Here is a 57,671-nt window from a genome sequence, read left to right as displayed (position 1 = left end):
CCTTTCGTTACGACCATCGTATTAACTTCAAGTGGCATGCCCATCTGAATCCCTCCATTTCTTATTTATCATAGCAGAAAAGGCTTTTCTTTGGCTAGTTTCTCCTCTAAATTTCGTAAAATTTCCTGCATACCCGCATCACGCATAAAAAAACTGAATTCCGGTTGCTGCACGATTTCACGAATGTTTCCTTTCATGAGCACTGGGCCGTCTGTTTCCATGTAGTCGGCTTGAACATGGAACCCTTTGATTTGTGCGAAAAAAACGCGTTTCGAGAAAGTTCTTTCCGCTGATTCCACGAAATAATCGGCGACAAACTGAAAATCGTCCGTATAAGCGCCCGTCTCCTCCATCAATTCGCGTGCCGCGGCTTCAATTGGCGTTTCACCATGCTCACCTTTTCCACCCGGGAATTCAATGCCTCGTTTCTTGTGGTGTGTAAAAAGCCATTTTCCTTCATAAAACGGGATAATCAGGCAATCGTCTGACTGTTCTTCGCGCTGTTCAAACGAAATCGCGACTTTTGATCCTACAGCATCTAAATAAGAAAACATTTACGTACCCCTTTCTTTTTTCAAAAAATATGATAAGCTATAACTAGCAAATTAATAGAAGGTGAAAACATGTTAAAACGCTTTTTACTTGGTGGCATACGCTTTTATCGCAAAGTCATTTCCCCTCTTACACCAGCATCTTGCCGCTTTTATCCAACCTGCTCTCAGTACGGAATGGAAGCCATTGAAACGCATGGCGCCTTTAAAGGAAGCTACCTCGCGATTAGACGCATTTTAAAATGCCATCCTTTCCATAAAGGCGGCGTGGATTTAGTCCCTCCTAAAAAAGAAACAGAATGCTCCCACCATCATCATCATTAATATAGCACATTTCATACAAAGCGAAAACTGCTAATTTTGATTAGCAGTTTTAATTAACACTTGCTTTTTTCAAAAAAATAATGTATTATCAATATCGTCCCTCAAATCGTAATCAGTACGATTTATTTTTACGAGGTGTAAAACGGAATCATTTTGATTTAAAATAAAGGAGTGGAAAAATGTTTAAAAAATTATTACTTATAACTCCAGTTTTAACTCTCATACTTACACTTGCAGCTTGTGGAAGCGGAACTGCCTCTCAAGATAACGATAAAGTAAAAGTGTACACAACCGTCTATCCCCTTTCTTACTTAGCGGAACAAATTGGCGGTGACAACGTGGAAGTCACAAGCGTATATCCAGCGGGTTCTGATGCGCATAGCTTCGAACCTACGCAAAAAGATATGATGAAAATTGCCGATAGCGACTTACTCTTTTATGTTGGGTTAAACCTTGAAAGTTTTGTCGATAAAGCAAAATCATCACTTAAAGACGAAAATGTAAAATTCGTTCCTTTAGCTGAAAAATTAGACTTGCCGAAAGACCCTGACGCTGGTAAACACGAAGAAGAGGAAGAAGACCATGAAGGCGAAGAAGAGCACGAAGAACACGGCGACTACAACCCTCACGTCTGGCTCTACCCTGTTTACATGGAAGAAATGGCTGCGACCGTTAAAGATCAACTAATTAAAGAAATGCCAAAGAAAAAAGCCACTTTTGAAGAAAACTATGAAAAAACTGTATCCAAGCTAAAAACGCTTGACGAATCTTACAAGGATATGGCAGCCACTGCCAAACACAAAGATTTCGTGACCGCACATGCCGCTTATACGTACTGGGAAACAGCCTACGGATTACACCAAATCCCAATTGCCGGCGTTTCAACGAGCGATGAGCCATCGCAAAAGAAATTACAAAGCATTGTGAGCACTATTGAAAAAGAAAACATTCCATACATTATGCTCGAACAAAATACCAATTCTAAAATTGCAGAAGTGATTCAACAAGAAACCGATACAAAGGCGCTTAAATTGCATAACCTCGAAACTTTAATGCCAAGTGATGTGAAAGCGAAACGCGATTACATTTCCATCATGAACGACAATTTAGACGCATTAAAAGAAGCGCTCAACTATTAAAACAACCCCCCGAAAGCAGATTGCTTTCGGGGGTTTTCGCTTGCTTAATAAATTTCCAAATATTGATCGCGTTCCCACGGATGAACGGCTGTTCTAAACATGTCACACTCAATTTGTTTCGCTTCAATGAAGTGTTCATAAATGTGGTCACCTAGACCTTCACGAACCGCATCATCTTTTGAGAGCTCAATTAAACCGTGCGCTAAGCTTTCTGGAAGATCATAAATACCTGCCTCGTGACGCTCCTCCTCGTCCATTCCATAAATGTTACGGTCAACTGGTGCTGGCGGAGTGAGTTTGTTTTTCACGCCATCAAGACCAGCTTTTAAAAGTACTGCCATCGCAAGATATGGATTCGCCGATGGGTCAACGCTACGAAGTTCAAGGCGGGTACTAAGTCCACGCGAACTTGGAACGCGGACAAGTGGACTACGGTTTTTACCACTCCACGCAATGTAACAAGGTGCCTCGTAACCTGGAACTAAACGCTTGTAAGAGTTGATGGTTGGGTTCGTAACAGCTGTGTAGCCACGCGCATGTTTTAACATCCCCGCCAAGAATTGGTAGGCTGTTTCGCTTAGTTGCAATTCACCGCTTTCATCGTAGAAGGCATTTTCGCCGTCTTTGAACAGTGACATATTAAAGTGCATGCCAGAACCATTAACACCGAAAAGTGGTTTTGGCATAAACGTTGCATGAAGACCATGTTTACGCGCAATTGTTTTAACAACCAATTTGAACGTTTGGATATTGTCGCATGCCGTAATGGCATCTTCGTATTTGAAATCAATTTCATGTTGTCCGGGTGCCACTTCATGGTGGGAAGCTTCAATTTCGAAGCCCATTTCTTCAAGTTCAAGCACGATATCACGGCGACAGTTTTCACCTAAATCTGTAGGGGCTAAATCGAAATAACCGCCGGAGTCATTTAGTTCCAGTGTCGGCTTACGGTTTTCATCGAGTTTAAACAGGAAGAATTCTGGTTCAGGTCCTAAGTTAAAGTCGGTGAAACCTAGTTCATGCATTTCTGCAAGCACGCGTTTTAAGTTCGCGCGCGGATCACCAAGAAACGGTGTCATATCAGGATTATAAATGTCGCAAATCATACGCGCTACTTTTCCTTTTTCAGCCGTCCACGGGAACACAACCCATGTATCTAAATCTGGGAAAAGGTACATATCCGATTCTTCAATGCGAACAAAACCTTCGATAGACGATCCGTCAAACATCATCTTATTGTCGAGCGCTTTTGCCAACTGACTTACTGGAATTTCCACATTTTTAATGATTCCAAGAATATCCGTGAACTGTAAGCGAATAAATTTAACATTTTGTTCATCTGCGAAGCGGAAAATATCTTCTTTAGTATAATTTGACATAATTTAAAATCCTCCCAATACTCAATTTATATAAACTTCTTAAAAGTTAATACCTATTTCGAATTTTGTTACAATTTCGGATATTGATTTTTGGATAAATCATCACCTTTAACGAAGCGCCCAGCTTGCTGCATTTCTTTACGGAGAATTTTGCGAACATCTTCATCCGTAAGTGGATTTTTCTTTTCTTGATCTTGCATTTGGTACATTTTTTTTATACCAGCAATGTTTAAACCATCATTTAAGTAGTCTTTAATTTCAAGGAGTGTGTCAATATCTTGAAGTGAGTAGTGCCTGTGGTTCCCTTGATTTCGAGCTGGACTAATCAGACCTTGGTCTTCGTAATAACGAATCTGCCTTGCCGTTAAATCTGTCAATTTCATCACGGGACCAATTGGAAAAAGAGGCATCGATCGTCGAATTTCTTTCTCACTCACGGCTTTTTCCCCCTCACTATTTTTTTATGATAGTAGCATTATAATGTACGTTAAATCATTTGTCAAATTTATGTCAGATAATCTAACATCTTGTTAAAACTATTGTGGCAGAAGCGTTTTGACAATTAAAAAGACGCAGAAATTAAAACTGCGTCAAAAAAAATTTATTTTTTTTACAATTGATATGTTAGTTTTGTAAATTTAACGCACCCTTTTCTAAAAGCGCTTGAACTGCTCCAATGACAGCGACTTTCACATGCTCATAAGTTAGTCCACCCTGCACGTAAAGCTCATAAGGCGGACGTATCGGCCCATCTGCCGTAAGTTCTAGGCTCGCTCCTTGAATGAACGTTCCGGCTGCCATAATGACGTCATCCGCATAACCGGGCATATAGGCACCAATTGGTTTCACATGAGCGTTTACTGGCGAGGCTGCTTGAATCGCTTGCGCAAACAACACCATTCTTTCTGAATCATGAAAAGAAATACTTTGAATTAAATCAGTCCGTTTTGCATCCCATGCTGGGCTAGTTTCGATACCGCATAACGATAACATGGCTGCTGTAAAGCGCGCACCTTTAATGGCTTGTGCCACGACGTGCGGCGCCAAAAAGAAGCCTTGATACATTTCAAGCAAGCTATAAAGCGAAGCACCAGCTTCCAAACCGATTCCAGGCGTTGTTAGTCGGTAGCCACATAATTCGACAAGTTCGGTTTTCCCAGCAATATAGCCGCCAATTTTAGCAAGGCCACCACCTGGGTTTTTAATTAATGAGCCGGCAATTAGGTCTGCGCCAACATCGGTCGGTTCTCTTAGCTCAACAAATTCGCCATAGCAATTATCGACAAATACAATGACATCTGGTTTTATTTTTTTGACAAATTGAATCATTACTTCAATTTCTTGAACCTTAAATGAATCGCGATTTGCATACCCTTTTGAGCGCTGAATGCCAATCATTTTTGTGTTTGCATTGATTTTTTGCGCCACTGTATCAAAATCAACTTGATTTCCTTTTAAAGGAACAGCATCATAACCAATTTGAAAATCTTTTAGCGAGCCATTGCCGCTTCCTCTCACGCCAACGATTTCTTCAAGCGTATCATAAGGTTTGCCGGTGATATACAAAAGTTCATCGCCCGGTCGCAAAACGCCAAATAGCGCGGTTGAAATCGCATGTGTTCCTGAAATCAGCTGCGGTCTGACGATAGCTTTTTCCGTATGAAAAACGTCGCTGTAAACGCGTTCGAGCGTATCTCGACCTTCATCATCATAGCCATAACCCGTTGACGGATTGAAATGATAGTCGCTCACTTTATTTTTCCGAAAAGCTTCTAGCACTTTTGCTTGGTTTTGTTCCGCAATCTCGTCCGTTTCCTTATGTAGCGCTTCAATCATTTGTTCTGCTCGTTCTTTTAATCGTTTCACTTGTTCCGTCATAATTTTTCCTTTCCAGAAAAGTAGCCGCGAATTTGATAGGTTTCATTTTCTTCATCAAACTCAATTTTTGAAACAAAAGTCGTTCGCTTCAAAAAGGCTATTTTCGTACCTTCACTTGCTTTTACTGTTAAAAAGTAAGGAAGCCATATTTTTTTAACTTCCGTTAACAGCCATTCGCGCATATCGCCTGAAAACTCCGCACTAAGTGCTGAAATTTCCTTATAGTTTGCTTCTGTAGCAACAAAAGTCGGGTGCTTGTGATCTTTTTTATTATACAATGTTAAAATTGGAATATCACTTATTTGAAGGGCACGCAAAATCTCTTTTACCGTTTCAATATGCTTCAAATAATCTGCATTTGAGCTATCGACCACATGAAGAAGCATATCCATATCCGCACTTTCCTCAAGCGTTGATTTAAAAGCCGCAACAAGTGACGTTGGTAAATCTTGAATAAAACCAACCGTATCCGTTAATAACACTTCAAAACCAGCTGCAAGCCTTACTTTCCGAGTAGTCGGATCAAGCGTCGCAAAAAGCTGATCTTCCTCGAGCGTCTCGGCAGTCGTCAAACGATTGAAAATAGTAGATTTCCCCGCATTCGTATAACCAATTAAACCAAACCTGAAAATTCCATTTTGCTTACGCTTCTCGCGAATTCGCGCACGATGCTTCTCCACTTGTATAAGCGCCTCTTTAATTTCATGCATCTTCAGCCGCAAAAGCCGCCGGTCCATCTCAAGCTTCGTCTCCCCAGGTCCACGCGTGCCAATTCCCCCACCTAATTTTGAAAGAGAGCTCCCTTGACCAGAAAGGCGAGGTAACAAATATTCATACTGCGCATAAGCGACTTGCAATTTTCCTTCTCGCGATTTTGCGCGCATCGCGAAAATATCCAAAATAAGACCAGTTCGGTCAATAATTTTCGCATCAACCTCTGCTTCAATATTTCGAATTTGCGTTGGTGTCAACTCACTGTTAAAAACGACCGTTTCAGCTTCCAACTCTAAAACCAGATTTTTAAGCTCCTCTAGCTTCCCTCGCCCAACAAAACTTGCTTGGCGCACACGCTCCATTTTTTGAACCATCACATCAAGCACTTCGCCGTTAGCCGTTTTGACAAGGCGCCCTAGCTCCTCCATTGAATAATGAAACGCCGTCTCATCTCCATCTTTTAATAGGACGCCAACAAGAATGACTTTTTCTTTTTCCATAAATCCGCACCTCTTTTATGTTTGCAGCAAAAAAGACAGGCGTTTTCACCTGTCCCTCTTACGAATGAAATACGATTAGTCTTCTGGATTGAGTGCCACATTTTTTTGTGGTGAAAATGTCGAAATCGCATGTTTAAATACTAATTGTTGTTTTCCTTCAACATCAAGAAGAACCGTGAAATTATCAAAGCTAACAACTCTTCCACGCAATTGGAAACCATTTGTTAAAAATACAGTCGCCAAAATTTTCTCTTTTCTTAGTTGATTTAAGTATTGATCTTGTAACGCTTGTCCACCTTTAGTCATGTCTACCTCTCCTATCTATCTTTCTAAGAACTCCCCCCAAAGAGGTTCATCTAAAACAGTCCGAGAACTATTTTAAATTCATTACCCTGTATTTCGCACTAATAAACCGTTTATTCGTTTAAAAAACGCTGTATAGCGTCATCTGCCTGTAAAAAACTATTTTCAGAAAGCATGTTAATCCACTTGACAGACATACGATTTCTAAACCAAGTAAGTTGGCGTTTTGCAAAGTGTCTTGAGTTCTTTTTAATTAATTCAACAGCCGCGTCCATAGTGACTTGACCATCAAAGTATTGAAATAATTCTTTATAACCAATTGCTCTTGTCGCCGAATTGTCGCCTAGATGTTGTTCATAGAGCCATTTCGCTTCATCAAGTAAGCCATCATCCATCATATGTCGCACACGTTCATTAATTCGCTCATATAAAAGTTCCCTAGGTAAATCCAAGCCAATAAAAAGCGGCGAAAACTCAGGATTCAATTCACGCTGGTTTTGCATGGCACTAAACGGTTGGCCACTTGCATGCATGACTTCCAGTGCACGAATTACTCGTCGTTTATTGTTCGGATGAATGGTTTCAGCACTTTTTGGGTCTTCTTTTTTAAGGCGCGCAAAAAGCGTTTCATTATCAAGCTGTTCCATTTCAGTACGGAAATTAGCATCTTCGCCAGACTTTCCAAATGCGTAATCGTAAAAAACGGACTGAATATAAAGACCCGTTCCACCAACAATAAAAGGGAGTTTTCCTCTAGAAGAAATATCTCTTATCGCGGTGATGGTTGCTTCCTTAAATTTTGAGGCAGTAAACGGTTCGTCTGGGTTCACCACATCAATTAAGTAATGCGGTACGCTTTCTTTTTCAGTTTCCGTAATTTTAGCCGTTCCAATATCCAGCTTTTTATAGACTTGAACGGAGTCACCACTGATGATTTCTCCTTGCCATTTTTTCGCTAATTGGATACTTAACGCCGTCTTTCCTACTGCTGTTGGACCAACGAGGACAATGACAGGAATTCCAGCCAAATAAACCCCTCCTTGCATCTACTACTAATGTACCATGAAAAACGCTAGAAGCAAACCTTTTTTTCAAAATAAAAACTGACGATAATTTTGATATTATCGTCAGCTCTTTCTTTATCTATCGTGCCAATCCGCTGGCTCTCTAGCATCTTGTATCTCCGCTTCAAGCTCTTTTTTCAATTTTTCTTCTGTTTCAGCGTCCCAGTGGAATAAATTTTGCATTTCATCGACTACTGCATCTTTCCATTCAAGCAGATACGGCATATCGAAAAGCAAGTAACCTGTGCGTCGTAACAAGAAATCAACAGGGTGAATAGCGGATTCATGATAAACCGAATAGTGCAGTTCTGCGTATAAACTATTTGGAAGTGTCGTAATACCTTTTTCCTTATGTTCTTGTGCATACGTAAAGAGTTGATCAATGTTCGTACCGAAGCGTTTCGCTAATTCACGTGAAATGGCAAGTGACCAACCGAAGCGATTACTGCCTTCTTTTGCTTTTTTATCAATGAAAGCCTCTAAATTTTCAGAGCCGCCAATATCTCCACCTGAAATCGGTAAATGTTTCGTTTGAACAGTTTGATACGTTTTACCCGTTTCGCTACTTAACGGTTTTGTCACTTCATCTAAAAGTTTTTCCGCCATTTTCCGGTAGCCCGTTAATTTACCGCCAGCCATCGTAATGAGACCACTTTCAGAAAACCACACTTCATCTTTACGGGAAATTTCAGACGGATCTTTTCCTTCCTCATAAATCAGTGGCCGAACGCCTGCCCAGCTAGATTCAATATCTTTTTCGGTAATTTTAACGTCTGGGAACATATAGTTAATCGCTTTAATCACATACGTGTGGTCGGATTCAAGCGCTCTCGGATGAATCGGAAACTCATCATAAAATGTATCCGTCGTGCCAACATAAACTTTTTTATCACGCGGAATCGCAAACACCATCCGACCGTCTGGCGTATCAAAATAAACAGCTTGCTCCATCGGGAACTTACTTTTATCGATAACAAGATGAACGCCTTTGGTTAAACGAAGATGTTTATTGTTGTGTGAATAGTCGAGGTTGCGCACACGGTCAACCCAAGGTCCCGCAGCATTGATTACTCTATGGCCTCGAATGTCGTATACGCGACCAGAAATACGGTCCGTAACTGTCACCCCGCGAACTTGTTTCGCCTCATCGTAAATTAATTTTTCCGCACGTGTATAATTGATGGCAAGTGCCCCAAGTTCAACCGCTTTTTTCATCACTTCAATAGTCAAGCGTGCATCGTCCGTTCTGTATTCCACATAAAATCCAGAGCCTCTTAACCCTTCTTTTTTCACAAAAGGATTTTTAGCGAGTGTTTCTTTCACGGAAAGAATTTGACGGCGTTCATCTTTTTTGACTCCAGCGAGGTAATCGTATAGGCGAATGCCCATGGAAGCCGTTCTTTTCCCCATGTTTCCGCCTTTATGGAAAGGTAACATCATCCATTCAGGTGTCGTGACGTGCGGTCCATTTTCATAAACGATTGCCCGTTCTTTTCCAAGTTCTGCAACTTCCTTCACTTCAAATTGTTGGAGATAGCGCAAACCTCCATGTACAAGTTTTGTTGAACGACTCGAGGTACCGCTTGCAAAATCCCCCATTTCAATGAGCGCCACCGACATACCGCGACTTGTTGCATCTAGCGCAATGCCAGCGCCCGTTATCCCGCCGCCAACAATAACAAGATCAAATGTTTCATCTTGCGCTTTTCTTTCAATTGTTTCTCTGTCAAATGCTGAAAATAATTGTACCATTTTGTATTTGCCCCCTTGATTTTAGACTACTATCCGTTAACTACTCGGCTTTTTCCACTTCGAGCGTTTTTTAAACATTTTGATAGAAAAAGGGACTACAAACATAGCGATTGCGCTCGCCGTTTGTAGTCCCTCTCATATCATTAGACTGTTTCGTATTAACTTACTTTCATTATACCGAATCCTCTTTGGAAAGCAAACTTTTTTGTTTGAGCCGCTCACGAAGCTGTACGGCGTCACTTGGGAAATCTGTGAAAATACCTGCTACTTGGGCTAAAAGGAAGGTTTCCATCTCCGCCGTCTGATTTACCGTCCAGTACCGCAATTTACGATTTGTTTTTCTCACTGGAAATGCTCGCTTAGAAAAATGCAACGACTGAATTTGATACGCGTCAAGGAGCGCTTCGTCTGCTTCATTTTCCTTGTAACAAATAAAAGCAAGTTCAACTGAATCGCTTAAAGCGCGCATGTTTTGGAGGGTTTTCATATTGAAGGAAGAAAAAATTATCCGCGGATTATCTTTCGTTTTTTGCCACACAATTTCTTCAATGCCCGTATATGAAAATTTATCCGTTTTAAGTTCGATATTTAAACGCATATGGCTGTTTTCAAATACGTTTAGTACTTCGTCTAGTCTAGGCACGCGCAAAGTTGACGCGTCCGCCCCGCCCGTTTTAATCCAAAGTGCTTGTAGTTCTTTATAGGTCATGTCTTTTACGTAGCCGGTACCGTTTGTTGTGCGGTCAACTTTTTCATCATGGATGACGACTGGGACTGCATCTTTTGTGAGTTGCACGTCAAATTCAACCCCGTCGCACCCCGAAAGTAAGGCGTTTTGAAAAGCGGGAATGGTATTTTCTGGAAATGTGCCGGAACTACCTCGATGTGCATAGATTTCAAGCATATGCCAACACTCCTTTCTTTTTTACTATTCCAAATGGCTCAAATTTATTAAAATTCTCTAAAGACGCGTTTTTCTGCGTTACAGTGGTATATTTGTATGTTATTATTGTACATGACTTCAAGAAACAAACAAAGATATGACATTAATAGGAGATGTTATTTTGAAGAGAACAGCTCGATACAGTAGAAAATATGTTCCGAGTATTGATGGACTTCGTGCACTTGCTGTCCTAGCTGTTATTGCCTATCACTTAAACTTTTCATGGGCGCAAGGCGGTTTTATCGGCGTTGATATATTTTTTGTACTTTCTGGATATTTAATTACAAACATTCTTCTTACACAGTGGGAAAATGAAAATACGATTCACTTAAAAGAATTTTGGTTGCGGCGTTTTAGGCGTCTAATTCCTGCCGCATACTTGATGATAATTGTTGTTGTGATTTTTGCTGTTTTATTCAATCGCGAACTACTTACTACTTTACGCGGTGATGCCATTGCTTCCTTTTTTTATATGAGCAATTGGTGGTTTATTTTTCATAATGTGTCGTATTTTGACTCATTTGGCTTACCTTCCCCGCTTAAAAACTTATGGTCACTTGCCATTGAAGAACAGTTTTACTTAGTTTGGCCACTATTTTTATACGGTTTCTTAAAATGGATTAAAAATCCGAAGTGGTTGCTGCGCATCATTTTAATCATCGCACTTTTATCCGCGATTTTAATGGCTGTGCTTTACACTCCTGGAAGCGACCCAAGTCGAGTTTATTACGGCACTGATACGCGTTTATTCGACCTTCTTATTGGCTGTGCTTTAGCCTTTGTTTGGCCGTTTAATCGTTTAAGTCCAAAAATACCGCGGCAAAGTAAACTTGCTTTAAATATTTCGGGAACGATAAGCATTGTTTTATTCTGCATACTCGTCTACAAAATGAACGAATATCAACCATTTTTATACCGCGGAGGACTACTGCTTGTTGCGATTCTCGGTGTTCTTATGATTGCAGCTATTGCCCACCCTTCTTGTTATTTAAGCAGATTGTTTAGTTTTAGACCGCTACGCTGGATTGGAACTAGATCATACGGTATCTACTTGTGGCATTACCCGATTATTACGCTGACAACTCCTGTCACAGAAATCGGTCAACCGAGCTTACTGCGTGCGTTTTTCCAAGTGACTGCTACGTTCATCATCGCAGAACTTTCCTTCCGATTTGTCGAAACACCTATTCGTAAAAAAGGCTTTATCGCTTACATGAAAGGCTTTAAGCACAAAAATTACGCCGTGATTAAAAATAAACCAATCGGACTTTGGGCAGCTATATCAGCACTCGTTCTTTCCATCGGGATTTTTGCAATAGGCATGTCTGGCATTCTTCCCATCAAAACGCAGGCAGAACGGACCGTCACTGAAGTAAAAACGTCCACAAACAATGAAAAGACGGAAAGTAAACATGAAGAAAAACAACCAAATACACAACAAAAACCCGAGCAAAAAGAGGAACCGAAAAAAGCAACAACCCCTATTCCTCCGAAAAAATACACATACACCCAGACGTTAGCATTAGGCGACTCGATTATGATTGACATTGAGCCCTATTTAAAAGAAGCCATACCCAATGTGACGATTGATGGGAAAATTGGTCGACAGCTCGTTGATGCGATTGATGTGTCTTACAGCTATAAAAAATTCAACACTAAAGGAAGCGCCGTTTTAATTGAACTTGGTACAAATGGTCCATTCACCGAAGCCCAACTAAACAAGCTTTTAGACCGCTTCAATCAGGCCGATGTTTATCTTGTCAACACACGCGTCCCGCGCGGTTGGGAATCAGAAGTCAACCAGTCCATTCAAAATGCATCTAGTCGCGAGAATGTCACTGTCATTGACTGGTATTCAGTCGCCGTAAACCACAATAACTATTTTGGTTCTGATGGCGTACATCTTACAAAATCCGGCTCCCAAGCCTACGTTAATTTAGCGCTTAACGCAATGAAAAAATAAAGAGGTTCCGAATTCGGAACCTCTTTTCTTTATTATGCGAAAACATCTGCCCAAGTATCTTTTTCACTTAAAAATTCGCGTGCCAATTCTTGCGCGCCAGACAAGCTATGGCTAGCTGCAAAGCCACACTGGACTTCATTACACGCAGGAACCTCAGTCGCTTCTAAAACGTCGTTTAGTGTCGCCTCTAAAATGCGCAACACATCATCAAAATCATCATGATTAATAAGTGATACATAAAAGCCCGTTTGACAGCCCATTGGACTAATATCGACAATTTTATCCGTATGATTTCGAGCTAGTTCCGCCATTAAATGCTCCAGCGAATGAAGTGCTGGCATTTCCATATGCGCCTTATTCGGTTGCTTAAACCGGACATCATACTTATAAATTTCATCGCCATGATAGCCCGTTTTTGTTCCTGCGAGCCTTACATATGGCGCTTTTACTTTTGTATGGTCCAAATTAAAACTTTCCACATTCATTTTTTCAGACACGTTTTTCAGCTCCTTATTGTTTAAGATTCTGGTGTTTCGCTATCCGTAATTTCTGGAATTAACGTCCACATATCAACTGGCTGTCCTTCCATCGCTTCATCAAGAACAAACGAACCATTTGAATAGCGATCCGTGAGTCGCAGATTGGCAGCATCTAATTCAACAAGCTGTTCTTTATTTGTTTCAATCACAAGTTTGTCTTCTGCACCAGCTAAAAGCAGCGCCACAAAACGGTGCGGATTCGATTTCAATTCCCGCAGCATAATTAAACCGCGTTTCGCACGTGTAATCGGTTCGAATTCCGAAAGTTTCATTTGTTTCAGTGACCCACGTTGCGTAACAAGAATCATATTTCTCATTTCATCAGGCGTAATCACAAAACCGCCAATGACTTCATCGCCCGCTTTTAAATTAATCGCTTTAACCCCGGCAGTACGCGCCCCAGAATCTGGTACTTCACTTACATTGTAACGCAAACCATAACCAAATTTTGTTGCCAAAAAGACATCTTCTGTATTCGCAATAAGCGATACAGCAAGCAGTTCATCGCTATCTTTCAGCTTAATCGCCATCATTGATTTCGAGTAGCGTTGTGGTTTGTAGTTCGTCATAAGGGACGACTTAATCATCCCGTTCTTCGTTATAAACAAGAAGTAGTGCGCTTCGTCAAACGCATGTACAACTTTCGCCGCGATAATCTCCTCACCTTGACTAATATCCGTCGCTAGATGACTAATATGGTCCCCAATATTTTTCCAGCGAATTTCTGGGAGCTCATGCACCGGACGATAAATGTAATTCCCTTTATTCGTAAAGAGTAGAATCGTATCCATCGTATTTACTTTTTCAATAAATATAGGATGGTCGGCTTCTTTCATCGCAAGCTCAAGCCCGTTTGAAGCCGCATAAGAGCGCATGCTTGTACGCTTCACATAGCCTTCTTTCGTAACAGACACAACAACATCTTCACTCGCCACAAGCACTTCCGTATCAATTTTAATTTCGGAAATTTCCGCCTGCACTTCCGTTAAACGCGGCGTTTTATACGTCTTCTTAATTTCCGTAAGCTCTTCTTTTAAAACGCCAACAAGCGCATCCGAACTCCCTAAAATCCGCTCTAAAATCGCGATTTTTTTAGTCAGTTCTTCCGCTTCCGTGCGAAGTTCCGTAATATCCGTATTCGTCAAACGATAAAGTTGCAAGGACACAATCGCCTCTGCTTGCTTCTCACTAAACTCGTAGCGCTTCTCAAGATTCAGTTTCGCATCACGTTTGTCCTTCGAGCCACGAATCAGCTTAATCACTTCATCTAAAATCGACAAGGCTTTGATTAAACCGTCTAAAATATGTTGCCTTGCTCGCGCCTTCCGAATGTCGAATTCCGATCGTTTTGTAATAATCTCTTTCTGGTGCGCGATATAGGCATCTAATAATTGGGTAAGCCCCATTAAGACTGGCCGTTTATTATGAATCGCCACCATATTAAAATTATAACTCACTTGCAAGTCCGTATTTTTAAATAAGTAATTAAGTACGCCCTCAGCATTAGCATCTTTCTTCAGTTCAATTGCAATTCTTAGACCCGTACGGTCCGTTTCATCGCGCACTTCCGAAATACCTTCAATTTTCTTTTCAATGCGAAGTTCATCAATTCGTTTCACTAAATTCGCTTTATTAATTTCATAAGGAATTTCATGAATCGTAATTTGTTTGCGTCCACCACGAATATCTTCAATCTCCGTCTTAGAACGCACAACAACTCGGCCTTTCCCCGTTTCATACGCCTTCTTAATGCCTTCTGCCCCTTGAATGATTCCCCCAGTTGGAAAATCAGGTCCTTTGACAATTTTAAGAAGCGCATCTAAGTCACAATCTGGGCGATCCAGTCGTTTAATGACCGCATCAATAATTTCCGTTAAATTGTGCGGCGGTATGTCTGTCGCATACCCGGCTGAAATCCCCGTTGAACCATTAACAAGCAAATTAGGAAAGCGCGCAGGTAAAACCGTCGGCTCACTTGATGTATCATCAAAGTTTGGAACAAAATCAACCGTTTCCTTTTCAATATCCCGAAGAAGTTCCGCAGAAATCGGCGATAAACGCGCCTCCGTATAACGCATCGCAGCAGGCGGGTCGCCGTCCACGCTACCATTATTACCATGCATTTCAATGAGCGCATTTCGCACTTTCCAATCTTGACTCATTCGAACCATTGCATCATAAACGGACGTATCTCCGTGTGGATGGTAATTCCCGATAACATTACCGACTGTTTTAGCCGATTTTCGGAAACCTTTTTCTGCTGTATTCCCTTCTTCATTCATCGCAAATAAAATCCGGCGCTGTACAGGTTTTAAGCCGTCACGCGCATCAGGAAGCGCACGTTCTTGAATGATGTATTTACTATAACGACCGAAGCGGTCACCCATTACTTCTTCAAGCGCTAAGTCTTGAATATGTTGTTCTGGTGTACTCAAACTTCCCGCACCTCCTGACTGATCATATTTTCATTTTCAAGAATACTTTGATCGTCTTCTAAACTAAACTCAACGTTATTTTCAATCCATTTCCGTCTCGGTTCTACTTTATCCCCCATCAGTGTAGCTACTCGTCTCTCAGCTCGAGCGGCATCTTCAATGCGGACGCGAATTAATGTCCGTGACTCTGGATTCATCGTCGTTTCCCACAATTGGTCGGCATTCATTTCACCAAGCCCTTTGTAGCGCTGAATCATGTAGCCTTTACCAATTTTTTTAATACAGCTGTCCAGCTCGTCATCTGTCCAGGCGTATTCGACAACTTCCTTTTTTCCAGAACCTTTACTTACTTTATATAATGGCGGAAGCGCGATGTAGACTTTACCCGCTTCAACAAGCGGCTTCATGTAACGATAGAAGAACGTCAGGAGCAGCACTTGAATGTGCGCGCCGTCCGTGTCGGCATCGGTCATGATGACAATCTTATCATAATTACAATCTTCTACTTCAAATTCCGAACCTACTCCAGCACCCACAGTATGGATGATTGTATTGATTTCTTCATTTTTCATAATATCTTGTAATTTCGCTTTTTCCGTATTAATTACTTTTCCTCGAAGTGGCAAAATCGCTTGGAATCTTCTGTCACGACCTTGTTTTGCAGAACCTCCAGCCGAATCACCTTCGACTAAATACAGTTCATTTTTGTTAGGGTTACGCGACTGGGCAGGCGTAAGTTTACCAGAAAGCAATGTTTCCGAACGTTTCCGTTTTTTCCCATTCCGTGTTTCCTCCCGCGCTTTACGCGCCGCCTCGCGCGCCTCACGTGCTTTCACAGCCTTTTTCACAAGAAGGCTACTTGTATCAGGGTTCTCCGCTAAAAAGTAGGCTAAGTGCTCTGCTACGACGGCATCAACCGCAGGACGTGCTTCTGCCGTCCCCAGTTTTTCTTTCGTTTGCCCTTCAAATTGCAGCAGATTTTCTGGAACCCGAATCGAAAGTACCGCCGACAAGCCTTCACGAATGTCACTGCCCTCTAAATTCTTATCTTTTTCTTTTAAAATACCAACGCGTTTCGCATATTCATTAAAGACGCGCGTCATCGCAGCTTTCATGCCCGATTCATGTGTCCCAGCGCCTTTTGTACGCACATTATTAACGAAACTTAAAATATTTTCCGAGTAGCCATCATTAAATTGAAACGCCATTTCCATTTCAATCGTGCCGCTTTCTCCTTCAAAAGAAACAACCGGATGCAAAACATCTTTCCCTTCATTGATATATTCAACGAAGTTTTTCACACCTTCCTCAAAATGGAACGCCTCGCCCATACCAACACGCTCGTCGATAAGTTCAATGCGCATTCCTTTAAGTAAAAACGCCGATTCGCGCAAGCGCTCTGAAAGTGTTTCATAGTTAAAAGAAGTCACAGGAAAAATACTTTCATCTGGTTTAAAACGGATGGTTGTACCCGTCTCTTTTGATTTTCCGATTTTTCGAAGCGTACCATCAGGCTTACCGCCACGAATGAAATTCTGTTCATACATAGCGCCGTCGCGACAAATTGTCACTTTTAACCATTCCGAAAGCGCGTTAACTACGGAAGATCCAACACCATGCAAGCCCCCGCTTGTTTTATATCCGCCCTCTTGACCAAATTTTCCTCCCGCGTGAAGAACGGTTAAAATCACTTCAACGGTCGGTTTCCCCGTTTTATGCATCCCCACTGGCATGCCGCGCCCCTTATCCGTTACGCTGACGCTCCCGTCATCATGAAGGATAACTTTGATTTCATGGCCGAACCCAGCTAAAGCTTCATCGACCGAATTATCGACAATCTCATAAACAAGGTGATGTAAGCCTCTAACATCAGTCGATCCAATATACATGGCTGGACGTTTTCGAACTGCATCTAACCCTTCTAAAACTTGAATAGAATCATCATTGTAAACATTTTTAGGCATCTATTCTTAACTCCTTTCGTGCATATCCCTTAAATTATCAAGCAGTCCTTAAACAGCTACCCTAACAGAATAGCATTATCTTTTGAAAATGGAAAGCATCTTTCTCAAACCGCGAAAAAACAGGCTCTTTTTTTGAACCTGCTTTATGTCTTTTCATTCAGCTAGCTCTCGGTAAGCAATTTTTATACAATAATCCATGACCACTGGATGCGTTTGTTTGAGGAGTTCATATGCTTCTTCATTTTGAATACCAAGCTGTGCCCAAAATACATTAGCATCGATTTCTAAAAATTCACGCGCAATATCCGGCAAAAATTCAGAACGTCTGAAAACATTAACAATGTCAACAGGTTCTTTAATGTCTGCTAAACGTGCTACAGCTTTCTCACCAAGAATTTTATCCGCCTTAGGGTTAACTGGAATAATTTTATATCCAGCTTCTTGCATGATTTTTGAAACTTGATAACTCGTACGTTCCGGTTTATCGCTTAGTCCAACTACCGCAATGGTTTTAGCTTCTTTTAAAATTTTATCGCGCGCTTCTTTTGTCGAATGATACATCCAAATCGCTCCTTTTTAAAAAGTGCCTCATTCCTTATTTTATCGCTATCTTGCGCGAATGTAAAGAACAGAACGATTTTTCACCAAATCCCAATTTTTTTATGCTATAATTCTTAATATGAGTTTAAAAAGAGGAGTTTTCGCATGCTTACAAAACTAATTTTATTGTCTGTCCTTGCCTATTTAATCGGCTCCATTCCTTCTGGTTTATGGATTGGAAAACTATTCTACAAAAAAGACATTCGCGAACACGGCAGTGGCAACTTGGGCGCCACCAACTCATTTCGCGTCTTAGGCTTAAAACCAGGCATCGTCGTAACCGTGATGGACATCTTAAAAGGAACCATCGCCACGTTACTTCCATTCTTTTTTCTCCCTAACATCGACCACCATTACATGCTACTCACAGGTGTATGCGCGATTCTTGGTCATAGCTTTCCAATTTTCGCAAGTTTTCGGGGAGGAAAAGCCGTTGCAACATCGGCTGGGGTCGTTTTAGCCTACGCGCCAATTTTATTCGTCTTGGCCGTCCTAGTATTTCTTTTAACCCTTAAAATCAGTAAATACGTATCACTTAGTTCGATGATTGCGGCCGCTGCGGCCTTTGTTATTTCGTTATTTTTGGGAGACCCTATCTTAATCGGCCTTATTACAGCGCTCGCCATTTTCATCATCTGGCGCCACCGGGCCAATATTAAACGCATCAAAGAAGGAACCGAACCGAAAATTACATGGATGTAAAAAACCCGCCAAGAATATTCTTGGCGGGTTTTTAGTTACCCTACTTGAATGGTATAGTTCGCTGTGAAAATTGCTTCTGGTTCAAGCTGTTCAATTCCCGCTTTATCACGGAGTTCAACTGGACTTCCTACGCCATCAGCAATTCCGTACCACGGTTCAATACATAAGAACGGTGTGCCGTCTCCCGCCGTCCAAATACCGACGAAAGGAAAATTCGGAAAATCAACTTGAACAAAATGCGCGTGTTTTTTAGAACGAATCGCGATTTTATTCTCTTTAAGCCCCTCAAAAATCAAGGCATCATTGGCAAACAGCTCATAATTAATTGGCAGCTCCATCGTTTCTTCCGCCGTCACACGTTTTAACTTGCCAGACCGATATGGCCCTTCCAGTTGCAACGACTCGAGCTCTTCTTTCGCATGGAAATCCAAATAATAATCATCAAACGTCGTTCCACGAACAAGTGGGAGATTAAACGCTGGATGCGCACCAATTGAAAAGTAAATTCGTTTTTCATCCGTGTTTTCAACTTGATACTCAACATGCACGCCGTCTTCAAGCAGCGTATAGCTGACCGTCAAATGAAACGCATACGGATACACCAACCTCGATTTTTCATCCGCAGAAAGCTCTAAAACGCACTTATCTCGCAAAAGCTCGACCACTTTAAACTCGCGGTCACGCGCAAAGCCGTGCTGGGGCAGATGGAACGCCTCCCCGTCGACAAAATAGGTGTCCTCTACAAGCCGACCCACTGTTGGGAATAAAATAGGGGCATGACGTCCCCAAAATGCGGTATCCGCATTCCACAAATAGTCTAGCTGCGTTTGTTTGTTATAAATTTTTGTAAGCTCTGCTCCCGCTTCCTTAAGTTCGATAAGCATTGTATCATTCTCAAGTTTAATCATGTTTTTCTCCCTCCAAGTGGAACCTGTCAATCTGATCCCACTTCGCTTCATTTTTTAAAACCGCAAGTTGAATTTCCCCAAACAAGTCAAAATGTGGTAAATTATCGTGCCCAAAATCAATATACGCTTCCGGCAATTGGTACTTCTTCCCCCATGCCTTCAACACATTTAAATCCGAACTAGCCACTTTAGTGACCGTCTTCGAATTTGGAAAACGCTCATCTAGCCAGTAGTGCGTTAAAATGGCAATTTCGCCGCGCATTGCTTTATCTTTAAAAGCAGTCAATTCAGCACGTTTTACACCAAATGCCATATTATTCCGCCCCTTCGATAGCCCGTGCATACTTCTCATGCCAGTCTTTTAACACGCGTTTTAAAGCCACTGGTTTAAAGCCATCCTTCGTCACACAAACATGTTTCGTTTCACCAGTAATCGCAATCTCGCCTGATTCCGCATAACGAATTTCATATCCGTAAGTAACACGCACGCCGTCATATTCCGATAGCCAAGTTTTAACAATCGCATTTTGCCCGTAGCGAAGTGGCTTCCCGTAATGAATGGCGACATCAATGACCGGCGATAAGTAACCAAGCTGTTCCATATCAAAATAACGCAAGCCTAAACTTTCAATAAAGCGCGTTCTTCCTAATTCCATCCAGATTAAATAGTTCGCATGATAGACTACACCCATTTGATCAGTTTCGGCATAGCGAACTTCAATTTCCGTTTCCGTAAAAGTCATAATTTACCTCCCCAAAAACCAGTCTTCCATACCATTTTAGCAAATTTCCAATCAAAACAGAAACTATTAAGGTGGAAAAAGCTCCCACAAGATGTGAGAGCTTTCAAGACTGATGACAAACAGCCTGCTTCGGCGTTCATCAGTCTAATCACTTAGTTATTTTTTAATTTTTCCAGCTCTACTAAGAATTTGTCATTTAATACGCGAATGAATGTACCTTTCATACCAAGTGAACGGGAATCAATAACGCCCGCACTTTCTAATTTACGAAGTGCATTAACGATTACAGAACGCGTAATGCCAACTCGGTCAGCGATTTTAGATGCTACTAGCAAGCCTTCTTTACCGTTTAATTCATCAAAAATATGTTCAATTGCTTCTAACTCACTGTAAGAAAGGGAGCTGATAGCCATTTGTACAACCGCACGGCTACGCGCTTCTTCTTCAATTTCTTCTGCTTTCTCATGTAAAATTTCCATACCTACAACTGTGCTACCATATTCTGCTAAAAGCAAGTCATCGTCTGTAAATTTATTTTCTAAACGAGAAAGAATTAGCGTACCAAGACGTTCTCCTCCGCCGACAACAGGTACAATCGTAGTTAATCCTTTCGTGAATAAATCGCTATTTTCAATTGGGAAAGCTGTATATTGACTGGAAACTTCAAGGTTTGCAGACGTTTCATTCACATTAAATAAGCTTTGCGTATATTCTTCAGGGAATTGACGCTCAGTAAGCATTTGCTTCATACGTTCGTTTTCAATTGGCAAAATTTCAGAATATCCTAAAAGTTTACCTTTACGACTTACAATGTATGTGTTTGCTTCAATCACATCGCTCAATGTATCTGCCATTTCTTTAAAGTTCACTGTTTTTCCTGCCGCATTTTGTAACATTGCATTAATTTTTCTTGTTTTTTCTAATAAAGTCATTATTAGATCCTCCTAAAATTTATAAAATAAATTGTGTTAAATCCTTACTTTGCATAATTGCTTCTAGTTTTTCATTAACATAACTTTCCGTGACTGTAACAGAATCCAGTGTAATATCGGGTGCTTCAAAAAGCAAATCCTCGAGCAATTTTTCTAAGATTGTATGTAACCTTCTTGCTCCAATATTATCAGATTCCTGGTTAACTTGAAAGGCAATTTCAGCCAATCTTTCCACTGCTTCTTTTGTAAAAATTAAATCAATATTTTCTGCTTTAAGTAAAGCCCGGTATTGTTTAATCAGCGCATTGTCTGGCTCCGTTAAAATCTTGATGAAGTCCTCTTGCGAAAGCTTATCAAGTTCAATGCGAATTGGGAAACGACCTTGAAGTTCGGGTATTAAATCAGACGGCTTCGAAATATGAAAGGCCCCAGCTGCAATGAACAAAATAAATTCTGTGTTTACCGTACCATACTTTGTCGCAATTTGCGACCCCTCAACGATAGGTAAAATATCTCGTTGTACACCTTCACGAGAAACTTGAGCATTGCCGCCACCATTTTGGCTTGCCACTTTATCAATTTCATCTATAAAAATAATCCCCATCTGTTCAGCACGGCGAATGCCCTCAGAAGAAACTTCTTCTTGATCAATCAATTTCGTTGCTTCATCCTCAAAAAGAATTTTCTTCGCTTCTTTCACTGTTACTTTGCGTTTCTTTTTCTTCTTAGGGAAAAGCCCTGAAAAAGCGTCTTGCATGCCCGCCATTTGATCCATGCCGCTTCCTTTAAACATATCAAACATTTGATTTTGTTGTTCAGCCACTTCAACTGTAACGACCTCATCATCAAGCTCGCCAGTTTTAATGCGATACTCTAGTTTATTACGCTTTTCTTTTAGCTCATCATCGACAATTTCTTGTTCGTCCTGATTAGGCGCAGCCCCTTGAAAAAGCGCTTCAAAGGGATTCTGAACTGTCTGCTGTTTTTTCTTCTGAGACGGCGCAAGCAACTTCGCAATACGTTTCTCTGCATTTTCTTCTGCTTTAAAACGCACCAATTGCATCTTCTCTTCTTTTACCAAGCGAACCGACACCTCAACTAAATCACGTACCATCGATTCAACATCACGACCAACGTACCCTACCTCAGTAAATTTTGTTGCTTCAACTTTTGTAAAAGGAGCTCGAACAATTTTAGCAATCCGCCGCGCGATTTCCGTCTTTCCAACGCCTGTTGGGCCAATCATCAGAATGTTTTTAGGAATGATTTCATCCCGCATTTCTTCGTCCATCATCATACGACGATAGCGATTTCTAAGCGCAACCGCAACTGATTTCTTGGCGCCATTTTGACCGATAATGTATTGATTAAGTCGTTCAACAATTTGTCGCGGGGTTAAACTTACCGTATCTTGACTATTCACCATCTATCACTCCTTCATAGCTCTTCAACAATAATGTGGTCATTTGTGAAAACACAGATTTCAGAAGCAATTTCTAACGCGTGCTTCGCAATTTCCTTTGCTTCCATATGCTCCCCGCTATATCGTTTTAAAGCTCGACCCGCACTAAGTGCATAATTTCCACCTGATCCAATCGCCAGAATGCCATCGTCTGGTTCAATAACTTCTCCAGTGCCAGAAACTAACAACAAAGTATCTTGATCCATTACAATAAGCATCGCTTCCAATTTGCGCAGAACATTATCGCTGCGCCATTGTTTGGCAAGTTCCACGGAAGCGCGTTCTAAATTGCCACCATATTCATTTAACTTACCTTCAAATTTCTCAAATAATGTAAAAGCATCGGCGACAGAACCTGCAAATCCAGCAATTACTTTATCATGAAATAATCGTCTTACTTTTCTAGCATTATGCTTCATAATAACCGATTCGCCAAGTGTCACTTGACCATCTCCTGCCATTGCAGCTTTTCCATTATGTTGAACTGCAAATATCGTTGTTGCATGCATCTCCATCGTTTTCGCCTCCTATTTTTTATGCTCTTGGATGATGTTTCATATAGGTTGCTTTCAAATGTTCCTTCGTAACGTGTGTATATATTTGCGTGGAAGAAAGACTAGCATGACCTAATAACTCCTGAACGGTACGCATATCCGCCCCATTATTAAGTAAATCCGTTGCAAACGTATGACGCAACATATGTGGATGAATTTTTCTTGTTAGTGATGCCTTTTCTATCACTTTCGTTAGCGCATAACGAATACCTCTTGCTGTCAACGGATCGCCATAATGATTGATCAGCAAAAAATTATGTTCTTTTCGGTGCTGCTTCATGAGAACTTTTCGCCCTTTATTCAAATATTCTTGCATCGCATCTTCAAAAAAAGAACCAAATGGCACATACCTTTCTTTATTTCCTTTTCCCCTAATTAAAATGGCTTGATAGGCTCGATCAATATCGTTCATCTGAATATCAGCACTTTCTGACACACGTATCCCTGTTCCATATAGAAGTTCAAGGATAACACGATTCCGCAGTGTAAGCGCTTCATCATTCTCGTATACAACTTGAAATAGAGCTTCCATTTCTTCATTGTAGAAAAACTTTGGAAGCCTTAACTCGCTCTTTGCATGTGAAACATACGTAAATGGGTTCGTACTCACAAACTCTTCGCGCAACATAAAATTGTAGAAGCTACGCAAACTAGAGATTTTCCTTGAAACTGAACTTCTTGAATACTCTTCCCTCTTAAGTTCAGTTAAATACAATCGAATCAACAAGTAGTCAACATCCTGATAATTCAAAATATGCTGCTGATTCAAAAAAGTTTGAAAATCCAAGATATCATCATGGTAAGCTACTACAGTATTGTCTGAATAATTTCGCTCATTTTGGATATATGTCATAAACATCTCCAGAATTTGCTGTTCTTTCACGATATTCACACCTTTCAAACACTACCATAGTATCATAAGGAATAACAAGTTGCAATAATTTCACGCATTTTTCGCAACATTTCCAATTAAACTAGAATCCCCTTCAATTTAACAAACTCAACTTTAAATCGCAAACATTTTCCATTAGATGCGGAACAATTCAAAAAATTAAAGTTGCGTTTTCTGAAAAGAAAGACTAAAACAAAGGCTGAACTTTACGTTCAGCCTAATTTATTATAGTTGTTTTCCAGTACTTCTGCAACCTTTTTTATAGCATTTAATGCTCGATTAGCCAGTTGTTCATTTCGTTCTTGTTTTGCTCTAACTTTTTCTGGCAGTTCAGGAAACAAACCGAAGTTAACATTCATAGGTTGGAAAGTTTTAGTATTCGCATTCGTAATGTAATGCGCAAGACTGCCTATCGCACTTTCAGCTGGGAATTCTACTAACTCATTGCCTAGTACATATTGCGCCGCATTAATTCCTGCCGCTAACCCACTAGCAGCAGATTCCACGTAACCCTCAACCCCTGTCATCTGTCCAGCGAAAAATAGATTTTTACGTGTTTTAAGTTGATAAGTATTTTTCATCGCTTTTGGAGAATTGATAAATGTATTTCGATGCATGACGCCATAACGAACGATTTCTGCATTCTCTAGCCCCGGAATAAGTCCAAAAACGCGTTTCTGTTCGCCCCACTTAAGATGCGTTTGGAAGCCCACCATATTATAAAGCGTTCCTGCTGCATCATCTTGGCGCAATTGTAGAACAGCATATGGTCGTTTACCTGTTTTCGGATTTTCTAACCCAACCGGTTTTAGAGGCCCAAAAAGCATTGTTTTAATTCCACGTTTTGCCATGACTTCAATTGGCATACACCCCTCAAAAAACACTTCTTTTTCAAACTTTTTCAGTTCAGCCGTTTCTGCAGTCACAAGTGCCTCATAAAATGCATGGAACTCTTCTTCTGTCATCGGACAATTTAAGTAAGCAGCCTCACCTTTATCATAGCGCGATTTCAAGTAAACTTTATCCATGTCAATACTGTCTTTTTCAATTATCGGAGCTGCTGCATCATAAAAATACAAATAGTCTTCTCCAGTAAGGTTTTGTATCTTTTCCGCTAAAGCTTCACTCGTTAAAGGGCCTGTTGCTATAATTGTTGTCCCTTCAGGAATATCTGTCACTTCTTCAAGATGGACAGTTACAAGAGGGTGGTTTTTCACTTTGTCCGTAATATAACCAGAAAATTCATGACGATCAACCGCAAGTGCTCCCCCCGCTGGAACTGAAGCTCGGTCAGCCGATTCAATAATAATAGAATCCAACATGCGCATTTCTTCTTTAATGACTCCTACAGCATTTGTTAGACCATTAGCGCGAAGTGAATTGGTACACACAAGTTCTGCGAATTTATCAGTATGATGAGCTGGAGTTTGTTTTACTGGTCGCATCTCATACAAATCAACTGCAATTCCTCTTTTCACAAGTTGCCACGCTGCTTCACTTCCAGCAATCCCTGCTCCAATAACATTTACTCTTTTTTCCAAAACGAAAATTCCCCTTCCATAAGCCTATAAACAGATGGACGAGCCAACCTCACTATTGAAGTTGGCTCTACCCTACTATTTTTGCGTTTCTTCTTTATAATCACAATTTGTACATTGAATTTGAATACCTTTTTTCAGTTTCTTCTCAATTAAAGCTTGCTCTCCGCATTTTGGACACGGACGTTCAACAGGTTTATCCCACGATACATAGTCACATTCAGGGTAACGATCACAGCCGTAAAAAATACGTTTTTTCTTACTCTTACGTTCAATCACGTGCCCTTTTTTACATTTCGGACAAGTAACACCTATTTCTTTTACAATTGGTTTGGTATTACGGCAATCAGGAAAACGACTACAAGCGAGAAACTTACCATATTTGCCCATTTTGTAAACCATAGGAGCTCCGCAAACATCACAGTCAATTCCAGCAGGTTCATCTTTAATCTCAATTTTTTCCATTTCTTTATCGGCGCGTTCAACATTAGGTTCAAAACTCTTATAAAATTCATCAATGACGCGAACCCACTGCTGTTTCCCATGTTCCACTTCATCCAGTTCCGACTCCATGTTCGCCGTAAAACTAACATTCAAAATCTCAGGAAAATACTCTTCAATTAACTCATTTACAATCTCACCGAGTTCGGTTGGCATGAAACGTTTATTCGTAAGCGATACATAGTTTCTACGCTGAATAGTATCTAAGGTAGGCGAATAAGTTGATGGACGCCCAATTCCTATTTCTTCAAGCGTCTTAACAAGTCTTGCCTCTGTATAGCGCGGAGGTGGCTGAGTAAAATGTTGACGCTGTTCAAGCGTTTCGTAATTCACTTTATCGCCTTTTTCCAAATCTGGAAGAATATTTTCTTTTTCTTCTTTATTGTCATCGTTACTTTCAACATAAACTTTCATAAAACCAGCAAATTTGATTTTTGAACCGTTTGCTCTAAACGTAACACCGTTATTGTCTAAATCAACTCGCATTGTATCTAATACAGCCGGTGTCATTTGGCTTGCAACAAATCGTTCCCAAATTAATTTATAAAGTCTGAGTTGATCGCGACTCAAATATTCTTTCATTTCTTGTGGTGTTCGTAAAACACTTGTTGGTCGAATCGCTTCATGAGCATCTTGAGAACCTTTTTGGTTTTTATCATTCCGCTTTTGGCTTCTAGCAAACTCATTTCCATAAGTATTCTTAATAAATGAATTAGCTTCACCCGTTGCCGTATCAGAAATCCTAGTTGAGTCCGTACGCATATATGTTATTAGTCCCACTGTTCCTTGTCTACCAAGTGCAATACCTTCATAAAGTTGTTGCGCAAGCATCATGGTTTTACGAGTTCTAAAATTAAGTTTCCGAGCGGCTTCTTGTTGTAGTGAGGAAGTAGTGAAAGGCGCTGCTGGATTACGAAGACGTTCTTTCTTAGTAACGTCAATAACTTCAAAAGTTTTGCCTTTGATTTGTCCCATAATTTCTTTTACATCATTAGCATTACTAAGTTTCTTCTTCTTACCATTTACACCATAAAAGTTAGCTTGGAAAGCTTTTTTTCCTTTTTTAAAATTGCCATCAATCGTCCAATACTCTTCTGGTTTAAAGTTATTAATTTCCTTTTCTCTATCAATGATAAGACGGAGTGCCACTGATTGAACACGTCCAGCACTCAAACCTTTCTTCACTTTCTTCCATAAAATTGGACTAATATTATAGCCAACTAAACGATCTAAAATACGTCTTGCTTGTTGTGCATCTACTAAGTCCATATCAATTTTTCGTGGATTTTTAAAAGACTCCTTAACTGCATCTTTTGTAATTTCATTAAAAACCACTCGTAAATCGTCAGTCTGATCAAGTTCAAGGCTATTCGCTAAGTGCCATGCAATTGCTTCCCCTTCGCGATCTGGATCGGCCGCGAGATAAACTTTTTTTGCCTTCTTAGCTGCTTGTTTTAATTCTTTTAAAACGGGACCTTTCCCGCGAATTGTAATATAACGTGGTTCAAAATCATGGTCTACATCAACACCCATCTGACTTTTTGGTAAGTCGCGTACGTGTCCCATAGATGCTTTTACTTGGAATTTTTTACCTAAATACTTTTCTATTGTCTTTGCTTTTGCTGGTGATTCTACGATAACTAAATAATCCGCCATTGGCTTTTCCTCCCTGATTTGGGTCAAATGAGCGGGCTAAATAATACTTTCTTATTTTCTGCCTCGCTAATCGTTTGCTTTCTTCTAAATTGATATACAATTCAGTAGTCAATAATAGCTCTTTCAAAAACTTTTGTCAATCCATCTTTTGAAATCATGCTATTTTTCAACCATTCTTAAGCAAACTTATATCAAAAAAACAGGAATTGCAAGCCAAATCACTTCATTTAGTTATAATTTTTCCATATTTAGTTAATTTCTTCTATTATATGCATGGACTGTGATACAAGTTTCGCACCTTCTGAAATTAAGCCATTCGTTCCTCCAGAACCTGTTGCAAAAATATTTCCTGGAACCACAAAAATTTCTCTATTCTGCTCGAGCGCATAGCTTGCCGTCACAAGCGAACCACTTTTTTCTTCCGCTTCTGTTATAAGAACTCCCTTCGTTAACCCACTCATAATTCTACTGCGTTCTTCAAAAAAATTTTTTCTTGCTTGTTGATTTGGCAAATATTCGCTGACTAAAACATTCCCCAGAGCTTTGATTCTTTCAAATAATTCCTGATTGTTTAGTGGATACGGTACGTTGAAGCCAGAAGGTAATACGCAAATTAAATTGCCATCCACCTTTAAAACGCTCCTCGCAGCAGTTTCTTCAACACCATGGAGGATCCCCGTTACAACTACCATATTTTGTTTGCAAAGTCCTTTTGTTAAAAATTTAGTAACAGCTCTCCCGTAGTGTCTCATTTTATGCGTCCCGATAACCGAAATAGATGGTTCAGAGAGTAATGACACCTCTCCGTAAATTAAGAGAATTGGCGGTGCATTTTGAATTTCCCGTAGTTGAGCTGGATAGTCATCATCAAAATAAAATAGAAATTGACCTCCTGACTCTTCAAACGCAGAAAGTTCTGTCGTCACATCTGCTACCTCTAGCTCCTCTTCTCCATCTAAAAATAATGTATGAAATTCCCGCTCTTCATATTGGAAACAATCTTTATCTAAACAGTATTGCCAAATTCTTGCTCGAAGAGTAGCAGGTAAATATAGCAACTCCTGCCAAGTATTTTTTTCAAGTAAATCCATATCGTAACCTCCTTTTTCTCTATTTTACGCAGAAGCCATGATTTAGCAAATCGCGAAAATAGCATTTTTAAAACGCAAAAAAAGAGTAGTTCTACATAGAAATACTCTTTTCAAAATCTATTTAACTAGTTTCAAACTGCTTTTAACTTAAAGATACAATTTTACTGGTGCAAATGTCTTTCGATGAATCGGACAAGGTCCAATACTTGCTAAACCTTCTAAATGCTTTTTCGTTCCGTATCCCATATTATGAGCAAAATCATAGCCCGGATATCTCTCGTCATACTCCCTCATTAAACGGTCACGCGTAACTTTAGCTAAAATTGAAGCAGCCGCAATCGAAATACTCTTGCTGTCACCTTTAATAATTGATAATTCATCAGGCGAACGTTTTAGCGGCATCGCATCAATTAATGTAAAATCAGGCGCTGGAGCTAAACCGTCTAATGCCTCATTCATCGCTATTTTAGTCGCCTCATAAATATTGACTTCATCGATAATCGAATGCGGCACGATTCCAACATGATAGGCAATAGCATTTTCTTTAATTTCATCAAAAAAAGCTTCTCGTTTTGCTTCATTAAGTTGCTTAGAATCATTAATTCCAAGCACATTAAAATCGTCTGGCAAAATGACAGCCGCCGCAACAACAGGCCCCGCAAGTGGACCACGACCAACTTCATCAACGCCCGCAACATAGCGAAAACCTTTTTGATATGCTTCATTTTCAAAAATTTGCATCTCACGCATTTTTTCCTGAAGAAGATATGCTTTTTCCATCCGTTTACGTGCATTCTCAACAAGCTTTTGAACCCCTTTTCGCTCATCTTGAATAAAAGGGGAGAGTTCCTTTTCTGTATTAATTCCGCTTATAATCTGTTTTATCTCGCTTATCGAATAGCTCAATTTGTGTCACCTAATTCTGGTAAATCAAAAGAGATTTTACCGGCTTTTTGTTGCCTAATTTCCCGTACTAGCCACTCTGCCGCGCGTCCATAATCTGGATCGCGATATTTATCGAAGTAGCCGTGCTTGCTAGCAATTTGGGCTAATATTTCTGTATCATCCGAAGCATTTACAAAATCCAGCCATTCCTTTAACCTCACAGGGTAATGAGCTTCTAAAAAGTGAATGCCATATAAAGCGATTTCTTCCATGTTTAAAATGTCATCTTTAATCGCACCTGTCAGCGCTAATTTAAATCCTACTTCTTGGTCTTCAAATTTTGGCCAAAGAATGCCTGGCGTATCAAGCAGTTCAAGCGTTTTGCCCACTTTTATCCATTGTTGTGCTTTCGTAACGCCCGGTTTATTACCCGTCTTAGCAATATTTTTTTTTGCTAGGCGATTTATAAGCGTGGATTTACCTACATTGGGGATTCCTAAAATCATGGCACGAATAGCTCTCGGTCGCATTCCTCGCTCCTTTTGACGTGCGAATTTTTCCGCCATAAGCTCTTCGGCTGCGCGTTCGATTGCATGAAGATTTTTTCCTTGCTGTGCATTGACCGGAACTGCTTTTAAACCTTTTTCTTTAAAGTAGGCCACCCATTCCTTCGTTACTTTTTCATCTGCTGCGTCCGCTTTATTTAAGATAATGACGCGTTTTTTCTGGTGGATTATTTCTTCAAGCATTGGATTCGATGAGGATAGAGGAATTCTGGCATCCACAAGCTCGAAAATCACATCTACTAATTTTAATTTCTCGGTCACTTCTCTACGTGCTTTCGCCATATGACCGGGGAACCACTGAATTGTCATGAACGTTCTTCTCCTACTCAATAAATTTTGCATCCGCAAGCGGCCAGTAACAAATTGGCGCTGTACCAACTATCTTCGTTTCTGAAACGGGTCCGATGATTCTGCTATCTCGGCTCGCTCTTCTATTATCGCCCAACACAAAATAAGTGTTTTTTGGCACCTTGCCATCTGGAAGCATCTCTTTTGTGCTATAGTCTTCCGTCAAATAACCGTCTTTCATTTTCTTTTTATACTCATCTAAATAGGGTTCATCATATTTTTTCCCATTAATGTAGAGCGTATCTTCTTTATACTCGATAACATCGCCTGGAAGCCCAATAACACGTTTAATGTAATCAGTTCCATCTTCGCGGAAAACAACCACATCAAATCGGTCTATAGAGCCATAACGATTGATGATAACGCGATTACCATCTGTTAATGTCGGCATCATCGAAACGCCATCTACAATAATTGGAACAAATAAATAAAAGCGAATAAATAAAGCGAGTATAATCGCTACCACTGCCGCCCAAATCCACGCCCACAATCTTTTAAGATTCTTTTCCTTCAACTTTATTGCACCGCCTACTATTTAACTTCCATACTTCCATTATATACGAAAAAAATACACCTGAATAGGAAAACCCGCGAGATAATCTCGCGGATCTACTTTATTTTTTTGAAAATTGAAGGACAACGCCATCAATCGATGAGTCATCAATAAAGCCAAACATACGGCCGTCCATACTTCCTTCACGGTTATCACCTAAAACAAATAACTTACCTTTTGGTACAACACTTTTACCAGTTACATCTTCTAAAGTGAAGTTTCCGTCCCCATCGCCCGGTTCACGATATGTTTTCATACCATCTGCGAGATAAGATTCCGGATGTTTTTTTCCATTTAAATAAAGCTCACCATTTTTAAACTCAATTTTGTCACCAGGAATACCAATGACACGTTTAATGAAGTATTTTCCTTCATCACCAGTCGAAACTGGTGCATCAAACACAACAATATCATAGCGATCAGGTCCAGTTATTTTTTCAATAAAAACACGATCTCCATTTTCATATGTTGGATACATGGATAATCCATCTACTTTTACTGGAGCAAAAACAAAAGTTCTAACAAGGAGTGCAATCAGTAATGCAGTAGCAATAACAAGAACCCAACTAAGAATCTGTTGTTTTTTTGATTTCTTTTTCACTTCATTTTCTTCCATTTTCGACTTCCTCTCATGCACGTACATAATAAATATCGTGCCCTCTAGAATGGATAACACGACCTATTATCCCATTTATTTTTTTTGATGTAAAGTTATAGAAAACCTATCTTTGTAAAGTGTTTCCAAATGAGATTACTTTACCTAGAACATCAGCTTCTTTAATAAAGCCAATATAGCGACTATCCTTACTTATTCGGCGATTATCACCTAACACGAATAGTTCACCCTTTGGAACTTTATTCACACCACCACAAGCAGGCAGTTCATTTAGTTTAAAATCCTCAGTTAGATAGCCGCTTGTAATACTTTCTTTTTCGCTATCTAAGTACGGTTCATCATATTTTTTTCCATTAATATAAAGCTGGTCTGAACGATATTCCACCGTGTCGCCTGGTAACCCTATGACACGTTTAATATATTCAGCTCCTTCTTCATCAGGTGCAGGGAAAACGATAATATCAAATCGATCAGGATTTGCCATTTTGTTAATGAATAAATGTTCCCCGTCATGCAAAGTAGGATCCATTGAGTCCCCATAAACAGTAACTGGTGAGATGAGGAAATAGCGTATTCCAAACGCAATAATAAGTGCCAATAAAATGACTTTTAGCCATCCAAAAATGGCTGATTTTGGCTCTTTCTTCTTCGTTTCCATAAAATCCCTCATTTCATCCATTTCATTTTCTTGATTATAGCATGAAAAAGTTTGAAAGATATAACAAAATGCCCCCTTAACATACTAAAAAGCCAGTATCCCATAAGAATACCGGCTTTTATTTAGGCAGATGTTTTAATTGGAATCACAGAACCGTCTTCCAATTGCAGTTTAGGCTCTTCATCGCCAGTCACAGCATCTTTTGTAATGATACATTTCGCAATATCATCTCGCGAAGGAATTTCAAACATAACATCAAGCATAATACTCTCAATAATCGAGCGAAGCCCTCTGGCACCTGTCTTTCTATGAATCGCTTCTTTAGCAATTTCATGTAGCGCCTCTTCTTCAAATTCTAACTCGACGTCATCAAGTTCCAACATTTTTTGATATTGCTTCACAAGAGCATTTTTCGGTTTGGTTAAAATGGAGATGAGTGCTTCCTCGTCTAGTTGCTCAAGAGTAGCAATAACAGGAAGACGCCCAATGAACTCCGGAATTAAACCAAACTTCAGCAAATCTTCAGGTACAACTTTTGACAAATAGGTTTCCTCTTCTTTTAGAACTTCATTTTCCGTTCCGAAGCCGATAACTTTTTCACCCATCCGATTTTTTACAATTTGTTCAATACCGTCAAACGCACCGCCAACAATGAATAATACGTTGCTTGTATCAATTTGAATGAATTCCTGATGCGGATGTTTACGTCCCCCTTGAGGCGGAACGCTAGCAACTGTACCTTCCAAGATTTTCAGTAGTGCTTGTTGAACACCTTCACCAGAAACATCTCGAGTAATCGATGGGTTTTCTGATTTCCGTGCCACTTTATCAATTTCATCAATATAGATAATGCCTTTTTCTGCCTTCTCAACATCATAATCAGCAGCTTGAATAAGTTTTAGCAAGATATTTTCAACATCTTCCCCTACATAGCCAGCTTCTGTTAATGAAGTTGCATCAGCAATCGCAAAAGGTACATTTAGAATACGCGCAAGCGTTTGAGCAAGTAGCGTTTTACCACTACCAGTTGGACCGATTAAGCAAATATTACTTTTTGAAAGCTCTACTTCGTCTTCGGAAGACTCATTAGAGTTTACTCGTTTATAATGATTGTAGACAGCAACAGATAGTGCTTTTTTCGCACGTTCTTGTCCAATTACATAATCACTTAAAATGTGTCGGATTTCTTGTGGTTTTGGAACATCTCCAAAATCAACAAATTCCGAAACATTTAATTCTTCTTCAATGATTTCATTGCAAAGCTCAATACATTCATCGCAAATATAAACGCCAGGTCCAGCAACAAGTTTTCGAACTTGATCCTGTGATTTTCCACAAAAGGAGCATTTCAATTGGCCTTTTTCATCATTAAATTTGAACAAATCTTCTTCACCCCTTCGTTCCTATTCAGTCGAAATCTTTTCGACCTTATGATTTTATCATAGCATTATAAAAAAAGAAATTCTAGTTATCCATTCTCTATAAATAAAGGACACGAGAAGATTCTCATGCCCTTTTGTACGTTTTGCTTCAAATTACTGTTTGCTTATTTTTCAACAGCACTTTCCACTAAAACATCAATGGCTTTACGGATTTTAAGATCAGATTTAAGTTCGCTCAAATCTCCAAGTGCTGCACGAACAGCGTCTTTTTCCATTCCGTATTTCTCTGCAAGAGTTGCTACTTCTGCATCAACAGCATCTTCAGTAGGCTCAATGTTTTCTGCTTCCGCAATTGCTTCTAAAACGAGATTCATTTTCACACGTTTTTCAGCATCTGTTTCCATTTGTGCATGCATCGCTTCTTCTGTTTGACCAGTGAATTGGTAGTACAATTCAGGAGTAAGCCCTTGCGCTTGCAAGTCTTGCGCAAAATGGTTCATTAAGTGATCTGCTTCATGATGAACCATAGCATGCGGAATGTCTACTTCCGCATTTTCAACTGCTTTTGCAATCACTTCATCTTGTTTTCCTTGAACAGCTGCATCTTCTTTTGCTTCTTTTAGACGTTTTGTAACTTTTTCTGTTAATTCAGCTACTGTTTCTACTTCTGAATCAATATCTTTTGCTAACTCATCGTCAAGTTCAGGCACTTCTTTTGTTTTCACTTCGTGTACTTTCACTTTAAACACAACAGGTTGTCCAGCTAAGTTTTCAGCATGATATTCTTCTGGGAAAGTCACGCTTAATTCTTTTTCATCGCCAGCTTTTGCGCCAACCAATTGCTCTTCAAACCCTGGAATGAATTGACCAGAACCTAATTCTAGTGAATAGTTGTCCGCTTGACCACCTTCAAAAGGTTCTTCATTGTGGAAGCCTTCGAAATCGATGACAACCGTATCACCATTTGCTGCTGGCTCTTCTTCTTTTACAACTAAATCAGCTTGACGTTCTGTTAAAGTCTTCAATTCTTCCGCAACTTCTTCGTCCGTCAATTCGGAATCGCGTTTTTCAACTTCTAAGCCTTTGTAATCCCCAAGTTTAACTTCTGGTTTTACAGTAACTTCAGCTGATAATTTCCAGTTTTCGCCTTTTTCCATCGATTCGATGTTCACTTGTGGTGTGTCAACAGGATCGATTCCAGCTTCTTCAACAGCTTTTGTATAAACTTCTGGAAGGAGAATATCAAGTGCATCTTGATAAAGCGCTTCTTCTCCAAAACGTTGGTTAAAGATTTGACGTGAAACTTTACCTTTACGGAATCCAGGTACGTTTAGCGTCTTGCGAACTTTTTGGAAAGCTCTATCTAAACCTGATTTAATTTGTTCTTGATCAATTTCAAAAGAAAGCGTACCTATGTTACCTTCTTTTTTTTCCCATTTTACTGACATGGTCATATTCCCTCCATCATCTATTTAGTTCGATTAAAAATTCATTTCATGACAAGATTCAGCCATACTCACTCATAATAACATAAAAACATGCGATTTGAAAACAAATTAAAACAAATAATTTTGTCCGCTCTCTTCTAATTTTCGGATAAAATTCAACCCTTTTTCCACTTCCGCAGATAAATCACTCGACAACGTCACTTTTTCCTCGCCGTAAAGCTCATTTGCCCAAAGAATATAACATTCCACCCATAAAGATACATTTTTAGGTTTAAAAGAAAATGGATAGAGCATGAAATAATGATGTTGCACCATCTGAAAAATTTGCATAAATAAAACTGGATTATCGTTTTCCAAAACAAATGAAAGCTCCGCCTCCATATCATCCAAAAAAGAATCTGTTTCAAGTGACTGAGGATTGAAAACAGCCTCCTCGCCTAGTTTACAAACCAAAATGGTGTCATCAATTTGGCATTCATGTAAAAGTTCAAAAATGACTGATTGTACGAAAGGAGACGCTTTTTTATCTGCTAAAATAGCAATGAAGTCCCCCTTATACAAGTCAATATCAAACTTATTAAGCTCACTTAAAAAAACAAGTTGTTCTTGGCTATCTAAAGAAAGAAAATTAGCTTGCGGCTTCCTAGTAACTAGCTTTTTAGGGAACGGTATGATGTTATCCACGATTTGCTCTTCTTGCTGAATTTGATTTTCTTCCTCTGTATATTGCCGAACGAGCATAAAATATTGATCCATTTCATCCAAATTTTGATATGTACTTGCCAGCTCGCTTAAAATCTCTTTGTTGTACCCCACCATCATTAAAAATTCTTGCCCAATTGCTTTTGCTGCTTTATATTCCGCACCTTGGTTTAAAAGGCGAATGAAAGCATGCGTGATTTTAAAATCAGCCGGATTCAATGCATGTTGTGTTTCAAGATAATGAAATGCTTCGCTTCGTTCTTCGAGTGATAACTCATAATTTCGCTCCTGCATCATTTTAAGGATACTCGTTGGAAGCGAATCATTGTTTTTCTTCATCCTTACAACTCCTGTTCCGTCAATAGATTGGTTCATTCTATGTGATTTTAAGCGCATTGTCAACCATATAAAAAACGCCTCTTTTAAATAGTAGAGACGTTTACTTTTCCAGACTGATGACAAACAGCCATTTTGGTTTTAAAATCAGCAGCCTTATTGCGTATAAATTATTTAGTTTAGCGTAAATTTATTCTTTTTCTAACGAACTGATTTCGTAATTTTTAATCACAGAAATCGGTTAAGTCACAGTTTAAAATTTCGCTTAGAATTAGCGCATTTTGATAAGATAATCTTACCAAACCTTTTTCAACATTGGAATAGCCACTTGTATATTTATAGCCCATCTCCCGCGATATAAACGCTTGTGTAATACCTCTACCAAGGCGAATCTCTCTAATTTTATTCACATTGATATTTTTGGTGTTCAACTGTTCCATCTTAGCAAGTCTCCTTTCACACAATATGAGTTTATAAAAACATTTTAGCAACTCCTAAAGTGTATGTCAATTTATTTGCAATTCGATTCGGGTTGTTTTATACTTTATTTGTGTATAATATTGTATAATATGTGTAAAGGAGATGAAAACATGACAAAATTAAGCCGACAGTTAACAAACTTACGGGAAAAGCGTGGTTGGACAAAAAGAGAGACTGCAAAACGTCTTGGCTTAAATGCCCCTTCTACATACGGGAATTGGGAATACGGGATACGGGAACCTGATTTATCAACGGTGGCTGAGATTGCAACACTTTATGATGTCACGGTAGATTATTTGATTGGTGAAGATGATGTATCTGAAAGCAAAAAGCAAAGCCCAAATAAAAATATTAAACTGGAGCTTGAGCACATTTCAGAGCAATTGCTAGATGCGAATGAGTTGGCTTTTGGAGATGAACCGCTAAAACCTCATATCGCTGAATTTCTTAGGAAAAATATTCAATTTATTTTGGATAACGCTGAATTAATAAATCGAATCACCGATGAGGAGTGATGAACATGGCGAATTTAAGCGAAAGGCTTAAATTTTTACGCGAAAAAAAAGGTTGGTCAAAAGTTGAAACGGCAAAGCGAATTGGTTTAAAGGCCCCTTCCACTTACGGAAACTGGGAATATGGTCTGCGCCAGCCTGATTTAGAAATGATTGCTAAAATTGCAAAACTATACGGGGTTAGTGTGGATTACTTGCTTGGCGAAAATGATCTCCCTTCTTATGAAAAGCTACATACAAAAACTTCACCAGATATTACTATTTATGTTGAAGCAGTTTGCGAAAAGATGGAATTTGAAGATGATTTATTTTTAGGAAAAAAAGAACTTTCCGAATCGGCTAAAGATTATTTGGTTGAAAGTTTACAATTTGCTCTTAAACAAGCAGAAAAATTAAATAAAATTTAAAAGTTCGCCAAATAAAAAACACTTTTAGCTGAAGGTGTTTTTTATTTTTGGTTTAATCTTTAAAGATTGGTGGAATGTACTTTATGACTAACAAACGAGGGGGAGAATTTATGGAACGCTGGTATGTAAATAAAGATGGGCAGAAAAAAGGGCCCTATACTGAAGCCGAACTGGAAACACTGTTCCGAAAAAAGCAAATAAATGAGTTGACTGAAGTTCAGAAAGAGGGAGGAAGCGACTGGCAGCCTTTACAGGAGTCTTCTCTTAAATCTCATTTAACGCAGCATAAACACGGGGTTTTAAGTAGTATCGACCATTTGACAGGTGAAGAGGAACATGCGAATCTGAATGTTGGCGATTTGTTTCGAGATGTTTTTAAAAAGCATAAGAAAGGTGAAGCCAACAAAATTTTTATTGTAGGAACCGAAAGTACAACGCCTTCTGAAAATATGATTTCGGCTTCTTGGCCGAGACCTTGGGTGTATTCTCGTGTATTTATTATTCTTGCTATCACTTATGGATTGCTTCTTGCATGTACATATATTTTTGGTAATGCTAACACGATTCCTGGGTTAATGGTAATTGGTTCGTTCACTGTACCGTTTTCGGCACTTGTTTTCTTCTTTGAAACAAATGCGCCGCGAAATATTAGTATTTTTGATGTTGTGAAGATGTTTTTCATCGGGGGTGTTGCGGCACTTGTTGCGACTTTAATTTTATATAGTATTATTCCGGTTGGAAAACTAAATTATTTTAATGCTTTACTTGTTGGGATTATTGAAGAAACTGGGAAAATGGTTATCGTTGCCCTCTTCATTAAATCACTTCGTTCTAAATATGTATTAAATGGTCTTTTAATTGGTGCGGCTGTTGGGGCTGGATTTGCAGCATTTGAATCGCTAGGGTATGCGTTCAATTATAGCCTTGAAGCATTTGCTTTAACCAAAAACGTTACTTTCGCAAGTGACACGATGCTTGAAATTATTTTCTCGCGTGGTTGGCAGTCGATTGGTGGGCACGTGGCTTGGGCTGCGATTACTGGTGCGGCTGTTGTTCTCGCTAAAAAAGGAAGCGAAAACTTGGAAATGCAGCACTTGTTTACTGGTCAGTTTTGGAAATTGTTCATTATTCCAATTGTCCTCCACTTCTTGTGGGATTGCCCGCTCAACCCGCTACCGCAAATCGCATTTAAACAAATTGTGCTGATTATCGTAGCTTGGATTGTTATCTTAACACTAATGAGTACGGGACTAAGACAAGTTTCTCGGCTCGGAAAAGCAGCAAAGACGACACGTTCTGCTTAATAAGTAAAAGCTAGCCTTTAAATTGGAGGCTAGCTTTTTTTTGCGAAAAATAGCTGGTAAAAACTTCATTTTATAGTAAAATAGAAGTATTCTATTTCAGAAGGGGTAAGAAAAATGCGCGAATCTTTAAAACAGTGTAAACGAATTGTAGTGAAAGTTGGAACGAGTACACTTATGTACGAAAACGGCAATATTAATTTGCGAACAATTGAAAAACTGGCTCGCGTTTTGTCTGAGCTTCGTAATGAAGGCAAAGAGGTTGTCCTTGTTTCTTCTGGTGCGATTGGTGTCGGCTGCCGGAAGTTGCAACTTTTAGAGCGTCCGAAAACGATTCCTGAGCAACAAGCAATTGCGGCTGTTGGGCAAAGCGAATTGATGCACATTTATAGCAAGCTTTTCGGCGAGTATGGCTATACTGTTGGACAAGTTTTACTAACGCGCGATGTGACAGATTACCCGATTAGTCGAGAAAATGTGATCAACACTTTTGAGATGCTCATTTCTCAAGGAACGATTCCCATTGTAAATGAAAATGATACGGTCGCGGTTGAAGAAATCGAACATATTACGAAATTCGGTGATAATGACCGCTTATCAGCTGTTGTTGCTGAACTTATTCAAGCAGAACTGCTGATTATGCTTTCTGATATTGATGGCTTTTATAATACAAATCCACTTACAAATCCTAATGCAATGATGTTTCACGAAGTTCATGAAATCACGGCTGATATAGTTAAGTTAGCTGGCGGAAAAGGCTCTGAATTTGGCACTGGTGGTATGCTCACAAAACTCACTGCGGCTGCCCTCTGCTTGCAAAACAATCAAAAAATGGTGCTTACAAACGGGAATAACCCGGAAGTCATTTATTCGATTATTTCTGGTGAACAAGTTGGAACACTTTTCGCACATAAAAAGGAGGATATCTTAAATGGGTGAATTAGAAGTGAAAGGACAACTTGCAAAAGAAGCAAGTCGCTTTTTAGCTTTGGCTAGCACGAAACAAAAAAATGCGGCGCTTGCTGAAATGAAAAACGGACTAATCGCGCGTTACGAAACCATTCTTTCTGCCAACGAAAAAGACCTTGCAAACGCCAAACAAAATGGAATAGCGGACACGATGCTTGATCGTTTACGCCTCACAGAAGAGCGGATTCACGATATGGCAAACGGCATCATGCAGGTCGCCGAGTTACCGGACCCAATCGGTCAAGTTGACAATATGTTTCAAAATGAGGCAGGTCTTACTATTGGGAAAAAGCGAGTTCCCCTTGGCGTCATTGGGATTATTTATGAATCAAGACCAAATGTAACGGCGGATGCTGCTGCCCTTTGCTTTAAAACAGGTAATGCTGTCATTTTGCGCGGCGGAAGCGAGGCCATTCATTCGAATACTGCGCTCGTCGCCGTCTTGCAGCAAGGGATAGAGCTTGCGGGCTTTCCGAAAACGTCGATTCAACTTGTGGAAGATACGTCACGGGAAACAGCTCGCGATTTAATGCGCCTGAATACGTATTTAGATGTGCTCATTCCGCGTGGTGGTGCGCGGCTTATTCAAACCGTGCTTGACACGGCCACTGTTCCGGTTATTGAAACGGGAACGGGAAATTGTCACGTCTACATCGATCAAGATGCCGATTTTGAAATGGCCACACGGATTTTAGTGAACGCTAAAACGTCGCGCCCTTCCGTTTGTAACGCCTGTGAAACGCTGCTCATTCATGAGACGGTCGCAAGCGAGTTACTTCCAGTTATCGAAAAAGCGCTTGCGCCGTTCCACGTTGAACTTCGAGCAGACGACAAAGCGCGCTCCTTTTTAACAAACAGTGTCCCTGCAACTGAAGAAGATTTCGCAACTGAATTTTTGGATTTCATTTTAGCGATCAAAGTGGTTGCGAGTGAAGACGAAGCCATCGCACATATCAACCGCTACGGTACAGGGCATTCAGAAGCAATTGTGACAAACAACTACTTCACTGGATTAAAATTCCAAAATGAAGTGGACGCAGCTGCCGTCTATATTAATGCGTCAACGCGCTTCACTGATGGCTTTGAATTTGGCTTCGGCGCTGAAATTGGCATTAGCACACAAAAATTACACGCCAGAGGACCAATGGGCTTACACGAACTTACATCTACCAAATACATCATTTTCGGCGAAGGCCAAATTAGATAAAAAGGAAGACCTCAACTTGAGGTCTTCCTTTTTATCCAGCGAATAATATCAGCAAACACAGTTTCCTTGCATGTTTCGTTAATCAATTCATGGCGGGCGCCTTCATATAGCTTGTATGTCACATCAGACACGCCGTTTTCAGCCAAAGTGACGGCGAGTTTTGGAATGTCTTTGCCGTAGTGACCAACTGGGTCGGCTGTTCCCGATAAAAACAGCAGCGGCAAGTCTTCTGGAACGCGCTCAAAAGTCGTTTCTGCCTGCGACTCGGCAATCACAGTGAAAAGTGTGTGGAAGAAACCAGATGTTCCAACGATTGGCCCGCCGAACGGATCCTTTTCATAGGCAGCTTGTATGTGGCGGTCGCGCGTTAGCCAACTGAAATTCGACGGCTCGTGGTATGTACGGTTGTATCCCCAAAATGCCAATTTATTTAAAATCTCGCTGCGCCTAGCAGCATTCTTTTTAATTCGCTTGCTCGAAATCCATTTTGCTGCGGTTAAAAGTAGCGGCGGCTGCATACCACTACCGCAAAGAATGACGCCATCAGCCTTGAATTCCGCCATAAACAGCCGAATAATAAAGCTCCCCATGCTGTGCGCAAAAACGAAATAAGGCAAATTCGGATAGTTATCCTGCGCATAAAGTTGCACAGCCCGCTCATCTAACACCATTTTCCGCACGCTATCGCTCGGTTCGATATGCCCAAGTTCACTTTTGTTTAAAGCTGTTTTGCCGAATCCCCTATGGTCATCGGCCAAAGCGATATACCCCGCTTTGTTCAAAGTTTCCGCAAATAAATTGTACCTAGCCCCGTGTTCAGACATCCCGTGCACAATTTGTACGATACCAATCGGATTTTCCACCTCATCCCACACGTATAGATGCAAAGCCGAATTGTCATGCGTTTTCAGTTTCATTTCTTTATACATACCGCCACCTCCGCTTTCATTATAACATGTATCTTTTTGACTTTTTCTAGGTCTTTCGCATAGAAAGTAAAAAAATAAACAGTGCTTTAGGCGGATTTCTAAAAAAATGATTGTTCAAAATTTCACATTGTGGTATTCTAGCACTATAAGGAGATGATTCACATGTGCCAAAGTCTAGCACACATGCAAATGTACGATTATTTACTCAAAAAATATTGCAACAAGGAAATCTTTTCAGAAACCAAAATGGTTGTCGAAATAGAGGGTAAACTTTGGGTTGGCGATTTTATTCACCTTGAAGACTGCCATATCATTGAAATCGATTGGGACGATCAAAGATACACACGTGTTGAAAAAACTCGCGCCGCAATTAATGGTGAGTTTGACGAAAAAATTCAAAACTCAAACGTTAATGTGAGCGAAAACCGCATTGATTCAAAAATTGGTAAACTAAAAAATATTGAAATTTTATATGCAGAAATTAAAGCCTTTGTAGATACTATCGACAGCACAGAAACTACACTACAACCGTTCTTCTACAATGCCTTCTGCTTAGATACACGCGTCAAACTTCCTTTCCTTGATGTAACTGGAAAAGAAATTCGCTTCGTTGCCCTAACAAAATAGTCCAAACGGACAAAAAATCAGACTGTTTATCATCAGTCTGATTTTTTGGCAGTTTTATTGATGACTGGTTTCAAAATAAGAAAGAACAAAATATTTCCAATCGTAATCCCACATGCAAGCGCCACCGCTGAACTGATAACGTCGAAAAATGTAGCGGCGGCGGATGCCGTTTCCCCCGTAAACAGCTCTTTAAAAACTTCGTAAAACGTGATTCCCGGCACGACCGGCACAAGGCCCGGAATGAAGTAAACTGTCGACGGATACTTCCGAATGTAGCTATATGCAAAGCTTAATGTGCTCAAAATAAGCGAACAAAAGAAGCTTGTGATAAAAACGCCAAATCCATTTGCGCTAAGTAAAAAATAGCCGAGCCACCCCGCTCCACCAACGATGCCCCCAGCGATAATCGTCTGTTTCGGAATACGGCATAAAAAGCCGAATGAACACGATGCGATAAAACTAAAAACAAACTGATAGATGATTGTAAACGCCATTTTAATGCCCCTTTCACGATACGATTAAAATTACAAGTGCCACACCACAGCCAAGTGCAGCCGCAACAAACAAACTTTCAAATAACCGAATGATGCCCGAAATATAATGGCGCGCCATCAAATCGCGAATGGCATTCGTAATTCCGATTCCCGGTACAAGCGGCACAACCGTCCCAATCATCGTCAAATTAATATTCGTGCCAATAACATGATGAATCATATAGCCGACTAATCCGCCGATAAAAGTCGAAACAAACTCAAAAATAAATGGATAGTCCGCCAAATTCGTTAGCTTTTGAAAAATAAAATAGGCAAGCACGCCCGAAATGATGCTGCTTGGTAAGTCTGTCCAATTGCCGCCAAAAATAAGAACAATTGAACCACTTAAAAGCCCCGTAAAAAGGAGCTGTTTCCACATGGCATCATTGGAGTAATCTAAATCGAGCTGTCTTAATTGCTCGTACATTTCCGAAAGCGAAATTTGATTGTTCGCATAGTCGCGGGAAATTTGATTGACCGAAACGACCTTTTCTAAATTGTAACCGCGCGTATCAATTCGCAAGAAACTACTTTCAAGTAAATTGGTTTTCACAAAAACGCCCGAAAGCGTAACATATGTATAATAGCTTTTAGCAGCCACTTCTCCCATACTTTTCCTAATAATCCGCTCCATCGTATCTTCCACGCGAGAAGTTTCTGCTCCGTTTTCAAGCAAAATTTTCCCTGTCAAAAGAGCCGTTTGAATAATAAATTGGTTTTCACCATTTTCCATCTCCACCCCACCTTTTTCACTCCTTCTCCATTATATTTCCTACCTTTCATTTCGTCAAAAAAAGCTCATGACGCGAAAGGTCACAAGCTTTTAATTTCATTTTGCCATTTCTTGAATTCCTGATCCTCAGGATTCGCTAATAAAATATAGTTGATTTTCCCAAGAAGTGAAAGTTTATAGTGGAAAGCTGCGTTTTGTGTAACCTCAGCCGCTTGTATATTTTGGCGATACGCAAGGTGACTTGTCAGCCCATACTTGGTCGCAAAATAAGCCTCCTGACGAACTGTTTTCCGGTAGTTTTTAGGAACTTGCACTTTTTCATTGACGACTAAACCTGTCACTTTTTGCTGGGATTTTTTAGTCAAAATTTGTGTTTTCGCTTCATTTACCGTGAAATTCATAGCTTCCAAAAACAATTTTGCCTTGTAATACATTTTTTTCGTATCAAAATCACCAGAAAAAGTCATATCATCTGAATAACGCGTATATACTGCACCCATTTCTTTTGCAACTCGCCCAATATAGTCATCAAATGGCTTTAATACAATATTCGAAATACACGCAGAAGTCGGGGCACCTTGTGGTAAACAGTCATGATAGCAACATAAACTCGCAAATAGTGCGCTTACACGCTTAGGAAACAACGCTCTTGGAAAAGCAAAATTCATCACATCTTGAAATAAAATACTTCCAAAAAAGTTTTCAATATCTAATTTTAACACGTATTTTTGACCTACATGCCCCGCCGCATTATCTAAAATACTAACACCCGTTTTATAAGCAGTGGCAAATTCGGAAACCGGTCGCTCGGATAAAACAGCAAATAAAATGCGCTTTTGCACCGTTTTAAGTAGCGGGCTAGGCGCACAAATCGTCCGCTCACTTCCGTTCCGCTTCGGCACCTGAAAAAGCGTGTAATGATCTTCAATATGGTTAGAAATCGCGTACAACGCCCCAATTTGTTTTTCTTTTGACCAATCAGACGCGCCAAATAATTGTAGCGAATACAGGAAATCATTGATTTGTGCGTTCGTGGCATAGCCAAACACATCTTGATTTTGCATAACGCTCACACCTTTTTGTCCAAAATAAAAGAGGCAATACTAAAAATCAATCCGTAAAATGCGGAGATGTACTTGCCGACAGGCCAGCACATTTTAATGTGCAGTTGTACATTGTAGCATTTTATGGCTAATGCTCGAATTCTTGTGTTCAGATGACGACTCGCCATCCTTGTCTAACTATGTGATTAGACAAACTATTGCCTCTTCAAGGCGATTATAACATAATCATGTATGAAAAACAGTGAAAATCTGTTAAGCTAGCACTGAAAAAAATTTTTTGTAAAAAAACAAACTTTTTGCTATGCTGTATCGTCTATTAGGTATATGCATATTGAGGGGGCCCCTGTTCGATGAAAGAAGAAATACGCCATCATTTTGTTGAATGCATAACCGTCTACCAAGCTGACTTTTATCGTTTGGCATATAGTTATGTTAAAAATGAAGCGGATGCACTGGATATCATCCAAGATGCCATTCAAAAAGCGCTGCTAAATTTAAACTCTATTCAAAAACCAGAAGCGCTAAAAAGCTGGTTTTATAAAATTGTCATTCGAACGGCGATAGATTTTTTACGTAAAAATAAAAAATTAAAGCTGGTCGACGGAGAAACTTTAGAATTAATTAGCCAGCAACACGTGGATTGCTATGAAGATATCGATTTAAAAGAAGCGCTTGAACGACTGCCTATCAAATATAAAACTATCATCGTCTTGCGTTACTTTGAAGATTTGCGGATTGACGAAATAGCCGAAATTATCGGCAAAACCAGCAGTACAACTAAAACAAGGCTTTATAAAGCCCTACAATTACTTCGCATGGATATTCGCAAGGAGGATTTATTCGATGACAAATAAGAACTTTCAGAAACTAAGAAGAGCCTATAAAAACATTCCCATCCCAAGTGAATTAAATGAACGTGTCAATCATGCTCTACAAACTCAGCCAAAGAAAAAAAAGCACTTTCTAGCTTGGAGCGCATGTAGTGCCGTAGTAGTTTGCTTGATGTTTTTCGTTGTAGTGATGACGAATTCAACAGTTGCAAATGCAATGCGGAACGTGCCCATCTTAAATCAAGTTATTGCCGTCGTAACAGGTAGTCAGTTTAAGGATAAGACTGAAAAAAACGAAGCCTCAATTGAAACGCCTGAAATAAAGGGACTTTCAAATGATGCCTTTGCGAAACAAATCAATAATGCTTATATCCAAACGAGCGAAGAGCTATACCAAGAATACAAAGAATATGTTTCAAAAAAAGGTGAGCACTATAGTGTTACAAGTTATTATGACACACTTGTTAACACCAAGCAGCTTCTTGTAGTTCGCTTCACAGTGGAAAAGACCATGGCGAGTAGTTATGTTCAAAATGAATATATCACACTTGATAAAGAGAAGCAGAAACTGGTGCGCTTAGACGATTTATTTAAAGATGATGATTATACCGTGATTTTACAAGAGTATATTAAAGCACAAATGAAGGCGGAAATGTCAGCAGATGATTCGGATAAAATTTATTGGGATGAAAATGAACTGGAACCTATTCTAACAAAAGAATACTTTGAAAATCATTTTTATATTGATCAAAATCGCAAACTCGTTATCACTTTTGATGAATATGATGTTGCCCCTGGCTACATGGGTCCGATATCATTTGTCATCCCAACTGAGGCCATTCAAGCTGAGCTAACAAATACAAATTATATTTACTAAAGGAGTTTTTTAAATGCGTAAGAAAAGGACGCAGAAAAAGCGAGTCGGAACACTGTTTCTGACTCTCTTCGTCCCACTTTGTATTATCCTATTGCTTTTACTTTGGAGAGTACCAAGCTATTTCACAAGTCAAGCAAATGAACATTCCACTGTTTCAACCAAGCGTACACAAGAAAAGCCAGATAAAATCAAAAAAGAAAAACCAAAAGCTCCTCCTGTGGAAAAAATAGACAGTAAAACAGTCTTCCTTACATTCGACGACGGGCCTACCCCTTTTTTAAATCAATTCATGGATTTTCTGACAGCCGAAAAAACGCCAGCGACTTTCTTTTTTGTCGGCAATAATTTACATCAAGCCGATAAAAAAACATTCCAGCGTTTAAAAAGCTCTCCTTTCAAAGTTGGCCTACATAGTTACACCCACGATGCCAAATTACTTTACCGCAAGAATAATCCAACTTTCCTCGAAGAAATGAAGAAAATGCAACTACAACTGCAAGAACTTTCAGGGATTTCGACCAAGCTCATTCGAGCCCCTTACGGGAGTACTTACTTAACAGATGCTGAATATGCGAAAGCAAAAGGTGAAGGGTTTCATCTACTTGACTGGAATATCGATAGCAATGATTGGCGCTATAAAGATGATACAAATCAAGTCATAAAATCAGTTTTAGCACAGGTGAAAAACTTAGAAGATTCTGGTAACCCCCTTATCATTTTGTTCCATGAAAGAAAAAGCACGCTGAACGCACTTCCGTCTATTATTAAAGAATTGAAACAACAAGGTTATCATTTTAAAGCTTTTAGCGAAGATACACCATATTATCGGAATTTTAAAGAACGTTAATTAATCATTTTATTTGAGGAGGCAGCTCATGAAAATTCTTTTATTTTCTTGCAAATTTCTACTGGTTGTCGTACTTATTTTCTCCATTTTATGGATAGCAAGCATTCCTGTCGCAGGTGATTTTAGTGAATTTAAATCTCTCTTTTCTACTACGACAAGGTTTTTGCCAAATCATTACTGACATACAAATTCCTCGTTTTATGCTATAATTTTCGGGTAATGTTTTATTTTTCCAACTTTTGGCTAAAGAAACAACATGATATTGAAGAAACGAGGTGCTTTTCGTGACCGAAAGCAAAATGAACCCGAGAATTGATGAGTATTTAAGTAATGTAAAGCAGTGGTATGCTGAATCTGAAAAACTACGCTCCATTCTTTTAACGTGCGACTTAACAGAAGAATTAAAATGGGGCAAACCTTGCTACACATTTGATGATAAAAATATCGTTATCATTCAAGGTTTTAAAGCCTATATGGCTCTCCTCTTTTTTAAAGGTGCTTTATTACAAGATCCCGATGATATTCTTAAAAAAACTGGAGAAAATACGGTTGTTGGGCGTCAAATTCGCTTCACTTCCCTAGAAGAAGTCGAAAAACTTGAAGACTCCATCAAAGCTTACGTTAATCAAGCCATTGAGGTGGAAAAAGCAGGGTTACAAGTTCCTAAACAAGAAAAACAAGATATTCCTATCCCGCCAGAATTCCAAGAAAAACTCAATGAAAATCCAGAACTACATGAAGCATTTTTCGCACTCACGCCTGGCAGACAACGTGGTTATATCCGCCATTTTGCAGAGCCAAAACAATCCAAAACTAAAATAGCCCGCATTGAAAAATACATTCCAAAAATTTTAAGCGGAAAAGGTTTAACAGATTTTAAATAACGAAGTAAACCGGTTATCCTCGCGGATAACCGGTTTTTTACTATACTTCAAATAAGAGGATTGTTTCTGTCAATTTGTTTTCCAGACGTTTCCGTATTTCCTCATCAATTTGAAAAAAGGAATTACCGTACTCATCGACAACATTCCGCGTAGCAAGCGTATTAATATATGGCATATAGCGATGTAAAACTTTTTGAATGGCTAAAGCATCACCTAAAGTCGCCTCACAAATAATTTCGTAGTGCAGCAGCTTTTTCATAAGCATCTTCCTTCAAAATAAAGCTGTAACAAACTTAGCGCCTGATTGCGCCATCTAGAAACTGTTCGCCTAACCATGCCAAGTTTCTCCGCTATTTCATAGTCAGACATTCCTAAAAAGTAATAGTAAATAACCACTTGTCGGAATGTTTCAGGCAGTTCTAAAATACCATTTCTAATGACTTCATTTTTAATGATAACTTCACATTCTTGCACAACTATGAGTTTATCGCTCATAAACAGTTCATCTTTTTTTATAAAGCCAAGTTTAAACAGCTCACTTGGTGAAACTAGCGAAAGTGAAGTTTCCCTTTGACGCTTCCGTTCCAGCTCCTTATAAATATTCCGTACCTCATTTTTTAAAACTTTTTTACAATAAGCATCAAAAGTGTGTTGCTTATGCACACGATGTTTCTGATTTAACATAAGTCGTTCATCCCCTTTTCTTTGCTTTTTACTATCAGCATAAGAAAAGAAATTACTTGAAACATGCGCTTGCTATAAATAGGCTACTATTATGTCATAACCGGCAACCAATTTTGACATTTTCAAATTGGAATCCCACAGATTACGAAAGGCACAGAATATTTTTTATGCTAAATCTTAAAAATTCAAATGTGCTTATTCATAAACAATCCCCATTTTTTTACCAATAAACTGCTGGTATTTTTCAATGACATATTTTTTCTTTGCCCGACTTATATGAAATTGATCGTTGGTATATAAAAATATATCATCTGCCGTTATTTTTCTCACATAGGAAAGATTGATAATAACGGAATTATTAATTCTCACAAACAAATATGGGTTTAAATTTCTTTCAACGTTCTTTAGCCGACCATAAAAATTATACTCTTCCAATTCCGTTGTTAAAATATTCAATTTTCTCCCAAAAGATTGAATTACCAAAATATCTTTATTTTTAAACTGATGACGTTCATGTCCTTTTTTCAAAAAAACATAGTCAACTTGACTCATAATTTCTGCTATAGCAGCATCTAAATGAAGTGTAACCACTTTTTCAGTAACTGGTTTGATGATGTAGCGAAATGGCTGAACTGAAAATGTGTCGATTTCATATAAATCGGCGTTGGTCACATAAATAATTAGAGCATCTTTCTCGATAAAACGGAGTTTCTTTGCTGTTTTTATTCCATCTAAAGGTTTTTTTCCAATATTTAAGAAAATGATTTTGTAGTGAAATTCATTCGTTAGCACATACGTTAAAAAAGTTTCATCATCTTCAAAAATATCAATTTCCACCTTTTTCATCTCATTTTTTCTGAAGTAGCATAGCAATTCTTCTTCTAATTTAGTAGCATCCATCTTTGAATCATCTACAATTGCGATTCGCATTCATTATCCCACCTTTTTCTATGATTCCCCCTTAATCTCATTATAAATTGTTCATTTTATGCATACAATTTTATTTCTTATAGTATTAAAAGCTGCTGCGCGATCAAAAAGGATGATTTCGCAACAGCTTTTTTTCAAAAGAATTCGGCTTTACTCTTTTGAATTTTTTCTTCTTTTGCTGCTCCAAAACAATGTAAGCCCAGCCATTAATAGAACTAATCCGATAAATAAAGCCATTTTATCCATTTCGTCACCGAGCTGTGGCATCTCTTTCATTTTATAACGGTTTGATAGAAAATCTTTTGATGCGTCATCTGTTGAAGTCAGTGTTGTAATTTTCTCTTTTTCACTGTTCGTTATTTTCACAACAATTTCGCCGTTATGGCTGCCGTCCACCGTAATTTTCTCTGTTGCCCGGCATAGCGAGTAACCATCAGGTGCATCCGTTTCAATAAGCTCATATTCCCCGAACGGAACTGGCGCTGTTGTAACCTCACCATTTTTGTCAGTTGAAAACTCTTCTTTGCCATCTACCGGAACATATAATTTGGTCGTTAAATCCTTCAATTTGAATTTTGCAGGATTTCTCTTAATCGGTTGCTTCGTATCCGCATCTATTTTAATCACTTTAATTTGCTCTTTAATAACGTTTTCTTTTACTGTAACCGTTGTTGTAGCAAATTCAGAAAGAACATCATACTCCAGCTTAAAATGATGCTTTTCCACGTCCAACTGATACCCAAGCGGCGCCTCTTTTTCAAGCCAATAATAATCATCAAGCAGCAAATTGCTTACACTTGCCCGACCATCTTCAATTGTAATCGTATCGATTAATTCATCATCACTTGTCCGGTAAAGTTCATAAACCGCACCGTCTAATTGCGCCATTCCTTGGGGCTTAGCTCCCGTTTCCGAGTCTTCCTTAATTAAAATAGCTTCGCCTCTTTGTTCTTTATCAAAAGCAGCAGCATTCACATTTGTGATTGCTACGTCTTGTCCTGCATATTCAAGTTTAAAAGGAATTTTTGCAGTATTTAATAAATAACCAGCTGGTGCAACTTCCTCCTGAAGATAATAATTCCCAAGTGGAAGTGCTTGTGATGTAGCGACACCCGTTTCACTGGTTTGAAGTTCAGCAACCCGAACGTTTTCACTCGTATAGACCCCGTAAACTGCACCTTGCAAGCTGTAGTATTGATTTGGCATCGCGGTACCAAATTCTTCACCTGTTTTAGCTAAGGAAACAGTACCTTTTTGCTTGGCATTATCCAAAATGATTTCAACTGTCTCAAGCGGCTTAACCGTGATTTCATGACGCGCTCTCAAATTATGATAACCATTCGGCGCTAAAGATTCTGAAGCCGTAACAATCGTCCCTTCAGGAATTCCTTGAAGTTCTGCAACTCCATTTGCATTCGTCACAACTTTCCGCTCTTGATCCCCGTAATTAAACTGAATCGTCGCGCCTGGAAGTGGCGCTTTCGTTTCTTGGTCAATTTTCATAATCCGAACACCGCCAAGTTTTTTAACTCTCACATTTAATTTCGCTTCCCCGCGGTCTTGCAATTTGAAATCTGTTAAGCTTTGAAAGTTAGCTCTGTGGTACACAATTGAAGCACCCACCACATTATCTGGAACTTTCGTAAATGTTAGCGCCCCAGTAGAAGCTGCACTACGTTCTGCTTTAAGACGTAACTTAGTTCCCTCTTTTTGAACAGAAATATTCGCTGTATTACTGACAAGATTCAGCCAGTCTGTCACATTATTCGTATCATCAAGGACCAATTCCTGGCCTTCAATTAAAGTGATTTCCTGATTGTGCCATGAAGGTTGTGTGTTATGTTTTTGGATTTTCAAATTAATTTGATGTTTTCTATCCCAGTAATTTGGAACTGAAGTCCACTCTAAACTATCCCCAAATGATTCCCAAATCATCAATTGGGTGACCGCAAAATCCGTATACGTTTGGTTTGTATTTGTGAAACCATAATAAGCTATTTTAGATAGACGATCTTTCTCGGCATGGAAATATTCCTCTGCGTAATACCCATCAGATGAATCTGCACGAGCGCCCGAGTCAATACAAAAGACGTCCTTCCCGTCCATTTTCATATTCCAAATATCATCATTATTAGCGTAATGTCCATTTGAAACACTCGTTCCAGTATAATAATATCCAGTTTCATCCAGTTGTAAATATGCTGCAGATCCAGTTTTCGGAAACAAAACACTTACTAAAAGAACCGCTAATAAGATGATGCTAATTATTTTTGTCCCCTTTTTTCTTTTTTGCATTTTTCCCCATCCCTTCTCGGTAGTTGTGTTTTTCCATGGTGAATAAGACAACGCTCCTCCTTTCAAAACCATGGATTCTGAAAGAAAAACAAATTTCCTTTCATTACTACTACAAAATAATTTTGTTTTTGGGACAAAAAAAGCATGATTTTTAAAAAATCATACTCCTACTCTTCACTTATTTAAAAAAGATTTCGTAATAACTGGGTTAAAAAAGATCTTTCTTCGGATGAAAATTCGATTTTCAGTAAGGATGCTACTACTAGAAACAATGCTAGCACACAAAATACGATGATTATTTTTTTATAGCGATTCATGTTTGCCCCCGTCTCAATTCAAATAAATTATTCTCGGTATTATTTTTTATTGTATCACAAAGAACTACATGACGTCTACCTGAAAATACACAAAAAACCTATAGACGCTTTAAACCATCTATAGGCCCAATAAAAACCTTATTTAGGTAATTGAATAATAAAAATACTACCTTTACCAAGCTCACTTTCGACACGAATATTCCCTTTATGTGCTCGAATAATTGATCTGGCGATGGCAAGTCCAATACCTTTGCCACGAGAGCCGTTATTTCGTGATAAATTCGTCATATAAAATCGATTAAAAATGTATTCCTGTTCCTCAATTGGGATGCCCTCGCCTGTATCCATCACTTTAATAATAACCTCATCTCCCGTATCTGCCGCTTGGACAATGACTTTTCCAAGAGCAGGCGTGAATTTTAAAGCATTGGCTAAAAGATTCGTGATGACTTGGCGAATTTTGTCTTCATCTGCAACTAATTCGATTTCAGGACTAATAATTTCTAACTCAACCTCTTTCGCCTCATACTGAGCTTCAAAATTATCACGCAAAGTAAACAACATTCTTTTTAAATCAAAAGGTCGAATATCTAGATTTTCGATATGACTTTCAATCGCTGATATTTGCTCAATGCTCCCAATAAGACGAGTTAATCGGTCCACTTCGTCATAACAGCTTTTCAGACGCTCTGGAGTCACCGGCCAAATCCCGTCAATCATCGCTTCAATGTGCGCTTTTACAGTCGTTAAAGGGGTTCGAAGCTCGTGCGCTATATCTGTTGTCAAACGATTCCTTAATTCGTTTTGTTTGCCTAAGCGACGTGACAGTTCATTAATCGATAATACAAGCTCATTGATTTCAATTGTTGAACTTTCTGGCAGCATCGTTTCAAGCCGATTTCCTTCTGCAATTTCTTTTGTCTTCTCATTCAAGCGAACAAGTGGATAACTCAGTCGTCTAGACATCCATGTTACGATAAAAGTCAAAAAGAAAAAGGCAGAAATGGAAACAATGAGTAGATTCATTTTCATATCGCGCATAAAAGCAAGGTCATGTTTGGTATAATTTAATGGACCAACATAATGAATGTCTAACGTTGCAATTTCTCGACCATTCGAATCTTCAAGATTAAAAATTTTCGTCATTTCTTCTGTTTTAGTTGGGTTCTTTTCTTGCAGCGCTTTCATCTCTTTCTGGCTGTCAATTTGCTCACTTTCTGTTGGTGAGAAAATTGAATTTCCCGAAACATCAAATAGAATGTACCATTGTCCCTTAGTAGCAATAGATTCATTAATTTGCCTAAGCCGCTTCGTATCCCATGTATTCGCATCCTCATTGTAAGCGAGCAAAACGCTGTGTTCCGTTTGCTTAATCATTTCATTTTGTTTTTCCATAATGTATCGTTCAAAATGCGTATTCATTAAATAAGCTGTAATAAAACTAATTGAGCCAATAATGAGGACCGAAAGCGCTGCAAATCCGAAAATAAGTTGCGTCTTAATCGTTCGTTTTTTCATTCTGCACACCCAAATCGGTAGCCTTTCCCGTGTATTGTTAAAATAAACCTTGGTTTTTTCGAATCAACTTCTATTTTTTGTCGCAAATTCTTAATATGGGAATCAATCGCTCTATCGGAATTTATTGAATCACAACCATATAATGCCTCAACAAGCGCCTCTCGCGGAAAATATTGCGTCGGATTCATCGCCAATGTAACGAGTAAGTCAAACTCCTTTTTAGTCAAAAAAATCTCTTCTTCGTGTAAAAATACTTGCCGAGAGCCCGGATAAATAATTAATGTTCCTTGATCAAAGGCTAACTTATTATTCTTTTTGCTCATTAAACTTCCGCTTCGCCTAAGAACCGTTTCAACTCGCATAACAAGCTCTTTTGGGCTAAATGGTTTGACGATGTAATCATCTGCGCCCAATTGTAAACCTGTTAAAATATCTTGCTCTTTTGATTTGGCTGTAAGCATAATAATCGGTGTATCGTCCCCGCTTGCTCGAATTTCTTTGCAAATCTCTAAACCAGATTTATCAGGTAACATTAAATCTAAAATGATTAAATCTGGGCTACTTAACGTATATTTCTTGAATGCAGTTTCACCTGAATTTGCCCGAAATACCAGATAATCTTTGGCAACTAAGTATGCCTCTACAACATCTAAAATTTTAGGCTCGTCATCTACAATTAAGATTTTCAATGTGAACACTCCCCGCGCTGATGATTTATAAATATTTCTTTTTATGCAAATACTCCTCTTCATTGATGTGACCGCGCATGAATTCGTTAAGTAAAACTTGTTCAGGCTGTTCACTAGAGGAGGCAAATTCAATTTTTTCCTTCTCGCGACTCATCATGACATACATGAGAAAACTAATCGCTGCCATCATGACCACCCAGAAAAGCAGCATCAGAAGCATTCCAACCGTCCCCCCACCAAAAATATAGTCACACAAATCTCCAATCATTTTCACACAACTCCTTTTTCTACAGCACCTTGACTTGAGCCATCATACCGTTTTCCTCATGCTCAAGGTTATGACAATGATACATAAACACACCTTTTTGATTAAAGCGGATTTTTAGCTTGACCGATTCATTTGGCGCAATCACAACCGTATCTTTCAATCCCCGTTCATTGCCCATGGTAGCCCTTCCATTTCGGCTTACAATTTGAAATTGCGTACCGTGAATGTGAAATGGGTGATTCATATCCCCCATCATGCCACCTTCATTTGTCACCTCCCAAATGACTTCCGTACCTTGCTTCACTTCCTTGTCAATGCGATTCATATCAAATTTCTGCCCATCGATTGCCACCATATGCCCCATTCCAGAAAGCGTAATTTTGTCCACTTTCGCATCTTCAGTTTCCATAGGGGAATCAATTTGGTTAAGCACTTGTTGTGGGTTCTCGGTTCGAATAAGCGAATCCGCCACATTGAAACGTAAAACGGTTGCCCGACCGTCTTGTAACGCCACTTTCTTATTCCGTATTTTTGTAAAATCTAAAATAATTTCTGCTCGCTCACCAGGCGATAGTTTTAAATTTGTTAGCGACACTGGTTTCAAAAGAAGTCCACCATCAGTCGCGATTTGCGTGATTTTGGCACCATTTGAAAGGGCCAAGTTATACTCACGCGCGTTTGAACCGTTCACCATTCTAAGTCTAATTTTATCATACTTCACATCAAGATACGGACGGATAGTCCCATTGATGACTAAGCTTTCGCCTTGTGTCCCGTCGCTGTTTCGATCGTTCGCATAATCAAATTGGTTGTCTTCCATAAAATTGCGGTCTTGTATAATCACTGGAAAGTCATTTTTCCCATAAGCTGAAGGAAGGTTTTTACTCTTTTGATTTTCATCATCAATATAAATTAAGCCGGCAAGGCCCTGATAGACTTGTTTTGCCGTGTTGCCTTTCGGATGAGGATGAAACCAGAGTGTCGCTGCATCTTGCTTCACAGTGAAGTTGACCTCTTTTTTACTATATTCAGGAATGGTTTGGTGCGGCCCACCGTCTGAAACAGCAGGTACAACAAGCCCGTGCCAGTGGAAACTTGTTTCCTCGTTCAAACTATTTTTCGTTCGAAAGGTTACTTTTTGACCTTTCTCCAGCCGAATAACTGGACCTAAATAATTTCCATTATAACCAAGTGTCTTCGTTTTTTCACCTGTTTTTATGACTGATTCGCCAGTTTTTGCTTCAATATCATAAACGACCCTTTCATCATTAACCGTCGATGGCTCAAGTATATCCGGTATTTTCAGTGGCCGAGGCGCTTCATCTGGTTCTTCTTTTAAGGTAACAACTTTATCCTCCGCTCCCATGTCCATATTGCGATGTTCATTTGGGGACATATTTTTATTCATCAGCCAAAAACCAATTAATAAAATACTTATCAGCAGTAAAACACCAATAACAATGCTCCAAATTAAACTTTTTTTCAATCTCACCCCTCCTTTATACATATAGGTTAGCAAAACTCTATGGAGAAAATATGGAGAATTTAGAATGCGCCTCCATATTTCCTCCACGTTATCATGGTATTATATAAATGTAGTAAACAGCTTTTTGCTGTTTGCTGCCCCACCTAGTTACCAAAAGAGCGAACTGGCCTTGTCGCTTTTTTGGTTTTTTTTGTTTAAAAAAAGCAACAATCAAGTGGAAAACCATTTGATTGTTGCTTTTTTAATTATCTTCCAAAAACTCGTCGCGATAAGATGGATAGTTGCTAAAAAAGTATTTCGATACAATAAAATGTTCTGTTTCCTCGTAGTCTACTTTTTATAATTGTGTCCTCATGATTGAATAAAAAAATAGCAGCATCCGGACACGACTGAAGTGCACCACGAAAGTTGGACTTCTTGACTGAATTCAATGTTAATTCAGAGCATATGATTGAAATATCCATTTAAATCATCATAACTTAGTTCAGACTCAACCACTTTACATGAAATTGCCTTAATTGTCATGATACCTTTCGGTGTATTGATTATGAATTCAGAAAATTCACTATGTATTTTTTCGTTAATTCCAGTTATTGTCATAGTACTTTCAATATTCATGGATTTAACTCCATAAAATAATATATCTATAGTAGTATTTAAATCTTCGACACTTCTGAGCAATAATGTATTTAATGATACACTATATTTCCAAATTCTAAATTTCCTTTTGTCAAAGTGATTTTTCAGCATTTTATTTCCTCCA

Annotated in this window: 60 protein-coding genes (1 of these 60 cut by a window edge); 14 read left to right on the top strand and 46 right to left on the bottom strand. The window is 39.2% G+C overall.

Annotated features, from left to right (window positions below):
* Positions 1 to 44, bottom strand: partial view of a DUF2584 domain-containing protein gene (locus CFT42_RS01170; RefSeq protein ID WP_088808774.1) — the start only. Its footprint begins 199 nt before the window's first position; the window shows 44 of its 243 coding nt (coding positions 1-44); the start codon lies at positions 42 to 44; its stop codon lies beyond the left edge, outside the window.
* Positions 45 to 68: 24 nt separating this feature from the next.
* Positions 69 to 554, bottom strand: coding sequence for an RNA deprotection pyrophosphohydrolase (gene ytkD, locus CFT42_RS01165; protein ID WP_088808773.1), 486 nt, complete (start codon positions 552 to 554; stop codon positions 69 to 71).
* 69 nt (positions 555 to 623) lie between these two features.
* On the opposite strand from ytkD, the gene yidD reads away from it, so the two are divergent.
* Together yidD and CFT42_RS01155 are read left to right on the top strand one after the other, a co-directional pair.
* Positions 624 to 875 carry a membrane protein insertion efficiency factor YidD gene (yidD, locus tag CFT42_RS01160; protein ID WP_088808772.1) on the top strand — a complete coding sequence of 84 codons (252 nt, stop codon included), beginning with the start codon at positions 624 to 626 and terminating at the stop codon, positions 873 to 875.
* Between the two features lie 179 nt (positions 876 to 1,054).
* On the top strand, positions 1,055 to 2,014 hold the full coding sequence (locus CFT42_RS01155) for a metal ABC transporter solute-binding protein, Zn/Mn family (RefSeq protein WP_088815191.1): 960 nt from the start codon (positions 1,055 to 1,057) through the stop codon (positions 2,012 to 2,014).
* A 44-nt stretch (positions 2,015 to 2,058) separates the two neighbouring features.
* Here the strand turns inward: CFT42_RS01155 and glnA are convergent, their stop codons facing one another.
* From glnA to CFT42_RS01115, 8 genes are all read right to left on the bottom strand, one after another.
* Entirely contained in the window at positions 2,059 to 3,393 is a 1,335-nt protein-coding gene (gene glnA / locus CFT42_RS01150; protein ID WP_088808770.1) for a type I glutamate--ammonia ligase, read from the bottom strand.
* A gap of 68 nt (positions 3,394 to 3,461) precedes the next feature.
* Positions 3,462 to 3,830 carry a MerR family transcriptional regulator gene (locus CFT42_RS01145; RefSeq protein ID WP_088808769.1) on the bottom strand — a complete coding sequence of 123 codons (369 nt, stop codon included), beginning with the start codon at positions 3,828 to 3,830 and terminating at the stop codon, positions 3,462 to 3,464.
* 187 nt (positions 3,831 to 4,017) lie between these two features.
* The gene (locus tag CFT42_RS01140; RefSeq protein WP_088815190.1) at positions 4,018 to 5,271 is read right to left on the bottom strand and encodes a methionine gamma-lyase family protein; all 1,254 of its coding nucleotides are present in this window, start codon (positions 5,269 to 5,271) and stop codon (positions 4,018 to 4,020) included.
* Complete coding sequence (gene hflX, locus CFT42_RS01135; RefSeq protein ID WP_088808767.1) at positions 5,268 to 6,485, bottom strand: GTPase HflX; 1,218 nt, start codon at positions 6,483 to 6,485, stop codon at positions 5,268 to 5,270. Before hflX ends, CFT42_RS01140 begins: the two co-directional genes overlap by 4 nt.
* 75 nt (positions 6,486 to 6,560) lie before the next feature.
* Complete coding sequence (gene hfq, locus CFT42_RS01130; protein WP_088808766.1) at positions 6,561 to 6,791, bottom strand: RNA chaperone Hfq; 231 nt, start codon at positions 6,789 to 6,791, stop codon at positions 6,561 to 6,563.
* A gap of 110 nt (positions 6,792 to 6,901) precedes the next feature.
* The gene (gene miaA, locus CFT42_RS01125; protein WP_088808765.1) at positions 6,902 to 7,816 is read right to left on the bottom strand and encodes a tRNA (adenosine(37)-N6)-dimethylallyltransferase MiaA; all 915 of its coding nucleotides are present in this window, start codon (positions 7,814 to 7,816) and stop codon (positions 6,902 to 6,904) included.
* A 111-nt stretch (positions 7,817 to 7,927) separates the two neighbouring features.
* A complete protein-coding gene (locus CFT42_RS01120) occupies positions 7,928 to 9,604 on the bottom strand; it encodes a glycerol-3-phosphate dehydrogenase/oxidase (protein ID WP_088808764.1) in 1,677 nt (558 codons plus the stop codon).
* Between the two features lie 172 nt (positions 9,605 to 9,776).
* A complete protein-coding gene (locus tag CFT42_RS01115) occupies positions 9,777 to 10,508 on the bottom strand; it encodes a glycerophosphodiester phosphodiesterase family protein (protein ID WP_088815189.1) in 732 nt (243 codons plus the stop codon).
* Positions 10,509 to 10,668: 160 nt separating this feature from the next.
* On the opposite strand from CFT42_RS01115, the gene CFT42_RS01110 reads away from it, so the two are divergent.
* A complete protein-coding gene (locus CFT42_RS01110) occupies positions 10,669 to 12,510 on the top strand; it encodes an acyltransferase family protein (protein WP_088815188.1) in 1,842 nt (613 codons plus the stop codon).
* 32 nt (positions 12,511 to 12,542) lie between these two features.
* On the opposite strand, the gene CFT42_RS01105 is transcribed toward CFT42_RS01110, so the two are convergent.
* The 4 genes from CFT42_RS01105 to CFT42_RS01090 form a co-directional block, all read right to left on the bottom strand.
* The gene (locus tag CFT42_RS01105) at positions 12,543 to 13,007 is read right to left on the bottom strand and encodes an S-ribosylhomocysteine lyase (protein ID WP_088808761.1); all 465 of its coding nucleotides are present in this window, start codon (positions 13,005 to 13,007) and stop codon (positions 12,543 to 12,545) included.
* A gap of 20 nt (positions 13,008 to 13,027) precedes the next feature.
* Entirely contained in the window at positions 13,028 to 15,484 is a 2,457-nt protein-coding gene (gene parC, locus CFT42_RS01100) for a DNA topoisomerase IV subunit A (RefSeq protein ID WP_088815187.1), read from the bottom strand.
* Positions 15,481 to 17,448 (bottom strand): DNA topoisomerase IV subunit B, encoded by a 1,968-nt coding sequence (parE, locus tag CFT42_RS01095; RefSeq protein WP_088808759.1) that lies wholly within the window; start codon positions 17,446 to 17,448, stop codon positions 15,481 to 15,483. Before parE ends, parC begins: the two co-directional genes overlap by 4 nt.
* A 153-nt stretch (positions 17,449 to 17,601) precedes the next feature.
* Complete coding sequence (locus CFT42_RS01090) at positions 17,602 to 18,009, bottom strand: CoA-binding protein (RefSeq protein ID WP_088808758.1); 408 nt, start codon at positions 18,007 to 18,009, stop codon at positions 17,602 to 17,604.
* 144 nt (positions 18,010 to 18,153) lie between these two features.
* On the opposite strand from CFT42_RS01090, the gene plsY reads away from it, so the two are divergent.
* Entirely contained in the window at positions 18,154 to 18,750 is a 597-nt protein-coding gene (gene plsY / locus CFT42_RS01085) for a glycerol-3-phosphate 1-O-acyltransferase PlsY (protein WP_088808757.1), read from the top strand.
* Between the two features lie 35 nt (positions 18,751 to 18,785).
* Here the strand turns inward: plsY and CFT42_RS01080 are convergent, their stop codons facing one another.
* The 19 genes from CFT42_RS01080 to CFT42_RS00990 all read right to left on the bottom strand — a co-directional run bounded on the left by CFT42_RS01080 (position 18,786) and on the right by CFT42_RS00990 (position 36,961).
* Positions 18,786 to 19,658 (bottom strand): aldose 1-epimerase family protein, encoded by an 873-nt coding sequence (locus CFT42_RS01080; RefSeq protein ID WP_088808756.1) that lies wholly within the window; start codon positions 19,656 to 19,658, stop codon positions 18,786 to 18,788.
* Positions 19,651 to 19,971, bottom strand: coding sequence for a hypothetical protein (locus tag CFT42_RS01075; protein ID WP_088808755.1), 321 nt, complete (start codon positions 19,969 to 19,971; stop codon positions 19,651 to 19,653). Before CFT42_RS01075 ends, CFT42_RS01080 begins: the two co-directional genes overlap by 8 nt.
* A gap of 1 nt (position 19,972) precedes the next feature.
* Positions 19,973 to 20,401, bottom strand: a complete 429-nt coding sequence (locus CFT42_RS01070) for an acyl-CoA thioesterase (RefSeq protein ID WP_088808754.1) — start codon at positions 20,399 to 20,401, stop codon at positions 19,973 to 19,975.
* A gap of 152 nt (positions 20,402 to 20,553) precedes the next feature.
* Positions 20,554 to 21,333 (bottom strand): GTP-sensing pleiotropic transcriptional regulator CodY, encoded by a 780-nt coding sequence (gene codY, locus CFT42_RS01065; protein WP_088808753.1) that lies wholly within the window; start codon positions 21,331 to 21,333, stop codon positions 20,554 to 20,556.
* 19 nt (positions 21,334 to 21,352) lie between these two features.
* Positions 21,353 to 22,759 (bottom strand): ATP-dependent protease ATPase subunit HslU, encoded by a 1,407-nt coding sequence (gene hslU / locus CFT42_RS01060; RefSeq protein ID WP_088808752.1) that lies wholly within the window; start codon positions 22,757 to 22,759, stop codon positions 21,353 to 21,355.
* A gap of 11 nt (positions 22,760 to 22,770) precedes the next feature.
* The gene (gene hslV, locus CFT42_RS01055) at positions 22,771 to 23,310 is read right to left on the bottom strand and encodes an ATP-dependent protease subunit HslV (RefSeq protein WP_088808751.1); all 540 of its coding nucleotides are present in this window, start codon (positions 23,308 to 23,310) and stop codon (positions 22,771 to 22,773) included.
* Between the two features lie 19 nt (positions 23,311 to 23,329).
* Complete coding sequence (gene xerC, locus CFT42_RS01050; RefSeq protein WP_088809066.1) at positions 23,330 to 24,235, bottom strand: tyrosine recombinase XerC; 906 nt, start codon at positions 24,233 to 24,235, stop codon at positions 23,330 to 23,332.
* A 218-nt stretch (positions 24,236 to 24,453) separates the two neighbouring features.
* On the bottom strand, positions 24,454 to 25,782 hold the full coding sequence (gene trmFO, locus CFT42_RS01045; RefSeq protein ID WP_088815186.1) for an FADH(2)-oxidizing methylenetetrahydrofolate--tRNA-(uracil(54)-C(5))-methyltransferase TrmFO: 1,329 nt from the start codon (positions 25,780 to 25,782) through the stop codon (positions 24,454 to 24,456).
* 75 nt (positions 25,783 to 25,857) lie between these two features.
* Positions 25,858 to 27,936, bottom strand: a complete 2,079-nt coding sequence (gene topA / locus CFT42_RS01040; RefSeq protein ID WP_088815185.1) for a type I DNA topoisomerase — start codon at positions 27,934 to 27,936, stop codon at positions 25,858 to 25,860.
* Positions 27,937 to 28,184: 248 nt separating this feature from the next.
* A complete protein-coding gene (gene dprA / locus CFT42_RS01035; RefSeq protein ID WP_088815184.1) occupies positions 28,185 to 29,027 on the bottom strand; it encodes a DNA-processing protein DprA in 843 nt (280 codons plus the stop codon).
* Positions 29,028 to 29,174: 147 nt separating this feature from the next.
* The gene (locus CFT42_RS01030; protein ID WP_088815183.1) at positions 29,175 to 29,933 is read right to left on the bottom strand and encodes a ribonuclease HII; all 759 of its coding nucleotides are present in this window, start codon (positions 29,931 to 29,933) and stop codon (positions 29,175 to 29,177) included.
* Positions 29,930 to 30,787, bottom strand: coding sequence for a ribosome biogenesis GTPase YlqF (gene ylqF, locus CFT42_RS01025; protein WP_088808746.1), 858 nt, complete (start codon positions 30,785 to 30,787; stop codon positions 29,930 to 29,932). The genes CFT42_RS01030 and ylqF overlap by 4 nt, the downstream gene beginning before the upstream one ends.
* A gap of 13 nt (positions 30,788 to 30,800) precedes the next feature.
* The gene (gene sipZ / locus CFT42_RS01020; protein ID WP_088808745.1) at positions 30,801 to 31,340 is read right to left on the bottom strand and encodes a type I signal peptidase SipZ; all 540 of its coding nucleotides are present in this window, start codon (positions 31,338 to 31,340) and stop codon (positions 30,801 to 30,803) included.
* A gap of 100 nt (positions 31,341 to 31,440) precedes the next feature.
* Positions 31,441 to 31,995 carry a type I signal peptidase SipY gene (gene sipY / locus CFT42_RS01015; protein WP_088815182.1) on the bottom strand — a complete coding sequence of 185 codons (555 nt, stop codon included), beginning with the start codon at positions 31,993 to 31,995 and terminating at the stop codon, positions 31,441 to 31,443.
* Positions 31,996 to 32,101: 106 nt separating this feature from the next.
* Positions 32,102 to 32,653, bottom strand: coding sequence for a type I signal peptidase SipX (gene sipX / locus CFT42_RS01010; protein ID WP_088808743.1), 552 nt, complete (start codon positions 32,651 to 32,653; stop codon positions 32,102 to 32,104).
* Between the two features lie 122 nt (positions 32,654 to 32,775).
* Positions 32,776 to 34,035 (bottom strand): ATP-dependent protease ATP-binding subunit ClpX, encoded by a 1,260-nt coding sequence (gene clpX / locus CFT42_RS01005; protein ID WP_088808742.1) that lies wholly within the window; start codon positions 34,033 to 34,035, stop codon positions 32,776 to 32,778.
* A gap of 164 nt (positions 34,036 to 34,199) precedes the next feature.
* A complete protein-coding gene (gene tig, locus CFT42_RS01000) occupies positions 34,200 to 35,483 on the bottom strand; it encodes a trigger factor (RefSeq protein ID WP_088808741.1) in 1,284 nt (427 codons plus the stop codon).
* 108 nt (positions 35,484 to 35,591) lie between these two features.
* Positions 35,592 to 36,524, bottom strand: a complete 933-nt coding sequence (locus tag CFT42_RS00995; protein WP_088815181.1) for a hypothetical protein — start codon at positions 36,522 to 36,524, stop codon at positions 35,592 to 35,594.
* A gap of 221 nt (positions 36,525 to 36,745) precedes the next feature.
* On the bottom strand, positions 36,746 to 36,961 hold the full coding sequence (locus tag CFT42_RS00990; protein WP_088808739.1) for a helix-turn-helix domain-containing protein: 216 nt from the start codon (positions 36,959 to 36,961) through the stop codon (positions 36,746 to 36,748).
* A 150-nt stretch (positions 36,962 to 37,111) separates the two neighbouring features.
* On the opposite strand from CFT42_RS00990, the gene CFT42_RS00985 reads away from it, so the two are divergent.
* The 5 genes from CFT42_RS00985 (at position 37,112) to CFT42_RS00965 (ending at position 41,397) form a co-directional block, all read left to right on the top strand.
* Positions 37,112 to 37,516, top strand: coding sequence for a helix-turn-helix domain-containing protein (locus tag CFT42_RS00985; RefSeq protein ID WP_088808738.1), 405 nt, complete (start codon positions 37,112 to 37,114; stop codon positions 37,514 to 37,516).
* Positions 37,517 to 37,521: 5 nt separating this feature from the next.
* Positions 37,522 to 37,920, top strand: a complete 399-nt coding sequence (locus tag CFT42_RS00980; protein WP_088808737.1) for a helix-turn-helix domain-containing protein — start codon at positions 37,522 to 37,524, stop codon at positions 37,918 to 37,920.
* Positions 37,921 to 38,030: 110 nt separating this feature from the next.
* The gene (locus tag CFT42_RS00975) at positions 38,031 to 39,224 is read left to right on the top strand and encodes a PrsW family glutamic-type intramembrane protease (RefSeq protein WP_088815180.1); all 1,194 of its coding nucleotides are present in this window, start codon (positions 38,031 to 38,033) and stop codon (positions 39,222 to 39,224) included.
* A 114-nt stretch (positions 39,225 to 39,338) separates the two neighbouring features.
* Positions 39,339 to 40,160, top strand: a complete 822-nt coding sequence (gene proB, locus CFT42_RS00970; protein WP_088808735.1) for a glutamate 5-kinase — start codon at positions 39,339 to 39,341, stop codon at positions 40,158 to 40,160.
* Positions 40,153 to 41,397, top strand: a complete 1,245-nt coding sequence (locus tag CFT42_RS00965) for a glutamate-5-semialdehyde dehydrogenase (RefSeq protein WP_088815179.1) — start codon at positions 40,153 to 40,155, stop codon at positions 41,395 to 41,397. Before proB ends, CFT42_RS00965 begins: the two co-directional genes overlap by 8 nt.
* Positions 41,398 to 41,408: 11 nt before the next feature.
* Here the strand turns inward: CFT42_RS00965 and CFT42_RS00960 are convergent, their stop codons facing one another.
* Positions 41,409 to 42,326, bottom strand: coding sequence for an alpha/beta fold hydrolase (locus CFT42_RS00960; protein WP_088808733.1), 918 nt, complete (start codon positions 42,324 to 42,326; stop codon positions 41,409 to 41,411).
* Positions 42,327 to 42,488: 162 nt separating this feature from the next.
* Between CFT42_RS00960 and CFT42_RS00955 the strand changes: the two genes are divergently transcribed.
* Positions 42,489 to 42,953 (top strand): hypothetical protein, encoded by a 465-nt coding sequence (locus CFT42_RS00955; RefSeq protein WP_088808732.1) that lies wholly within the window; start codon positions 42,489 to 42,491, stop codon positions 42,951 to 42,953.
* Positions 42,954 to 42,985: 32 nt separating this feature from the next.
* On the opposite strand, the gene CFT42_RS00950 is transcribed toward CFT42_RS00955, so the two are convergent.
* The 3 genes from CFT42_RS00950 to CFT42_RS00940 form a co-directional block, all read right to left on the bottom strand.
* A complete protein-coding gene (locus CFT42_RS00950) occupies positions 42,986 to 43,447 on the bottom strand; it encodes a threonine/serine exporter family protein (protein WP_088815178.1) in 462 nt (153 codons plus the stop codon).
* 13 nt (positions 43,448 to 43,460) lie between these two features.
* Positions 43,461 to 44,219 carry a threonine/serine exporter family protein gene (locus tag CFT42_RS00945; protein WP_088815177.1) on the bottom strand — a complete coding sequence of 253 codons (759 nt, stop codon included), beginning with the start codon at positions 44,217 to 44,219 and terminating at the stop codon, positions 43,461 to 43,463.
* A gap of 80 nt (positions 44,220 to 44,299) precedes the next feature.
* A complete protein-coding gene (locus tag CFT42_RS00940) occupies positions 44,300 to 45,283 on the bottom strand; it encodes a reverse transcriptase family protein (RefSeq protein ID WP_088815176.1) in 984 nt (327 codons plus the stop codon).
* 350 nt (positions 45,284 to 45,633) lie between these two features.
* Between CFT42_RS00940 and CFT42_RS00935 the strand changes: the two genes are divergently transcribed.
* From CFT42_RS00935 to CFT42_RS00920, 4 genes are all read left to right on the top strand, one after another.
* Entirely contained in the window at positions 45,634 to 46,137 is a 504-nt protein-coding gene (locus CFT42_RS00935) for an RNA polymerase sigma factor (protein ID WP_088808728.1), read from the top strand.
* Positions 46,127 to 46,990, top strand: coding sequence for an anti-sigma-V factor RsiV (gene rsiV / locus CFT42_RS00930; RefSeq protein ID WP_088808727.1), 864 nt, complete (start codon positions 46,127 to 46,129; stop codon positions 46,988 to 46,990). The genes CFT42_RS00935 and rsiV overlap by 11 nt, the downstream gene beginning before the upstream one ends.
* A 13-nt stretch (positions 46,991 to 47,003) precedes the next feature.
* Entirely contained in the window at positions 47,004 to 47,837 is an 834-nt protein-coding gene (locus tag CFT42_RS00925) for a polysaccharide deacetylase family protein (protein WP_088815175.1), read from the top strand.
* A 284-nt stretch (positions 47,838 to 48,121) separates the two neighbouring features.
* Positions 48,122 to 48,721 (top strand): YdeI/OmpD-associated family protein, encoded by a 600-nt coding sequence (locus CFT42_RS00920; RefSeq protein ID WP_088808725.1) that lies wholly within the window; start codon positions 48,122 to 48,124, stop codon positions 48,719 to 48,721.
* Positions 48,722 to 48,761: 40 nt separating this feature from the next.
* Here the strand turns inward: CFT42_RS00920 and CFT42_RS00915 are convergent, their stop codons facing one another.
* The 9 genes from CFT42_RS00915 to CFT42_RS00870 form a co-directional block, all read right to left on the bottom strand.
* Positions 48,762 to 48,980 (bottom strand): helix-turn-helix domain-containing protein, encoded by a 219-nt coding sequence (locus CFT42_RS00915; RefSeq protein ID WP_244169914.1) that lies wholly within the window; start codon positions 48,978 to 48,980, stop codon positions 48,762 to 48,764.
* The gene (locus CFT42_RS00910) at positions 48,977 to 49,405 is read right to left on the bottom strand and encodes an RNA polymerase sigma factor (RefSeq protein WP_088815173.1); all 429 of its coding nucleotides are present in this window, start codon (positions 49,403 to 49,405) and stop codon (positions 48,977 to 48,979) included. The genes CFT42_RS00915 and CFT42_RS00910 overlap by 4 nt, the downstream gene beginning before the upstream one ends.
* Before the next feature lie 195 nt (positions 49,406 to 49,600).
* Positions 49,601 to 50,335, bottom strand: a complete 735-nt coding sequence (locus tag CFT42_RS00905) for a LytR/AlgR family response regulator transcription factor (RefSeq protein WP_088808722.1) — start codon at positions 50,333 to 50,335, stop codon at positions 49,601 to 49,603.
* A 150-nt stretch (positions 50,336 to 50,485) separates the two neighbouring features.
* Entirely contained in the window at positions 50,486 to 52,630 is a 2,145-nt protein-coding gene (locus CFT42_RS00900) for a thioester domain-containing protein (RefSeq protein ID WP_159458137.1), read from the bottom strand.
* Between the two features lie 455 nt (positions 52,631 to 53,085).
* Positions 53,086 to 54,465: a sensor histidine kinase gene (locus CFT42_RS00895; RefSeq protein ID WP_088815172.1), complete on the bottom strand. Its 1,380-nt coding sequence runs from the start codon at positions 54,463 to 54,465 to the stop codon at positions 53,086 to 53,088.
* Complete coding sequence (locus CFT42_RS00890) at positions 54,462 to 55,163, bottom strand: response regulator transcription factor (RefSeq protein ID WP_369821453.1); 702 nt, start codon at positions 55,161 to 55,163, stop codon at positions 54,462 to 54,464. The genes CFT42_RS00895 and CFT42_RS00890 overlap by 4 nt, the downstream gene beginning before the upstream one ends.
* A 16-nt stretch (positions 55,164 to 55,179) precedes the next feature.
* Positions 55,180 to 55,422: a hypothetical protein gene (locus CFT42_RS00885; protein ID WP_088808719.1), complete on the bottom strand. Its 243-nt coding sequence runs from the start codon at positions 55,420 to 55,422 to the stop codon at positions 55,180 to 55,182.
* A gap of 19 nt (positions 55,423 to 55,441) precedes the next feature.
* On the bottom strand, positions 55,442 to 56,914 hold the full coding sequence (locus CFT42_RS00880) for a multicopper oxidase family protein (protein WP_244169913.1): 1,473 nt from the start codon (positions 56,912 to 56,914) through the stop codon (positions 55,442 to 55,444).
* 432 nt (positions 56,915 to 57,346) lie between these two features.
* Positions 57,347 to 57,658, bottom strand: a complete 312-nt coding sequence (locus CFT42_RS00870; RefSeq protein ID WP_088808716.1) for a hypothetical protein — start codon at positions 57,656 to 57,658, stop codon at positions 57,347 to 57,349.
* Between the last annotated feature and the right edge of the window lie 13 nt (positions 57,659 to 57,671).

This window comes from Listeria goaensis (genome assembly GCF_900186125.1).
Lineage (GTDB): Bacteria > Bacillota > Bacilli > Lactobacillales > Listeriaceae > Listeria > Listeria goaensis.
The sequence above is the reverse complement of the archived record's forward strand: the minus strand, read 5'-3'. Positions and strand labels throughout refer to the sequence as shown.

Excerpts from the sequence above, each read along its gene's own strand:
- CFT42_RS01080 (WP_088808756.1), bottom strand. The coding sequence starts at position 19,658 with ATGATTAAACTTGAGAATGATACAATGCTTATCGAACTTAAGGAAGCG.
- tig (WP_088808741.1), bottom strand. The coding sequence starts at position 35,483 with ATGTCAGTAAAATGGGAAAAAAAAGAAGGTAACATAGGTACGCTTTCT.
- hflX (WP_088808767.1), bottom strand. The coding sequence starts at position 6,485 with ATGGAAAAAGAAAAAGTCATTCTTGTTGGCGTCCTATTAAAAGATGGA.
- hfq (WP_088808766.1), bottom strand. The coding sequence starts at position 6,791 with ATGACTAAAGGTGGACAAGCGTTACAAGATCAATACTTAAATCAACTA.
- CFT42_RS00980 (WP_088808737.1), top strand. The coding sequence starts at position 37,522 with ATGGCGAATTTAAGCGAAAGGCTTAAATTTTTACGCGAAAAAAAAGGT.
- CFT42_RS00895 (WP_088815172.1), bottom strand. The coding sequence starts at position 54,465 with ATGAAAAAACGAACGATTAAGACGCAACTTATTTTCGGATTTGCAGCG.
- CFT42_RS01120 (WP_088808764.1), bottom strand. The coding sequence starts at position 9,604 with ATGGTACAATTATTTTCAGCATTTGACAGAGAAACAATTGAAAGAAAA.
- plsY (WP_088808757.1), top strand. The coding sequence starts at position 18,154 with ATGCTTACAAAACTAATTTTATTGTCTGTCCTTGCCTATTTAATCGGC.
- ylqF (WP_088808746.1), bottom strand. The coding sequence starts at position 30,787 with ATGACAATTCAGTGGTTCCCCGGTCATATGGCGAAAGCACGTAGAGAA.
- CFT42_RS01140 (WP_088815190.1), bottom strand. The coding sequence starts at position 5,271 with ATGACGGAACAAGTGAAACGATTAAAAGAACGAGCAGAACAAATGATT.
- CFT42_RS00870 (WP_088808716.1), bottom strand. The coding sequence starts at position 57,658 with ATGCTGAAAAATCACTTTGACAAAAGGAAATTTAGAATTTGGAAATAT.
- hslV (WP_088808751.1), bottom strand. The coding sequence starts at position 23,310 with ATGGAGATGCATGCAACAACGATATTTGCAGTTCAACATAATGGAAAA.
- CFT42_RS00915 (WP_244169914.1), bottom strand. The coding sequence starts at position 48,980 with ATGAAAAAGCTGCTGCACTACGAAATTATTTGTGAGGCGACTTTAGGT.
- CFT42_RS00885 (WP_088808719.1), bottom strand. The coding sequence starts at position 55,422 with ATGATTGGAGATTTGTGTGACTATATTTTTGGTGGGGGGACGGTTGGA.
- rsiV (WP_088808727.1), top strand. The coding sequence starts at position 46,127 with ATGACAAATAAGAACTTTCAGAAACTAAGAAGAGCCTATAAAAACATT.
- CFT42_RS00950 (WP_088815178.1), bottom strand. The coding sequence starts at position 43,447 with ATGGCGTTTACAATCATCTATCAGTTTGTTTTTAGTTTTATCGCATCG.
- CFT42_RS00975 (WP_088815180.1), top strand. The coding sequence starts at position 38,031 with ATGGAACGCTGGTATGTAAATAAAGATGGGCAGAAAAAAGGGCCCTAT.
- topA (WP_088815185.1), bottom strand. The coding sequence starts at position 27,936 with ATGGCGGATTATTTAGTTATCGTAGAATCACCAGCAAAAGCAAAGACA.
- CFT42_RS00945 (WP_088815177.1), bottom strand. The coding sequence starts at position 44,219 with ATGGAAAATGGTGAAAACCAATTTATTATTCAAACGGCTCTTTTGACA.
- CFT42_RS01155 (WP_088815191.1), top strand. The coding sequence starts at position 1,055 with ATGTTTAAAAAATTATTACTTATAACTCCAGTTTTAACTCTCATACTT.
- CFT42_RS00940 (WP_088815176.1), bottom strand. The coding sequence starts at position 45,283 with ATGCAAAATCAAGATGTGTTTGGCTATGCCACGAACGCACAAATCAAT.
- ytkD (WP_088808773.1), bottom strand. The coding sequence starts at position 554 with ATGTTTTCTTATTTAGATGCTGTAGGATCAAAAGTCGCGATTTCGTTT.
- CFT42_RS00935 (WP_088808728.1), top strand. The coding sequence starts at position 45,634 with ATGAAAGAAGAAATACGCCATCATTTTGTTGAATGCATAACCGTCTAC.
- hslU (WP_088808752.1), bottom strand. The coding sequence starts at position 22,759 with ATGGTGAATAGTCAAGATACGGTAAGTTTAACCCCGCGACAAATTGTT.
- CFT42_RS00990 (WP_088808739.1), bottom strand. The coding sequence starts at position 36,961 with ATGGAACAGTTGAACACCAAAAATATCAATGTGAATAAAATTAGAGAG.
- CFT42_RS00910 (WP_088815173.1), bottom strand. The coding sequence starts at position 49,405 with ATGTTAAATCAGAAACATCGTGTGCATAAGCAACACACTTTTGATGCT.
- CFT42_RS00960 (WP_088808733.1), bottom strand. The coding sequence starts at position 42,326 with ATGTATAAAGAAATGAAACTGAAAACGCATGACAATTCGGCTTTGCAT.
- CFT42_RS00905 (WP_088808722.1), bottom strand. The coding sequence starts at position 50,335 with ATGCGAATCGCAATTGTAGATGATTCAAAGATGGATGCTACTAAATTA.
- proB (WP_088808735.1), top strand. The coding sequence starts at position 39,339 with ATGCGCGAATCTTTAAAACAGTGTAAACGAATTGTAGTGAAAGTTGGA.
- CFT42_RS00995 (WP_088815181.1), bottom strand. The coding sequence starts at position 36,524 with ATGAAGAAAAACAATGATTCGCTTCCAACGAGTATCCTTAAAATGATG.
- CFT42_RS01090 (WP_088808758.1), bottom strand. The coding sequence starts at position 18,009 with ATGTATCATTCGACAAAAGAAGCGCGCGATAAAATTTTAAAAGAAGCT.
- CFT42_RS00925 (WP_088815175.1), top strand. The coding sequence starts at position 47,004 with ATGCGTAAGAAAAGGACGCAGAAAAAGCGAGTCGGAACACTGTTTCTG.
- glnA (WP_088808770.1), bottom strand. The coding sequence starts at position 3,393 with ATGTCAAATTATACTAAAGAAGATATTTTCCGCTTCGCAGATGAACAA.
- codY (WP_088808753.1), bottom strand. The coding sequence starts at position 21,333 with ATGACTTTATTAGAAAAAACAAGAAAAATTAATGCAATGTTACAAAAT.
- CFT42_RS01115 (WP_088815189.1), bottom strand. The coding sequence starts at position 10,508 with ATGCTTGAAATCTATGCACATCGAGGTAGTTCCGGCACATTTCCAGAA.
- parE (WP_088808759.1), bottom strand. The coding sequence starts at position 17,448 with ATGCCTAAAAATGTTTACAATGATGATTCTATTCAAGTTTTAGAAGGG.
- CFT42_RS00965 (WP_088815179.1), top strand. The coding sequence starts at position 40,153 with ATGGGTGAATTAGAAGTGAAAGGACAACTTGCAAAAGAAGCAAGTCGC.
- CFT42_RS00900 (WP_159458137.1), bottom strand. The coding sequence starts at position 52,630 with ATGCAAAAAAGAAAAAAGGGGACAAAAATAATTAGCATCATCTTATTA.
- yidD (WP_088808772.1), top strand. The coding sequence starts at position 624 with ATGTTAAAACGCTTTTTACTTGGTGGCATACGCTTTTATCGCAAAGTC.
- CFT42_RS00985 (WP_088808738.1), top strand. The coding sequence starts at position 37,112 with ATGACAAAATTAAGCCGACAGTTAACAAACTTACGGGAAAAGCGTGGT.
- CFT42_RS01075 (WP_088808755.1), bottom strand. The coding sequence starts at position 19,971 with ATGGCATTTGGTGTAAAACGTGCTGAATTGACTGCTTTTAAAGATAAA.
- sipY (WP_088815182.1), bottom strand. The coding sequence starts at position 31,995 with ATGGAAGAAAATGAAGTGAAAAAGAAATCAAAAAAACAACAGATTCTT.
- CFT42_RS01070 (WP_088808754.1), bottom strand. The coding sequence starts at position 20,401 with ATGACTTTTACGGAAACGGAAATTGAAGTTCGCTATGCCGAAACTGAT.
- CFT42_RS00955 (WP_088808732.1), top strand. The coding sequence starts at position 42,489 with ATGTGCCAAAGTCTAGCACACATGCAAATGTACGATTATTTACTCAAA.
- dprA (WP_088815184.1), bottom strand. The coding sequence starts at position 29,027 with ATGGATTTACTTGAAAAAAATACTTGGCAGGAGTTGCTATATTTACCT.
- sipX (WP_088808743.1), bottom strand. The coding sequence starts at position 32,653 with ATGGAAACGAAGAAGAAAGAGCCAAAATCAGCCATTTTTGGATGGCTA.